Annotated in this window: 41 protein-coding genes and 1 riboswitch (2 of these 42 cut by a window edge); of the genes, 22 read left to right on the plus strand and 19 right to left on the minus strand. The window is 72.4% G+C overall.

Features of this window, described 5'->3' with window-relative positions:
* A protein-coding gene (drmA, locus tag H505_RS39560) for a DISARM system helicase DrmA (RefSeq protein WP_034516469.1) crosses the window boundary here: on the minus strand, positions 1-1,186 show its 5' portion. It extends 2,618 nt beyond the left edge of the window; only the first 1,186 of its 3,804 coding nucleotides appear in the window; the start codon lies at positions 1,184-1,186; its stop codon lies beyond the left edge, outside the window.
* Positions 1,187-1,314: 128 nt separating this feature from the next.
* Positions 1,315-2,409, minus strand: a complete 1,095-nt coding sequence (locus H505_RS0102985; protein WP_026400774.1) for an endonuclease NucS domain-containing protein — start codon at positions 2,407-2,409, stop codon at positions 1,315-1,317.
* A 94-nt stretch (positions 2,410-2,503) separates the two neighbouring features.
* Here H505_RS0102985 and H505_RS49660 point away from each other — a divergent pair, with 94 nt between their 5' ends.
* Positions 2,504-2,668 carry a hypothetical protein gene (locus H505_RS49660; protein ID WP_157432880.1) on the plus strand — a complete coding sequence of 55 codons (165 nt, stop codon included), beginning with the start codon at positions 2,504-2,506 and terminating at the stop codon, positions 2,666-2,668.
* 117 nt (positions 2,669-2,785) lie between these two features.
* Here the strand turns inward: H505_RS49660 and H505_RS52265 are convergent, their stop codons facing one another.
* Entirely contained in the window at positions 2,786-2,920 is a 135-nt protein-coding gene (locus tag H505_RS52265; RefSeq protein WP_267898544.1) for a hypothetical protein, read from the minus strand.
* Here H505_RS52265 and H505_RS0103000 point away from each other — a divergent pair.
* From H505_RS0103000 to H505_RS0103015, 4 genes are all read left to right on the plus strand, one after another.
* Positions 2,913-3,671, plus strand: coding sequence for a hypothetical protein (locus H505_RS0103000; protein WP_157432881.1), 759 nt, complete (start codon positions 2,913-2,915; stop codon positions 3,669-3,671). The two genes, H505_RS52265 and H505_RS0103000, sit on opposite strands and share 8 nt — an antisense overlap.
* Positions 3,672-3,804: 133 nt before the next feature.
* Positions 3,805-4,596, plus strand: a complete 792-nt coding sequence (locus H505_RS0103005) for an HNH endonuclease (protein ID WP_051300119.1) — start codon at positions 3,805-3,807, stop codon at positions 4,594-4,596.
* Positions 4,597-5,195: 599 nt separating this feature from the next.
* Positions 5,196-7,850 carry an ATP/GTP-binding protein gene (locus H505_RS0103010; RefSeq protein ID WP_157432882.1) on the plus strand — a complete coding sequence of 885 codons (2,655 nt, stop codon included), beginning with the start codon at positions 5,196-5,198 and terminating at the stop codon, positions 7,848-7,850.
* Between the two features lie 4 nt (positions 7,851-7,854).
* Positions 7,855-8,784, plus strand: a complete 930-nt coding sequence (locus H505_RS0103015) for a phosphotransferase (RefSeq protein WP_157432883.1) — start codon at positions 7,855-7,857, stop codon at positions 8,782-8,784.
* A gap of 481 nt (positions 8,785-9,265) precedes the next feature.
* Here H505_RS0103015 and H505_RS48685 read toward each other — a convergent pair whose 3' ends face one another.
* The 3 genes from H505_RS48685 to H505_RS0103025 are packed head-to-tail and all read right to left on the minus strand — an operon-like array spanning position 9,266 to position 10,463.
* On the minus strand, positions 9,266-9,460 hold the full coding sequence (locus tag H505_RS48685; RefSeq protein ID WP_084549790.1) for a DUF397 domain-containing protein: 195 nt from the start codon (positions 9,458-9,460) through the stop codon (positions 9,266-9,268).
* Positions 9,461-9,462: 2 nt separating this feature from the next.
* Positions 9,463-9,651 (minus strand): DUF397 domain-containing protein, encoded by a 189-nt coding sequence (locus H505_RS48470; protein WP_026400779.1) that lies wholly within the window; start codon positions 9,649-9,651, stop codon positions 9,463-9,465.
* A complete protein-coding gene (locus H505_RS0103025; RefSeq protein ID WP_026400780.1) occupies positions 9,648-10,463 on the minus strand; it encodes a helix-turn-helix domain-containing protein in 816 nt (271 codons plus the stop codon). The genes H505_RS48470 and H505_RS0103025 overlap by 4 nt, the downstream gene beginning before the upstream one ends.
* A gap of 101 nt (positions 10,464-10,564) precedes the next feature.
* Here H505_RS0103025 and H505_RS0103030 point away from each other — a divergent pair, with 101 nt between their 5' ends.
* Positions 10,565-10,993, plus strand: coding sequence for an ATP-binding protein (locus H505_RS0103030; RefSeq protein WP_026400781.1), 429 nt, complete (start codon positions 10,565-10,567; stop codon positions 10,991-10,993).
* Positions 10,994-11,051: 58 nt separating this feature from the next.
* Here H505_RS0103030 and H505_RS0103035 read toward each other — a convergent pair whose 3' ends face one another.
* On the minus strand, positions 11,052-15,098 hold the full coding sequence (locus H505_RS0103035; protein WP_026400782.1) for an Eco57I restriction-modification methylase domain-containing protein: 4,047 nt from the start codon (positions 15,096-15,098) through the stop codon (positions 11,052-11,054).
* A gap of 1 nt (position 15,099) precedes the next feature.
* Positions 15,100-18,192 (minus strand): DISARM system SNF2-like helicase DrmD, encoded by a 3,093-nt coding sequence (gene drmD, locus H505_RS0103040; RefSeq protein WP_026400783.1) that lies wholly within the window; start codon positions 18,190-18,192, stop codon positions 15,100-15,102.
* 335 nt (positions 18,193-18,527) lie between these two features.
* Between drmD and H505_RS47250 the strand changes: the two genes are divergently transcribed.
* Positions 18,528-18,983, plus strand: a complete 456-nt coding sequence (locus tag H505_RS47250; protein WP_169528789.1) for an SUKH-3 domain-containing protein — start codon at positions 18,528-18,530, stop codon at positions 18,981-18,983.
* A 348-nt stretch (positions 18,984-19,331) separates the two neighbouring features.
* Positions 19,332-19,916, plus strand: coding sequence for a hypothetical protein (locus tag H505_RS0103050; RefSeq protein WP_026400784.1), 585 nt, complete (start codon positions 19,332-19,334; stop codon positions 19,914-19,916).
* 51 nt (positions 19,917-19,967) lie between these two features.
* Here H505_RS0103050 and metH read toward each other — a convergent pair whose 3' ends face one another.
* Positions 19,968-23,591, minus strand: coding sequence for a methionine synthase (gene metH, locus H505_RS0103055; protein ID WP_233617576.1), 3,624 nt, complete (start codon positions 23,589-23,591; stop codon positions 19,968-19,970).
* 11 nt (positions 23,592-23,602) lie between these two features.
* A riboswitch (S-adenosyl-L-homocysteine riboswitch) is annotated at positions 23,603-23,686 on the minus strand.
* Positions 23,687-23,792: 106 nt separating this feature from the next.
* On the opposite strand from metH, the gene lipB reads away from it, so the two are divergent.
* Positions 23,793-24,482 (plus strand): lipoyl(octanoyl) transferase LipB, encoded by a 690-nt coding sequence (gene lipB / locus H505_RS0103060; protein ID WP_245592423.1) that lies wholly within the window; start codon positions 23,793-23,795, stop codon positions 24,480-24,482.
* A 39-nt stretch (positions 24,483-24,521) separates the two neighbouring features.
* Here the strand turns inward: lipB and H505_RS0103065 are convergent, their stop codons facing one another.
* The 4 genes from H505_RS0103065 to H505_RS39575 all read right to left on the minus strand — a co-directional run bounded on the left by H505_RS0103065 (position 24,522) and on the right by H505_RS39575 (position 28,952).
* Complete coding sequence (locus tag H505_RS0103065) at positions 24,522-25,775, minus strand: lipase family protein (protein ID WP_125614364.1); 1,254 nt, start codon at positions 25,773-25,775, stop codon at positions 24,522-24,524.
* Positions 25,776-25,954: 179 nt separating this feature from the next.
* A complete protein-coding gene (locus H505_RS39570) occupies positions 25,955-26,593 on the minus strand; it encodes a TetR/AcrR family transcriptional regulator (protein WP_051300123.1) in 639 nt (212 codons plus the stop codon).
* A 62-nt stretch (positions 26,594-26,655) separates the two neighbouring features.
* A complete protein-coding gene (locus H505_RS0103075; protein ID WP_034516476.1) occupies positions 26,656-27,291 on the minus strand; it encodes a DUF5701 family protein in 636 nt (211 codons plus the stop codon).
* Positions 27,292-27,500: 209 nt separating this feature from the next.
* Positions 27,501-28,952, minus strand: a complete 1,452-nt coding sequence (locus H505_RS39575) for a serine/threonine-protein kinase (RefSeq protein WP_169528790.1) — start codon at positions 28,950-28,952, stop codon at positions 27,501-27,503.
* A gap of 165 nt (positions 28,953-29,117) precedes the next feature.
* Between H505_RS39575 and H505_RS0103085 the strand changes: the two genes are divergently transcribed.
* The 12 genes from H505_RS0103085 (at position 29,118) to H505_RS39585 (ending at position 45,935) form a co-directional block, all read left to right on the plus strand.
* Positions 29,118-29,486 (plus strand): DUF1257 domain-containing protein, encoded by a 369-nt coding sequence (locus H505_RS0103085; RefSeq protein WP_051300127.1) that lies wholly within the window; start codon positions 29,118-29,120, stop codon positions 29,484-29,486.
* A complete protein-coding gene (locus tag H505_RS0103090) occupies positions 29,486-29,683 on the plus strand; it encodes a DUF2997 domain-containing protein (RefSeq protein ID WP_034516479.1) in 198 nt (65 codons plus the stop codon). The genes H505_RS0103085 and H505_RS0103090 overlap by 1 nt, the downstream gene beginning before the upstream one ends.
* Positions 29,674-30,249, plus strand: a complete 576-nt coding sequence (locus H505_RS39580) for a 4Fe-4S single cluster domain-containing protein (RefSeq protein WP_051300129.1) — start codon at positions 29,674-29,676, stop codon at positions 30,247-30,249. The genes H505_RS0103090 and H505_RS39580 overlap by 10 nt, the downstream gene beginning before the upstream one ends.
* Positions 30,246-31,790 carry an AAA family ATPase gene (locus H505_RS0103100; protein WP_026400791.1) on the plus strand — a complete coding sequence of 515 codons (1,545 nt, stop codon included), beginning with the start codon at positions 30,246-30,248 and terminating at the stop codon, positions 31,788-31,790. Before H505_RS39580 ends, H505_RS0103100 begins: the two co-directional genes overlap by 4 nt.
* The gene (locus H505_RS0103105) at positions 31,787-34,168 is read left to right on the plus strand and encodes a WD40 repeat domain-containing protein (RefSeq protein WP_026400792.1); all 2,382 of its coding nucleotides are present in this window, start codon (positions 31,787-31,789) and stop codon (positions 34,166-34,168) included. Before H505_RS0103100 ends, H505_RS0103105 begins: the two co-directional genes overlap by 4 nt.
* A 9-nt stretch (positions 34,169-34,177) precedes the next feature.
* A complete protein-coding gene (locus tag H505_RS0103110; protein ID WP_026400793.1) occupies positions 34,178-36,637 on the plus strand; it encodes a hypothetical protein in 2,460 nt (819 codons plus the stop codon).
* A 10-nt stretch (positions 36,638-36,647) separates the two neighbouring features.
* On the plus strand, positions 36,648-39,005 hold the full coding sequence (locus H505_RS0103115; RefSeq protein WP_026400794.1) for a hypothetical protein: 2,358 nt from the start codon (positions 36,648-36,650) through the stop codon (positions 39,003-39,005).
* Positions 39,006-39,013: 8 nt separating this feature from the next.
* Positions 39,014-41,392 carry a WD40 repeat domain-containing protein gene (locus H505_RS0103120; RefSeq protein ID WP_157432884.1) on the plus strand — a complete coding sequence of 793 codons (2,379 nt, stop codon included), beginning with the start codon at positions 39,014-39,016 and terminating at the stop codon, positions 41,390-41,392.
* Positions 41,393-41,466: 74 nt separating this feature from the next.
* Positions 41,467-43,065, plus strand: coding sequence for an Hsp70 family protein (locus H505_RS0103125; RefSeq protein WP_026400796.1), 1,599 nt, complete (start codon positions 41,467-41,469; stop codon positions 43,063-43,065).
* A gap of 21 nt (positions 43,066-43,086) precedes the next feature.
* Positions 43,087-43,500 (plus strand): DUF1257 domain-containing protein, encoded by a 414-nt coding sequence (locus H505_RS0103130; RefSeq protein ID WP_026400797.1) that lies wholly within the window; start codon positions 43,087-43,089, stop codon positions 43,498-43,500.
* 21 nt (positions 43,501-43,521) lie between these two features.
* Positions 43,522-44,880, plus strand: coding sequence for an N-6 DNA methylase (locus H505_RS0103135; RefSeq protein WP_281173406.1), 1,359 nt, complete (start codon positions 43,522-43,524; stop codon positions 44,878-44,880).
* A complete protein-coding gene (locus H505_RS39585) occupies positions 44,877-45,935 on the plus strand; it encodes a restriction endonuclease subunit S (protein ID WP_051300133.1) in 1,059 nt (352 codons plus the stop codon). Before H505_RS0103135 ends, H505_RS39585 begins: the two co-directional genes overlap by 4 nt.
* Before the next feature lie 17 nt (positions 45,936-45,952).
* Here H505_RS39585 and H505_RS0103145 read toward each other — a convergent pair whose 3' ends face one another.
* From H505_RS0103145 to H505_RS0103155, 3 genes are all read right to left on the minus strand, one after another.
* Positions 45,953-46,567: a TetR/AcrR family transcriptional regulator gene (locus H505_RS0103145; protein ID WP_026400799.1), complete on the minus strand. Its 615-nt coding sequence runs from the start codon at positions 46,565-46,567 to the stop codon at positions 45,953-45,955.
* Complete coding sequence (locus H505_RS0103150) at positions 46,564-48,309, minus strand: N-acyl-D-amino-acid deacylase family protein (protein WP_026400800.1); 1,746 nt, start codon at positions 48,307-48,309, stop codon at positions 46,564-46,566. Before H505_RS0103150 ends, H505_RS0103145 begins: the two co-directional genes overlap by 4 nt.
* A gap of 120 nt (positions 48,310-48,429) precedes the next feature.
* The gene (locus tag H505_RS0103155) at positions 48,430-53,880 is read right to left on the minus strand and encodes an ATP-binding protein (protein WP_026400801.1); all 5,451 of its coding nucleotides are present in this window, start codon (positions 53,878-53,880) and stop codon (positions 48,430-48,432) included.
* Between the two features lie 246 nt (positions 53,881-54,126).
* Between H505_RS0103155 and H505_RS47255 the strand changes: the two genes are divergently transcribed.
* Positions 54,127-56,184 (plus strand): serine/threonine-protein kinase, encoded by a 2,058-nt coding sequence (locus tag H505_RS47255; protein WP_211238389.1) that lies wholly within the window; start codon positions 54,127-54,129, stop codon positions 56,182-56,184.
* 21 nt (positions 56,185-56,205) lie between these two features.
* Here the strand turns inward: H505_RS47255 and H505_RS0103165 are convergent, their stop codons facing one another.
* The 3 genes in view from H505_RS0103165 to H505_RS0103175 are tightly spaced (at most 30 nt apart) and all read right to left on the minus strand, a layout consistent with a single transcriptional unit that may run on beyond the window.
* On the minus strand, positions 56,206-56,754 hold the full coding sequence (locus H505_RS0103165; protein WP_026400802.1) for a YciI family protein: 549 nt from the start codon (positions 56,752-56,754) through the stop codon (positions 56,206-56,208).
* Positions 56,755-56,784: 30 nt separating this feature from the next.
* On the minus strand, positions 56,785-56,973 hold the full coding sequence (locus tag H505_RS0103170) for a DUF397 domain-containing protein (protein WP_034516489.1): 189 nt from the start codon (positions 56,971-56,973) through the stop codon (positions 56,785-56,787).
* A protein-coding gene (locus H505_RS0103175; RefSeq protein WP_084549797.1) for a helix-turn-helix domain-containing protein crosses the window boundary here: on the minus strand, positions 56,970-57,671 show its 3' portion. It continues 114 nt past the right edge of the window; the window shows 702 of its 816 coding nt (coding positions 115-816); the start codon falls outside the window, past its right edge; the stop codon is at positions 56,970-56,972. Before H505_RS0103175 ends, H505_RS0103170 begins: the two co-directional genes overlap by 4 nt.

Below are 57,671 nucleotides of genomic sequence, written 5' to 3' on the forward strand. Positions count from 1 at the left end.
CGATGCGCTGCGCGGCCCGGCGCGCGTCGTGGACGGCCCGCTGCGCCGTGGGCCGCAGGGGCTCGGGCAGCCCCGGGATCTCGGCGTCCCGCTCGTCGAGCCACGCACGGTAGCCGTCGACGAGGGGCCGCAGCCCCGCCCCGAGCTGCTCCGCGGTGGCCTCGGCGAGGGCGTCCATCCGCAGCTCGACGTCCTCGAGCCCGGCCTTCGGCGCCGTCGTCATCGGCACGTCGTACACCGGCAGCCAGGTGGTCGTGAGCCGGTGCGCGACCCGCTCTCCCGGCGCGACGTCGGCGTGCACGGCCACGTTCCGTCCGCTGGCGTACCGGCGTTCGTGCCGGTAGAGGAGCCGCAGGTGCATCTCCTCGGGGTCGTCGGCGACGGCGGCGAGGCCGTCGGCCGGGTCGTCCACGGGGAGGAACACGGCTTTCGCGCCGTCCAGCGCGGTCACCGTCAGCTCCGGCTGGAACAGCCACGCGGTGTCCTTGCCGCTCGCCGGCTCCGACTGCTGGTTCACGAGCGCGATCTCCGCGACGCGCCGCCCGTCGCGCGCCCGCACCGTGACCGCCAGCAGGACGCCGGGGTCGCTGTCCCGTTCCGCCGTGAGCGGGATCCGGTAGGCGCCATCGGCGTCCAGCCGCACCTCCTTCTCCCGCTCCACCGGCTCGCGGACCCAGACGCGCGGCTTCTTGCCGTCCTCGTCCTCCCGCTCCTGCCGGTCGTACCGCCCCCATTTGGCAGTGACGACGACCGCGTCGACGTCCTCGGGGACGCAGAACGACAGGCCCATGGACGACGCCCAGATGCGCCCGAGTGCCTGCGGGGTGACAACGTCGGGCAGCTCCCCCTCCCGCGCGTCGCCCTGGACCCCGGCCTCGGTGTCGGGCACCTCGTCGGCGTTCTCCAGCACCGACAGGGGCTCGTTCTTCGGGCCGAGCATCCCGACCAGGTACCGCTCCCGCGGCCCCATCGCTTTCGGCGCGAACTCCTCCCTCGGCCCGTCCCACGGCCCCAGCAGGTCTCGGCGGACCAGCTCCTCCAGCTCGTCGCGCACCTCGAACGACGAGCCGTCGGCGAATGACTGCGGGACGTCCAGCGGCGGCACCGGCGGGCCGTCGTCGCCCTTCACCAGCGTGAGCTGCTCGTCGGCGGGGTTGGGGAACAACCCCTCGCTGCTCTCGTTCACGGTGCGCCTCCACCTACGGGGGTCGATGTCGTGTACACGATACACAAGCACATACCTATGACATCGCGTGTTCACACCCGGCTGCCACTGCTGCCCGGCCAGCGGTTCAACGCCAACAAGGTCCCATATCAGTCAAGGCCGAAGTACCGAGTGGCCACGTCGATGGTGAACCGCGCACGGAGCTTGCACGCGGAGTTCTGGTTGGCGAACATGCCCGCCGTCCACAGCGCATCCTCGTGCGGGACGGTCTTGAGCCAGTCCACGGCGACGACCCACTCCCGGCGATCCTGCCCGTCCTGGGGCTGGTGGTCGTGCCGGTAGGCGGCGGCGAGCTCCAGATCCGTCATCTTCCGCACCGAGCCGTCGACGACCAGCTCCGCCTCGTCGAACGGCCGCGCCTCCCGCGTCACCGTGCCGACCCCGACATACCCGACCTTGGGGATGTGCACGAAGACCCGGTCCCCGACCGGGAGGGCCCGGAGCGTCCGCGAGAACCAGTCGCCACCCCCGGCCGACACGAACCCGTACCGCCGCGCGTCCAGCCAACTGCGGACGCCGCCCTCCTCGCCGAACGAGACGTACCAGTCCTGCCCGTTCCACGGCTCCTTCTTGCCCTGGCCCTTGGACTCCGCCGCCGACGCGGTGACGACGGCCTCGTCCATCAACCACGTCCGCGCCAGGTACTTGCGCCCCTGGTCCTCGAAGTAGCGGAAGAACATCACGTTGATCGGCACGTTCCGCCGCGCCAGGTAGGTCACGATCCGCTCCGTGGACGCGTCCACCTCACCGGCGACCACGGTCAGCGTGTGCGCGGTGTTCAGGGCTTCGGGAGGGCTCGCACCGAACCGCTCCGCGAACGCCTGATCCAGGTCCCTGCCGGCACCGCTCGCCCTGATGTACTCGGCAAAGATCTCGCGAATGTCCTCGTTGGAGAGGTCCTGCACCCACGAGCCGTAATCCAGGAGCTGCGCCACGACCTCGCGCGGCGTTCGATCCCGTTTGAGTTCGAGTATGTGGAGCGTCCCCTCGGCGTCCAGTCCGAGCAGGTCGATGAACTTGCCGTACTCGGTCCGCACCTGGCGACCGATGAGCAGCAGCGGCGTCCCCAGGATCCCCGGATCGGCCTCGATGAGCTCCTCGAGCCGCGCCTCCAGCGGCATGGACGACAAAGCGACCCGTTCCGGCGCACCATCGACACGCCACAGCCCGATCTCCAGCGACACCGCGTTTCCTTTCACCCCACCGACCTGAGACAGCAAAGCTACCCCCTGAGGAATCGCCCTCACGATTCCACTCAGCCGGTGCCATACTTCGGCCATGCCCGAGAAGCGAACGGCCAGGCTGCCCCACCCGGCAATTCGGATCGGCTTTTATTTGGCTTTCGGACTGCTGTGGGACGCCCTGGTGAAGATCGGCGACCCGGAAGAGTCCTGGACCACGATCGCGGTGTTCAGCCCGCTCATGGCACTGGGATTCGATTGATCTTCGACTAGTGGCTCCGCCGCCGCGCCGGCAAAGCGGAGATGGACGACCTGTTCCGTTGACCGCCCCGTCCCGAGCCCGCCGCCGCCGCCGCGGCCCGGGACGGGCCGACCGTCGTCAGAAGAGTTCGAGCACGATCTGCACCGTGGCGAGGAGCAGGGCGGCCAGCTCCACGTAAGGCCCCCACGTCGAGACGTCCCGCCGAATCGCGTCCCAAAGCCGACGCGCATTGTCCCGGCACTTGATGAGCATGATGATGAAGTCCTCCCGTCGCCCGACCTCCTCCGGGCCGGTGAACCTGATCCGAATGGTTCAGCCGATTTCCGGCGATCAGCACGGCGAGATGCGGCAGGCTTGTACACGGCGTCGCCTGGCGCGACGGGGGATGAACGGGTTTTCCGGTGGACGTTCAGTCCGGATCCGGAGTCCGAAGGTGAGGGGACGCGGGATGGGCAGTCCGGAACCGGGGGCCGCCGAGCGCTTCGCCGCCGCACTGCGCGACCTGTACGACGCGGCGGGCCGTCCGATCTACGCCGAACTCATCCGGCAGGGACAGGCACAGAAGCCGCCGATCCGGCTCCGCGACGCCTCACTGAGCGACTGGCTCTCCGGCAAGAGCACCCCGTCCAACCCGGCGGCGGTCCACTTCCTCGTCACCTACCTCCAAGGACGAGCCGACGGCCACCCCCTCCGCACCCGCACGGAGTGGAAAGGCCTCTTGGACGAGGCGCAACGGGAACGATGCAGGAAAAGGGGCGGCCGCCCCGCAGCCCGGCCACGCCCCACTCTCGAAGCCGATCCGTTGCCCGAAGCGCTCCTGAGCCTCCTCCGTATGCTGCGCCAGGCCACCGAGGATCTCCCCTACCGGCAGCGCCGAAGCGTCCGGTTGCCGCTGTCGGGCGTATACGTCCTACAGACCGTGACCACGACTCCCGCGATGCCCGACGACCTTCGATATCAGTGCCGAAAAGGTTCACTGTTGGATGGTCGGGCGCGTGCATAGGAAATGGTGACCGTGGTCACGTTGGTCACTGACAGGTAAGTATCCTCCCCACTAGGGTACTGAACAGCGTGAGTCACGGCTACCGCTGCCGCAGTCGCGTCGTCCGCCTAGCTTGTGCGCGAGGAGGGTTTCTGTGTCTGTTAACCAGTACGAGCGTGCGTTTCGCGCATGGCCGCTCTTAACTAAGAAGGCGTCGCAACGGTCGAAGGTCACCTACACCGAGCTGGCGGAGCATCTGGGTATTCATCCGCGGCCGCTTCGCTATGTGCTGGCCGTGATCCAGGACTGGTGCTTGCACGAGCATAAGCCGCCACTAACCATCCTCGTTGTCAACCAGAGCCGTGGACAGCCCGGACAGGGGTTCATTGCGTGGGATGCCACCCGCCTCGATGAAGGCTACGAAGAGGTCTTCGCATATCCGTGGCTCACTCTCCCCAATCCGTTCCAGTTCGCGGCGCAAGACTCCACCCCTGCGGAGCTAGCTCGCACCGTCATCAATAACCCCCACGATGCGGGAGAGGTGTACCGGAAGGTCAGAGATCGAGGCATCGCCCAGGTCATCTTCCGCCTCGCGCTCCTGGATGCCTACCGCCAGCAGTGTGCCTTTTGCGGGCTTTCACTAAAAGCCGCGCTTCAAGCAGCCCACATCATCCCGTGGAACGACGCAAACGCCGAGCAACGCGTATCGCCTGTCAACGGCTTGCTGCTGTGCTCCACTCATCACGCGCTATTCGACAACGGGATCCTCGGCATCTCAATTGACCGGCGAATCGTGTGTCACCACGCTAAGGCGCCTAGCCAAAGATGGACTGACGCAGATAAGCGCATCGCCGCGGATCTTCATGGGCAGGACGTGAGGCTTCCGGTCGATGTGCGCCTGTGGCCGTCTGATGATGTCCTCGCGTACCAAGGGAAGTCACACTAGTGGCGTGCGCCCCGTGGATCTGTGGCGATCGGCTCGTGATTGCAAGCCGCATCAATTGTCAGTTGACAGACATCTTCCCCGAAGCCGAACGAGCGCATGCCCGCACGACGACCGCGTCCAGCGGACACGCCAACGGACGGACAGCCCGCGCACGAACCGGCAGACGGGCGTGGGGTTGGGGCAGACCAGACGCGAACTACCAGACGGGACTCGCCTTGAACCCAGGGAACTCCGCTGGCGTCAGCCGAATGAACCCGCCTTACGGCACCGTCGAGGCCCGACCCGGACCCCAGCAACCCCGGCGCTTCTCTCGAGTCGCCCCGGCTCAACGCGGCGCTCCTCGTCCACGGCCCCACTGTGGGAACTCTCACGCCCATGGGACGGCCGTGCCCGCCCCTCCGAGCACTGCTTGATCTCGTCTACCGGCCCCGCGAACTACGGCCGCGCGTTACGAATAGCGCGATTCTCGCACATCGGACAATCAATGTAACGGCCACAATCGCCAGCGACATTCATATAACACGCGGCCGCACTACTCTCACAATCACTGCCGAGGCTGCACACAAACGGGCGGTACCATGCATCTGGGGGGATGAGCTATGGAGGAGGCTGCTCTGTCCCGCCCGGATTTGCGCGCATTGTTCCGAACCAACACCCGCGCCCTCGTCGCGACGGACGTGTTCGCCAACCGTGCCGACGAATGGGCCGCGCTGCAGCGCAGCCTCGTGCGCGTGGTCGAGACGCGACGCGATCGGGCGTTCGATGTCGAGGACGTGCAGCGTCCCCGACGCAACGTCCTCGTGTTCTATGGCGTCGGCGGCGTTGGCAAGTCCACTCTTTCCCGGCAAATCGGTGAAGTGCTCGCGGACTCGGGCGCCGGTCCCGAGCATTGGCCGCCCGTGGACGGACGGCTCGGCCGGCTGGTCCCGGTGCGGATCGACCTGGCCCGGCAGAACGGCGTGAGCTTCGAATCCGTGGTCTTGGCTGTTCGCGTCGCGCTCACCGAGCTCGGCAGGCCGCTGACCGCGTTCGATCTCGCCTTCCTGCGGTACTGGGAACATCACCATCCCGGCGATCCGCTGGACGAGTTCCTGCGTCGGCACACGATGCTCAACCGCTTCGGCGGGGCGGGCCGGCTCCGTTCGCAGATGGACGCCGCAATGGGTGACGTCGCCTCGGCGGCGGGTCTGCCCGGGACGGCGGGCATGCTCGTCGGGCAGGGGCTCGCGTCCACCGTGCGGGCACTGCGGGAGCGGCGGCGGGCGGCGCGCGCGGTGTCGGGCTGCCGACGGTTGCCGGACCTGCTGGAAGCCGAACCCGACCAGGACGCACTGTCCTTCTACCCGCATCTCCTGGCCTGGGACCTGGCGCAGCTTCCCGAAGAGAAGACCGCCACCCCCGTCCTCCTGCTCGACACGTTCGAGGACGTCGGCGACCGCGTGCACCGTGACGTCGAGCGACTGATCCAGCGCATGGTCTGGCTGATGCCCAACGCGTTGTTCGTCGTCACCGGACGGAACCGGCTGCAGTGGGACGACGCCCGGTTGGAGGGCCAGCTCGACTGGGCGGGGCCGACGGCATGGCCCCAACTGGTGCCGGGCGCGGGCGACGACCCGCGCCAGCATCGGGTCGGCTACCTTTCCCAGACCGACTGCGAGGACTATCTGCGGCGGCGCCTGCTGATCGAGGAACAGCCGCTCATGGACGCACCGACCCGGCGCGTGCTGATCAGCCACTCCAAAGGTCTGCCGCTCTACCTCGACATGGCCGTGATGAGGTTCCTGGACCTTTACGAGCGGGCCGGGCAGGCTCCCGATATGAGCGAGTTCGATCTCGAGTTCCCAGCACTGGTCGCCCGGACCTTCCGCGACCTGTCGGCGGAGGAGCGCACCGTGCTCCGAGCCGTCAGCCTGCTGGACTCGTTCTCCGTGGAACTGGCCACGGCGGCGGCAGGGCTGGATTACGACGCCGCCGCGCTGCGGCTCGCCGACCGCCCCTTCGTGGACGTCACCCCGGGCGCGCAATGGCCGTACCGGCTGCATGACCTCGTTCGCACGGCGATCCGGGACGCCGACACCACCGGTGACGACCGCTGGACACCGCAGGACCGGCGGCGCGCCGCCGAGCGCGCGTTCGACGCAATCGGCAACGAATTCACCCGGCGCAGAGGCGACCGTCGGGTCCTACTCGGATGTCTCCGGCAAGGCCTGCGGCTCGCCAGGGAGCATGATCTCCCTCTCGGCTGGCTGGGGGACGCCGCACTCGACTATGTCCGCGACTTCGTCTGGGAGCCCGTCGAGGACGGTACCGGCGACATCGACAGTCCCGCCGCCGCGTTGGGCGAGACGCTCACGGCGGTGGCCCGACGGCAGCGTCAGCATCGCGGACGCACCGCCGATCGGCTCCGGGCCGTCCTGTCCGCCGGGCTGCTGCCCCCGGAGCTCGACGAACTCCCGCGCTACTTTCTCGCGGAATGCGAACGCGACCTGGGCAACCTCACCGCCTCGCTGGACGGCATGCGCCGCGTCTCCGCCGGAGGCGGTGCCCTCGCCCAGGACGCCGCCCGCGGCCTCCTGCATCTGGAACGCAGGCTCGGCCACTTCACCGGCGCGCTCGCCAGAGCCGAGGAACTGCCTCCGGGCGGCAAGAAGCACCGGACCATCGGCGAGATCCTCTGGACACAGGCGGACGTCACGTCGGCGTGCGCGGCCCTCACCCGAGCGCGTGAAGACGCCCTGGCCGCCGGACAGCACGGCGAAGCCGCCCTCTGTCAGGCATACCTGGCGTTCACTTCGGCCTTCCAGGACCGCGGCCGCTCGCTCGAGCAGATAGCCCGCGCGGAACGGATGCTCGATGGCGTGAACGTCGGCTTTGCTGACCTGCAGGTCAGCAACGCCCGCCTCCTCCTGGCCGCCGGGCGCGCTGACGACATGGCCGAACGCGTCGACGACGTCGCCGCGCTCGCGGAGGCGAACGGGGTCTCGTCCTGCGCCGCCTACGCCCGGCTCGCGCTCTGCTTCCACGCGGCGGCACGCGAGTCGCCCGAGCTGATGAGCTCGGCCCGCCGACGGCTCGACGAGAGCGTCCGCGGTGAAGAATTCGCCTACCTCATGGAGATCACGTACTTCTTGACCGGTGAGGACGTTCCCGACGGCTTGCCCCGCGCACACTGGATCGGCGGGGAAGCGCGTGTGCGGACACAGTGGAGCGGGCTCGTGGCGGAGCGGCGCCGGGATATAGGTGGGGAGGGTTGAGCGGATGGCCACGTACACGAAGGTTCACGACGTCGACACAGCGGCGGTCGCAGACATCTATGGCCTGGAGGGGCTGACGCTCCGGCCGCTGGAGGGCGGCGCGGCGAATTCGAGTTTCAAAGCGACCGCCGAACAGGGGTCGTTCGTCTTGACCATCCTGGACAATCACGATCAGGCGAGCGCTCATGCGCTCGCCGCCCATACCGAGGCGATGTTCCGCCTGGGTGTCCCCACGGCGGAGGTCGTCCGCAACGTGGAAGGCGCGGACGTCTCGACCATCACCGGCCGTCCCGTCCTGCTCAAGCGCTGGATCCCGGGCCAGGTCGTAGACCGACTTCCCGACGAGTTGCTGCCAGCGGCCGGCGAACTCCTCGCGCACCTGCATGGCGTGCCGCCCGCGCAGGTACCCGACCTGCCGACCGGCACCCGCCGTCTCTCACCCGCACATCGGGCCACCATCGAGAAATTCCCTGACAAGGCGTTCGCCGACTGGCTCACGCACGGTCTCGCGGGAGTAGAGGCCCGCGAGCGGCGGCTCCACGATGACCAGGTCGTCTGCCATGGTGACGTGTTCACCGACAACCTGATCGTGCGCCCCGACGACACGCTGGCCGTCATCGACTGGGAGACGGTGTCGCTGGACGGCGCGCTACTGGATCTCGGCATGACGATCCTGGGGCTCGCGAACGTGAACGGCGCCCTGGACCGCCACCGGGCGGACCTCATCGTCACCGGCTACAACAAGCACCGGCCTCTGTCCGCCGAGCAGCTTGTCGCGCTTCCCCAAGAGATCGAGCACGCCGCCCTGATCATCGCGTTCCACCGCTACTACCGGCACAACGTCCGTTTTCCCGACCCCGCCAAAGGCGACCTCCACACGGAGATGATCGACTTCGTCGAGTCGATGCGAGGGCTCACCTTGTCGGCACCTTGATCGGCGAGGATAAATAGTCCCCTGTATGCAGGGCGGGTGGGGCGGGGCGGACGTGTCCGTCCGGCGTGCGGGACGTGGCACGGCGGGCGCGTGATGTGCTCTGTTCGTCCGTCCCGCGTCCGAGGTATGGGGCGGACGCGGGACGGGCGGGCGCGGGCACACAATCCGCGCGGGCAAGCGCGGCGCCGGGGCCATGCGACCGGCCGGAGGCGAGCGCGGACCGGTGGCGGGCGCCGACCGGACCCGCGTGGCGCCCCGGAGATCAGCGGGACCCGGCGGGACGGTCGACGGCGGTGGGCGGACGGCGTGCCCAGCGCGGCGCGGACACCGGCGGCGGAGCGCGGCCGGCTGCGCGCCCAGCCCCGGGCGAACCGCCGCGCTCCCTGCCGTACGGAGCGTGGCGCCCACATCGGCTGCCTCACCGGCGTGCGGCATCCGGCGCGGACACGGGCGCCGGGCGAGGCGACGGGCCGGGCGCAAACTATCTGACGGGACGCGCCTTGAGTCCTGCCACCAGCACCCCAAACTCCGCCGGTGTCAGTCGGATGAACCCACCGGACGGCCGCTTCGAATCCCGAACCCCGACCCCGGCTCCGTTGTCGAGTCGTCCCAGCTCAACGCAGGCTTTGTCGTCCGCTCCCCCGCTGTGGGAGCTCTTGCGCCACTGGACGACCACGGCTACTCCGTCGGGAGTCGCTTGATCTCGTTCACGAGCCCCGCGAACTCGGACACGGTCAGGCTGAGGTGCCCGCCGGAGGGGTCCTTGGAGTCCCGTACTCCGATGCCCTGCACGAGTCGTCCCAGCTCAACGCAGTGTTCGTCGTCTGCTCCGCCGCTGTAAGAACTCTTACGCCACTGCGCAATCATGAATACCTCTCCATGTACTGCTTGATGATCTCGCGAGACTCCTCTAGCGAGGCGGCCTGCGCGCCGATGCGATCGAACTTAACCGACATTTCCCGAACCTCGCCAGGCGATTCGATCAAGCGCCCACCGTTCTGCGCACCGGAGAAGGCGATGTCACGCCCCTCTAGGCTGAGCACCTGAACCGAGCCATCGACGCCAAGGTGAGCGCCCGACACGAAGGGCACGACCCGCAGGCTCACTTGCGGGAGGGCCGCCATCGCGTACAGGTGCCGAAGTTGCTCCCGCATGACTTCGCGCCCACCAACGACCCGAGCCAGCACGCTCTCGTCGATCACCGCCCACATCTCGACCTCCGTCCCCCTGCCGAAGAAGGACTTCTTCCGAGCAACGCGTCTGGCCATCGATGCATCGAAGTCCTTCGGGGAGCCTGCTTGGACGTAGGACCAGGTGTAGTCGTCCGTCTGAAGCGGCAGCGGAATCACCTGACCGTGGTAGCTCTTGATCAGGTGCGCCTCCTCCTCGTACTTGACTAGTTGGCGCCCCCAGTCGGGATCGTGCGCCATTCGGGCAAACCAGAGCAATAGCTGAAAAAGCACTCCGGTGCCGTAGTGCTTATCGAGCAGGCGCATCTGGTCATCCTGTGGCCTCCGCCTGCCTGCCTCCAGATTGGAAACACTGGATCGAGCAGCGCCGATGACCTCCCCGCACTGGGCGAGAGACATGCCCGCCTTCTCCCTCATGAAGCGCATGAAGAACGCCAGGAAGTGCCACATCGAGATGCGCGGGTCGAGGGGCTCGCGGACGGCAGGCATGGCCTCTCCCAAGTTTTCAGCTCCGATGACTACACGTTGAGAGTAAGCCGACCGGGTGATCCTTGCCACAGGAAATCGGAAACCAAGGCGAGGACGGGACGATGTCGATCACCGCTACAGGGGACTTGATCATTCCCCTACTGGGGACGCCGGCCGCAGTAGGGCTTGCGCGCACACTCGCGGGCGCACGGCTGCGCAAATGGGACTGTTGCCGCATTCTGGACGATGCACTTCTTATCGTCTCGGAACTCGTCACCAACGCGGCCCGGCAGACGCCGCACGAGGAACTCCGGTTCCAGATCAGCCGGGACGCCGCCGGGGTCATCATCGCGGTCTGGGACTCCAGCCCCGAGATCCCGAAGCCGAAGCCCCTCTTCGAACTCACCCTCGAAGACCTCGACATGGACGAGGACGCGTTCGACAACAGCGGCGGCCGGGGCCTGCCCATCATTCAGACGCTCTCAACCACATGCGGCGTCACAAGGGACCCGCACGGGGGAAAATGGGTTTGGGCCAGGCTCAGTCCGTAGCCGAACCCGAGACGTTGGCTTGCGGCGTGCACGAGGGGGCCCGCCGCAAGCTTTCGTCTTAAAAGAGACCACCCTGTTCGCCGGCTGGCTTGGCGCGCCCCTTTTTGGCCTTTTTGTCGTGCAGGCCAGCAGCAACCTCGGCCGCATACCGCTCATGGTTGAGTTCAAGCAGCCGGTCCACCAACTCCCGCTGAATCTCCGGACCCACGGTGTACCGCATCTCACGTCCAGTGTTGTGGTGGCCATGGTTAAGCTGCGGAAGCAGGTCGTGCCAGCCGTACGAGCGACACACCGCTTCGTCGATAGCCTTGTGAATCTCTCGCAGTTCAACGATGTCCCCATCGTCGCAAGACGCATCATGCACGAGATTGTATGTCTTCGTAATTCCAGCCTGCCGCGCCAGCATAACGTCTCGCCGGAAGCTGTCCAGCCTCTGGCCCAACTCTCGCATCTCTTGCGTCAAATCCGGCAACGGCAATGTCTCGAACACGTCCGACGGCGCGTAACTAACGCGGGTCTCCAAAGTCGAGGTTCTACTAAGAGTCCACCAGTAATGCGGCGAGCTACTAAGCATAGCTAGCATCGCAGTGTCATCGGCTGCAAGCACAGCCAATCTATGCGAGAAAACCTGCCCTGTTGGCACCAAAACCGGCATTACAGCCTTACTCACAAGCGCGAGAACACAAACCCGCCGGAGGTCAGCGATTCCCGCTTCCATACCACGCCTGTAGTCAGCATAGCGCCACCAGTATTTACGATGCGACTCACGATTTCGCTTTTCCCGCTCCGGCTTAACAAGGGTTCGTACCCGTGCCATAGCGCCCGAGTACATAGATGCCTCAGCTTCACTCATGACATGGAACTGAACAATCTTTCGGGAAGCAGACACATCGGGACGCGAACTGACGTCTTGGCCGTTCAGGTAAGGATAGATAACTTTACCACTGTCGGGGTCTCGCTCAATCAGGGCTTCAGCTTCCTCTTCCTCCATGACGAAGCCCATACCATTCACATGGTGGCCAATAAAAATCCTTCCCGCGTTTGCAGCTAGACGCTTTGGAGGACCCGCCACCCGTGATGCAGCTTCAAGCGACGAACTAATCTTCGGCACGAGCACCCCGTCTGCAACAACCTCCGCCGAGTCACCAAGTGCCTTCTTGCTCGACCAGACCGCACAATATTCAAGTGCAGCACTTCTGGAAGGCCACGACTCACTCTTTATTGCTCGCCGAATCACTACACCATCATTAACTATCTGATCCAGCCCCACCTCGCGAGTGTCTCCTTGCGCCAAAGTATTAGTTGCAATCAACCCGCACTGGCCGCGCGCATGAACAAGGGCATGCGATCGCAGAGCAAAGTACGCAACCAGGTCAGCATTTGTTGCTCTTACATTATTTGCTACAGCAACACTAAGGAGCTCTCGATATGCATAACCAAGTGATGGACGCAGTTTGGGTCCCCCCAAGAAGGGGGGGTTGCCGATGACGGCATCGAAGCCGCCTCGCTCGAAGACTTCGGGGAAGGCGAGGGGAAAGTGGATAGGCCTACGCGAGAAGCCACCGTCAGGCAGGTCAATGCGGAGCCACTGAGCGAGCTGGCCGCGGGCCTCCAACTCGTCCGTCTCCTTGCCTGACATCACCTTCAGCCCGGCCTCCAACGCCAGGTTCGACGCCGCGTCCAAGCCAGCCGCTCCGCGCTTAGCGTTCGCCAGAGCCGTAGCCGTGGCCAAATTTGCCAACAGCCAGGCGCGGGATATCTCGGCCTCGACCTCGTCGAGCATCTCCCGCTTGGTGGTGAGTTTGTCCAGGTCGGTGCCCTCGATCGCGACCAGTTTCCGGCGCTTGTCGGCGACTCGTCCAACCAGCTCGCGAATTCCGGCCGTTAGGTCGAACAGCGCACCGTCGTCCTCATGGAGCTTCCGGCCACGCTTGGCGTCCATGTGCATGACTTCGAGCTGGTCGAGAGACGTAATCCCCAACAGCGAGTCGCCGACAATCAGCCGGTCGTCCAGGAAGGTGAACGGGCGGTGCGGGTCCATCGACACCAGCCACAGCGAGAGCTTGGCCATCTCGACGGCCATCTCGTTGATGTCCGCACCATAGAGGCAGTGCTCGATGATGTGGCGGCGGGCGTTGATAACCACCGGGTCCGCGTCAGCATCAATCGACTGGTCGGTGGACTGCTCCTCGTAGCCCGTGGCGCGTTCGTCACCTTCCCGGAGCCAGGCGGCAACCAGATGCTCCGCGAGGTAGCGGCAGGCGGCAACCAGGAACGCCGCCGAGCCCATGGCGATGTCGGCGACCTTCAGCGAGAGGATCTCGTCCGACGACTTCGGCTTCCACTCGTTCTTGTCCGCCGTCTGGAGTGGGCCGGGCTCGTAGACGAGCGGCTCCAGCGCGCCCTCGACGACCTGTTCCGCCAGGAACTTGGGCGTGTAGTGGGTGCCGGTGTTCTTTCGGAGGGACGACTCCGTGACGTACAAGCCGTCCTGCAGGATCACGACGGGGAGGTCGCGCAGGTCCGTCCGGATGACCCCATAGAACGGCAGCAGGCGTTCGGTGAGCTGGGCATTCCCATTGGTGACGGCGAGGAGCTTGCGGCGGGCCTCCTTCTCGTCTGCACCGGTCAACTTCGCGAGGCGCTTCTCCAGGGCCTTGGCGGAACCGATCCGGGAGTCCTTGTACTCGGTGGCGAGCTTGGACGCGAGGGCGGGCACGTCCGGGCAGGAGGCGGCGAAACCCTCAAGGACGCTGAGGGGCACCTCTTCCTCGATGCCGGCCTTTCCGATGAGGCCGACGACCGTGTCCTCCGCGTACAGGCCCTCGAAGGACAGCAGGCCCTCGTAGACGTAGCCGATCTGTTCGACGTCCAGCGCGCGGAAGGACAGCTTGCGGCGCTCGCGGCTCTTTCCCGTCCCGATTTCGACGTACTGGACGGTCTTCAACATGTGGAGAACGGTCCGGTCCTCGATGTTGAGGGGCAGCCACTCGAAGCGGGACGGGTCGAAGATGGAGCCGTCGTGGGCGTGCATCGGCATGTCCGGGTGGTCCACGCCGTAGTAGATCGCGTTGAACAGGGCGAGGAGCCGGTTCCAGCCGTGGTAGGTGTGCTCGAGGTCGTCCTCGCTGCCGTCGAGGGCGCGCTGTTCGAGTTCGGCGCAGAGGCGTCCGGCGGAGTAGGCCGTCCGGTAGAGCGGCTTGTCGGACGGGAGAAGTCCGCGCTCTTCGGCGAACAGCAGGAAGACGATCCGCATCATGACGGCGACCGACGCCCGGTACACCTCGGATGCCGGGACGTCGCCGATGCCGGGGCCGCCGCGGGCGACGTCCGCGGCGTGGGCGCGGCCGATGGCGGCGACCAGCAACTCAACGGCCTGGCGGACCTGGACGCCGAGGGCCTCGGTGATGTCCTCCTGGTTGTCCAGGCTGGCCTTCAGCAGCGCGACCGGGGTCTCGTCGTCGGGGACGGCGAAGAACCGGGACCGATGGAGAATCGACAGGAAGGCGCGGACGACGTCGCGTTCGGCGGCCTCGTGCCAGTTGACGGAGTCGAACGAGGCGGTCGTGGTGACGCCGCCGCGGGGTGCCCAGACGAGCGTGAACCAGCGGCCGTCGGTGGCGAGGCCGAGCTGCACGTCGTGGTGCCTGCAGAGCTGGGCGAGGCGGTCGGCGGGGGTGGCGGCCCAGCCAGAGCCGGGGACGCGCTGAGTGGGCCGGTCGTCGCAGATGAGGCCGAGGACGTGGACGGTCTTGGGGCCGTCGTCGGCGGGGGCGCCGGGCTCGCGGAGGACGAACGAGGGCGTGACCGTGGTGTCGTGCTCGGGGACGTCCATGGCGAGGGCGTCCAGGCCCTCGGTCTGCAGGAGGTCGCCCCAGCCGAGGAGTTCGCCGAGGATGTAGTCGATCCAGGGGCGTCCGGGCAGTGCGGCGTGCTCGCGGCGGAGGCGCTCGCGGGCGGGCTTATCGAGCGTGTCGAGGGTCGGCCAGATGTGGCGGAGGACGGGCACGCTGAGGAACGGCCCGGACACGTCGATGAGGTCGAGCCAGTCGGCGTGGTCGGTGCCGTCCTTGTGCTTGGGGAAACGCTTGTTCACGGGGGCCATGTCAGATCGCCTCTCGCTTCGGCACGACGAAGATCACCGCGACGGGGAAGGAGTGCGGCCGGGGGTCCGCGTAACGGGCCTCGATCTGGCGCAGCTCCAGGTCCCGCTCGTCCGACAGGCGGGCGAGGCGTTCCTCCCAGGATTTGCGGTCGTTCTGGTACTGGCGGCGTTCCTCCGCGGACGCCACGGCGGCCTGGGAGAACAGCGCGCCCTCCTCGTCACCGCGGGCGAGCTGGCGGCGGAGGGTTTCGGCGAACTGCTCCAGGTTGGCGGTGATGCGGCGGGTCTCGGCGTCCTTGCGCTGGACGAGCTGCTTGCGCAGGGACTCGTGGCGGGTGTCGGTCCGCCACTTGATGGCGCCCTCCAGACCGAGGCGCAGCTCGTCGAAGCGGCCGGCGAGCCGGGCCTGGATGCGGGGCGGGGCGGGCGTCCCGGAGGTGAGGGCGCGGTCGAGGAGGTCGCCGAGGCGTCCGACGCTCTCCCAGCGGCGGAACCGTCCCGTGTCGGGCGCCCAGCCGCCCGCGTGCAGGACCTCCTCGTGCAGGCGGACGCCGTCCGCGCCGACGAGGACGAAGCGGGAGAACGCGGCGACGAGCGTCGTCTCCAGTTCGGGGTCGTCGGAGACGACGGCGGCGACGCGGTGCAGGTCGATGCCCTCGTTGGAGACGGCGGCGCGCAGCAGGCGGGTCGACATGGCGACGAGGGGGTGCCCGAGGTGGGCGAGGACCACGTCGTCGCGTCCCCGCGCGACCTCCCGGTCGAAGGTGACGGGGAGCTGCCGGGGCGGGCCGCCGTCCTTGGGCAGCTTCTCCAGCAGCCCGGCGGACGCGCGCTCCCAGGAGCCGGTGAGGACGGGCACGTCGTGCACGCCCGGGTCGGCGGTGGGCTGCAACGGCTGCTGGCGGGCCAGTTCGAGAGCGGTGTCGACGACGCGCTTCACGTTGCCGGGGGTGATGTGCAGGTTCTTGACGGTCGTGTCGACGCGTTCGCGGAGCTTGCGGACCTGGTCGCCGACGTCGGACTCGGACGGGACGCGCTCGCGGCCGGCGGCCTTCGCGGTCTCGGCGTCCACGTCGATGTGCTCGCCGAGGAGGCGGCGCTGGACGGCGTCGGCGAGGACCGCGTTGACGGAGCCGAGGTCGGCCTCCATCTGCGACACCTTGTGCGCGACGCGGGACAGGAACTCCAGGTCGGCCTCGTAGGAGTCGACGGTCTTGTCCCAGCCGGTGCCGACGAAGTGCCGGATCTGCGGGGTGTGCTTCTGCCCGTAGCGGTCGATGCGGCCGATGCGCTGCTCGAGCTTGTTCGGGTTGAACGGGATGTCGTAGTTGACGAGCCGGTGGCAGTGGTTCTGCAGGTCGATGCCCTCGCTGGCGGCGTCGGTGGCGAGCAGGATCCGCACCGGGTGCTCGCCGGGCGCCTTCTGGAACGCGAGACGGAGCTTTTCCCGGTCGTCGGTGCTCATCGTGCCGTCCAGCTCGGCGACGCGGTCGCCGCCCATGCCCTGGTCGCGCAGGAGGCCGAGGAGCCAGTCCTTGGTGTCGCGGTACTCGGTGAAGACGATGACGCGGTCGTCCGTCCACGTTGTGCCGTCGGGGCGGCAGACGGACGTCAGGTACTCGATGAGCTTCGCGGCCTTGGCGTCCGGCTGGGCCTCGTGCGCCGCCGCCCAGTCGTGCATGCGGCGCAGCAGGTCCAGCTCCTCCTCCTGGCTCTGGACGAGCGGCTCGGTGCGGGCGAGGGCGTCGGTCTCTGCCTCGTCCAGGGCTTCGTCGTCGAGGGTGGCGGTGTCGTCGAAGAAGTCCTCCATCCAGGCGTCCTCGGGCGGGAGGGCGCCCCTGCCCCGCGACTTCAGGGTGTCGGTGTAGACGGCGACGGTGTGCGCGAACGCGGCGGGGCTGGAGAACAGGCGCTTTTTCAGCAGCAGCGTCACCAGGTCGGCGGCGCGGCGCCCGCGGGTCTTGTTGAGGCGGGCGCGGCGGACGTCGGCGAACCGGCGCAGCAGGGCGTGGATCTCGCGCTCGTCCTCGGGGTAGGCGACGGGGATCGCGGACGCGTCGCGGGCCGCGAACCGGGCGTTGCCGTCGGCGTCGACGATCTGGCGCTTGAGGCGGCGGACGACCGTGTCGCGGACCGCGGAGTCGTCCGGCGGGACACCGCGGGCGAAGCGCTGGTCGTCCAGGATCTCCAGGAGGGCGGTGAAGCTCGCCTGGTAGCCGTTGTGCGGGGTCGCCGACAGGAACAGCCGGTGCGTGAAGTGCGGGGCGAGGCGGCGGATCAGCTTCGTCTGCTGCGAGTCGATCGCGTACACCTGCTTGGGCGCGGCCGGGGCGACGTGGTGCGCCTCGTCCAGGATCAGCAGGTCGAACGTGCGCGGGTAGGCGGGGCCGTCGGCGGGCAGCACCTCGTCCAGCAGCCGCTGCGCCTTCGCGCCGCGCAGCCACGGCAGCGACACGATCGCGAGGGGGAACACCTCGAACGGGTTGGCGGCGCTGCCGTGCGTGCGGCGGACCTCCGCGCAGCGCTCGGAGTCGATGACGGTGAAGTCCAGGCCGAACTTCTCGGCCATCTCGTCGCGCCACTTCACGGTGAGGCCCGCCGGGCAGACGATCATCATGCGGCGGCCCCGCTGGCGGAGCAGCAGTTCCTGCGCGACCAGGCCCGCCTCGATGGTCTTGCCGAGGCCGACGTCGTCGGCGAGCAGCAGGTTGACGCGCGGGGCGTCCAGGGCGCGGGCGACGGGTTCGAGCTGGTAGTCCTCGGTGGCGACACCGGAGCGGAACGGCGCCTGGAGGGTGCGGACGTCGGCGGACGCGACGGCGCCCCAGCGGACGGCGTCCAGGAACGCGGCGAGCCGGCCCGGGGGGTCGAAGCGGTCCTTGGCGACCTCGGGGAGGGACCCGGACGGGAGGGTGCGGCCGCCGGGCTCGATCTCCCAGATGACCGAGAGGGTGTCGCCGTACCGGCCCTCCTCGACACTTTGCAGCGTGACGAGGGTGTTGCCGGCACGCTCGTCCACGGTGCCCACCACCCAGCGCTGGCCGCGGACCTGCACGAGGGCGCCGGGGGTGGGTCGCTCAACGGTCGCAGTCAACGGGAGGGCACTCCTTATTGCAGTGATGAGCTGGCGATACTTGTTAGCACACCGGAACGGTGCCGGGGACTCGCCGATGGGGACGGGTCGGGACCGGAGAACACTTTACGACGCCTAAATACACGACGCCTATACATGTTGCTTCGGTTTACATACCGGGGGAAGTTCGTCGCCCTGGATGGCCGGGTTCGGCTGGATAATGGCGAGAACCGCTTCCCGCTCGGCTGTTACGATCGCTTCGGCGAGGCCATGAGGAGGCTTCCTTCTCACCCTTCTTACACTCCAGCTTCCTCGCTTTCCTCGCCACCCAAGCAGCAGAAGGATCCCGGACCTCCGTGAGCAGTCCGGTGTCACCGTCGTCCGCCCAGGACCTTGACCGGGCGCTCCGCCGCGCCGGATGGCGTCCCGGCCGCAAGGTCGACATCTCCGCGTACCGCGCCTGGTACGCGGCCGAAGGGTACGGGCCGCACGCCGCGGGCGAGGCTTTCCTCGAGGAGTTCGGCGGGCTGCGCTTCGACTGGTCGGGCCCCGGCGTCTCCGTGGCGCGGCAGCCGTTCTTCGTCGACCCGGCCCGGACGGGCGGCGAGGACGAGCTCATCGAGGCGTGGGCCGAGGACCTCGGGAAGAACATCGTCCCGCTGGGCGGCCTCGAACGAGAGATGAGCACGTTCGGCATGGACGAGGACGGGCTGATCTATCTCTTCGCCGGCTTCACCAAGGTCAAGGGCGCGAACCGGGACGGGCTCGAGGCGCTCGTCCTCGGTATCGACGGCGAGACCCTCGAGGATTGACCCGCTGGTCGGTGCGTGAGGCCGCTCTGACCTCCTGATATCCAGGACGGGGCGGTCCGGGGGCGGCCGCCCGGAGGGGGCCGTGCGCGCGATGACCGACCGGGACGACGGCACGCGGGGCCGGGAACCGGGGGCGCGGCCGGCGGAGCCGCCCGCGATCCGGGCGCCGGGGATGCGGGCCGCGTTCACCGTCCGGCGCGGCGGCGTGCCCGCCGGGTCGGCGGCCGCGGTCGGGCTCGCGATGGGGCTGCCGGCACGGAGCTGCGGGTCCTCGCCCGCCTCCTGCGGGAGCCGAACGCGGTGCGCGTCCGGCGCCGGCGTGTCCGACGCGGAGCCTAGGGTGCGGGCATGGAGACGTTGCGGGCCAAACTGGACCTGATCCGCCGGGTCGAGGACGAGCACCGCTTCGGAGTCGACATCCGCGAGCCGAACGCGCTGGAGCCTGTCCCCGGCCTACCGGACGGGGTCACCGAGGTGTTCGGTCTCTTCTCCAAGCTCGCGGGGAACTACTTCAGCTTCGTGCAGCCCGCCGAGATCGCCGGCCCGGACGCCTGGGAGAAGCGCAGCGCCGACCCGGACTGCCCGCTCGGCGCGCCGCTGGAGATCGGCTACGAGCGGTACGGCATGCCCCCGGAAGTGCTGGAGGACCTTGAGGGCGGCGCACCCATCTGCCTGGACCTGCTGACGGGGGAGGTCTACTACCGCGACCCCGACGAGTACATCTTCTTCTACAAGCACGTCGAGGTCGAAGAGATCGACACGGTCGACTTCGCCCCGAACGCCGTCGAGTTCTTCGACTCGTTCGTGCTCGGCCCCCGCTACCCGGAGCTGGTGGAGGGCGTCCTCGGCCCCCGCGCCGTCACCGAGCGGGACCGGAAGGGCCGCCCCCGCGACTCCTGGACGCGGCTCCTGGACGCCGCCGGGCTCCTCTGATGCCGCACGGCCGGGCGCCCGTCCCGCACGGGGACGGGCGCCGGCCGCCGGTCAGGACGGGTCGTAGGCGAGGTTCGGGGCGAGCCAGCGCTCGACCTCGGCGAGGGGCAGGCCGCGGCGGGCGGCGTAGTCCTCGACCTGGTCGCGGCCGATCCGGCCCACGGTGAAGTACCGCGAGTCGGGGTGCGCGAAGATCAGCCCGCTGACGCTGGCGGCGGGCGTCATCGCGTACGACTCGGTGAGGCCGATGCCGATGCGCTCGGCATTCAGCAGCCCGAACAGGTCGCGCTTCTCGCTGTGGTCGGGGCTCGCCGGGTAGCCGAGGGCGGGGCGGATGCCGCGGAACCGCTCGGCGTGCAGGTCCTCCAGGGCGGGGTCGGCGTCGGGCTCGAACCAGTCGCGGCGGGCCTGCAGGTGGATGTACTCGGCGAACGCCTCGGCGAGCCGGTCCGCCAGCGCCTTCACCATGATCGACTTGTAGTCGTCGTGGTCGGCCTCGTACTGGGCGGCGAGCTCCTCCGCGCCGAGGATCGTCACCGCGAACCCGCCGATGTGGTCGCCGGACGGGGCGACGTAGTCGGCGAGGCAGCGGTTCGGGCGCCCGGTGGGCTTCTGCGTCTGCTGCCGCAGCATCGGGAACCGGGGGCCGGCGGTCACGACGATGTCGTCGCCGCTGGAGTGCGCCGGCCAGAACCCGTAGAGGCCGCGCGGCTTCAGCAAGTCGTTCTTGACGATGTCGTCGAGCAGTTCGTTGCCCTCGTCGAACAGTTCGCGGGCGACGGGCTGGTCGAGGATCGCCGGGTACTTGCCCTTCAGCTCCCACGCGAGGAAGAAGAACTGCCAGTCGATCATCTCGCGGAGCGTCGCCAGATCGGGCGCGACGACCCGGACGCCCGTGAACTCGGGGGTCGGCAGGTCGTCGAAGGACACCCGCTCCGGGTTCGCGCGGGCCTGCTCGATGGTCAGCATCGGCCGCCGCTGCTTCGTCTCGTGCTCGGCGCGCAGCCGGTCCTGCTCGGTGCGGTTGGACTCGGCGAGCGCCGCGGCCCGCTCCGGGTCGAGCAGGTCGGAGACGACGCCGACGACGCGGGACGCGTCCAGCACGTGCACGGTCGTCGCGCCGTAGGCCGGTGCGATCTTCACGGCGGTGTGCTGCCGGGACGTGGTCGCGCCGCCGATCAGCAGCGGCAGGTCCATCCCGCGGCGCTGCATCTCGGCCGCGACCGACACCATCTCGTCGAGCGACGGGGTGATCAGCCCGGACAGCCCGACGGCGTCGGCGTTCTCCTCGACGGCCGTGTCGAGGATCTTCGCGGCGGGCACCATGACGCCGAGGTCGACCACGTCGTAGTTGTTGCAGCCGAGCACGACGCCGACGATGTTCTTGCCGATGTCGTGGACGTCGCCCTTGACGGTCGCCATGACGACCTTGCCGTTGCCGCGGGAGGTGTCGAGCAGGCCCGCCTTGCGCGCCTCCTCCTTCTCCTGCTCCATGAACGGCTCGAGGTACGCGACGGACCGCTTCATCACGCGGGCGCTCTTGACGACCTGCGGCAGGAACATCTTCCCGGCGCCGAACAGGTCGCCGACGACCTTCATGCCGTCCATCAGCGGGCCCTCGATGACGTCGAGGGGGCGGGCGGCCTTCTGCCGGGCCTCCTCGGTGTCCTCCTCGACGAAGTCGACGATGCCGTGGACGAGCGAGTGCGCGAGCCGCTTCTCGACCGGGCCCTCGCGCCACGACAGGTCGACGGTGCGCTTCGTCCCGCTGCCCTTGACGGTCTCGGCGAACGACACGAGCCGGTCGGTGGCGTCGGGGCGCCGGTCGAACAGCACGTCCTCGACATGTTCGAGCAGGTCGGCGGGGATGTCCTCGTAGACGGCGAGCTGGCCGGCGTTGACGATGCCCATGTCGAGCCCGGCGCGGATCGCGTGGAGCAGGAACGCCGAGTGCATCGCCTCGCGGACGATCTCGTTGCCGCGGAAGGAGAACGACAGGTTGGAGATGCCGCCGCTGGTGCGGGCGCCGGGGCAGCGCTCCTTGATCCGCGGGAGCGCCTCGATGAACGCCTTCGCGTACCCGTTGTGCTCCTCGATGCCGGTGGCGACGGCGAGGACGTTCGGGTCGAAGATGATGTCCTCGGCGGGGAACCCCGCCCGCTGCGTCAGCAGGTCGTAGGCGCGGCCGCAGATCTCGACCTTGCGGTCGGCGGTGTCGGCCTGCCCGACCTCGTCGAACGCCATGACGACGACGCCGGCGCCGAAGTCGCGGATCCGGCGGGCCTGCTCCAGGAAAGCCTCCTCGCCCTCCTTGAGGCTGATCGAGTTGACGACGCCCTTGCCCTGGATGGTCTTCAGCCCGGCCTCGATGACGCTCCACCGCGAGCTGTCCACCATGATCGGGATGCGGGCCGCCTCCGGCTCGGTCGCGATCAGGTTGAGGAACGTCGTCATCTCCCGCTCGCTGTCGAGCAGGTCGGCGTCCATGTTGACGTCGAGGAGGTTCGCGCCGCCGCGCACCTGGTCGAGCGCGACGTCCACGGCGGCCTGGTGGTCGCCCGCCTCGATCAGCTTGCGGAAGCGGGCCGAGCCGGTCACGTTCGTCCGCTCGCCGATCATGACGAAGCCGGTGTCCGCGCCGATCTGGAACGGTTCGAGGCCGCTGAACCGGGGCGCGGACGGGACGTCCGGGACGGCGCGGGGCGCGGTGCCGCGGACGGCCTCGGCGATCCGGGCGATGTGGTCGGGGCCCGTCCCGCAGCAGCCGCCGACCGCGTTGACCAGGCTCTCCCCGGCGAACCCGCCGAGCAGCCCGCCCATCTCCTCGGGCGTCTGGTCGTAGCCGCCGAACGCGTTCGGCAGGCCCGCGTTCGGATACGACGCGGTGTAGGTGGGGGCGATCCGGGCGAGTTCCTCGACGTGGGGGCGCATCTCCTCGGCGCCCAGCGAGCAGTTCAGCCCGACGACGAGCGGGTCGGCGTGCTCGACCGACCGCCAGAACGCCTCGACGGTCTGCCCGGACAGCGTCCGCCCGGACAGGTCGACGATCGTCACCGAGATCCACAGCGGCAGCTCGGGGGCGACCTCGCGGGCCGCGGCGATCGCGGCCTTCGCGTTCAGCGTGTCGAAGATCGTCTCGATCAGCAGCAGGTCGACGCCGCCCTCGGCGAGGCCCGCGATCTGCTCGGCGTAGGACTCGCGGACCTGGTCGAACGTGACGGCCCGGTAGGACGGGTCCTCGACGCGGGGCGACAGCGACAGCGTCACGTTCAGCGGGCCGACCGAGCCGGCGACGAACCGCCCGCCCGCCTCGTCGGCGGCCTGCCGGGCGAGCCGGGCGCCCTGCACGTTCATCTCGCGGACGTGCGACTCGAGACCGTAGTCGGCCTGGCCGATGCTCGTCGCGGTGAAGGTGTTGGTGGTGGTGATGTCGGCGCCCGCCGCGAGGTACTGCCGGTGGACGTCCAGGATGACGTCCGGGCGGGTCAGGTTCAGCAGGTCGGGGTCGCCGGTGACGTCGCGCGGGTGCCCGCCGAAGCGGTCGCCGCGGTAGTCCTCGGGGGTGAGGCCGGCCCCCTGCAGCATCGTGCCCCAGGCTCCGTCGAGAACGGCGATGCGTTCGTCGAGCAGCTTCCGCAGGGCTTCGCTCGTCGTCGGGACCGTCTTCACTGCCACCTCCCGGTCGTTCGTGGGAGGCGCCCTTGTTTCAACCGGAATCCGGTGGGGCCGAGCGTGGCGGGCGTCCACCCGTTGCAGCGCCTCTCGGCCTGACATCGACAGTACCGCGCGACACGCCGGTCTGTCAGTCCGGCCCCGGCTTTCCCGGCGGTCCCAGGGGGCATTCCATCGCCCGTTCCCGCGGATAGGCTTCCCGGCGTGCACGGACAACTGGCAAGCGGGCTCGCGGCGCGGCGGCGGGACGACCACCCGCTGCGCGTGATCGAGAGCGAAACCGTCGAGTACACCGAGGCCATCGCCACGATGGATCAGATGGTGCGCGACCGGCAGGAGGACCGGATCGACGACACCCTCTGGCTCCTGTCGCCCCCCCGCGTCTACACGGTGGGCCGGCGGACGCCGCCGCACGAGCGCCCCGATCCGGCGCACGGTATCCCGGTCGTGGAGACGCGGCGCGGCGGGAAGCTCACGTACCACTCGCCGGAGCAGGTCGTCGGGTATCCGGTGCTGAAGCTGGCGGAGCCGGCCGACGTGGTCGGGCTGATCCGCGACATCGAGCACATCCTGGTGGCGGTGCTGGGCGAGCTGGGGATCCCCGCGGAGCGGCGCGACACCCCGAAGGGCAGCCCGCTGCTGACCGGCGTCTGGACGGCCGAGGGCCGCAAGATCGTCTCGCTGGGGATGTACATCTCGCGGGGCGTCAGCGCGCACGGTTTCGCGATGGACGTCGACGCCGACCCGGAGCCGTGGACGTGGGCGGTCCCGTGCGGCATGCCGGACGTGGAGATGACGTCGGTGTGCCGGGAGCGGGAGCGGCGCGGCCTCTCCCCCGTCACGCAGCCGGAGGTCCGGCGGCTGATCACCGAGGCGTGGCGGCGCGAGACCTGAGCCCCCGGCGGGGGCCCAGGTCCCGGCGCGTCCGGCGGGTCAGGCCGCGCAGTTGCCCTGCGCGGGCTTCCCGGCGAACCGGTCGGTCAGGAAGGCCACCGCGTCGGGCCACGACCACAGCATGCCGGTGGCGTGCTCGGCGATCGTGTAGGTCTTCCAGGTGACGTTGGCGCCCTTCGCGCACCACGCCTTGTGCAGCGTGTCCGCCTGCTCGAACGGGATGATCTGGTCGTAGACGGCCTGCGTCTGGAGCACGGGGACGCCCGGCGCGGTCGAGCCGAGCCTGTTGCCGTCCAGGCGCGCCTGCCACTGCGGCGTGGCCAGCGGGTCGCTGGTGGTGAAGTCGCCGACGTTCTTGAACGCCGTCTCGCCGAAGGTGGCGATGCCGTCGACGCTGGCGATGCAGGTGTCGGACGCCGTCTCCATCAGGGTCCGGCCCGCGTCGTTGAGGAACGACGCGAGGTCGAGCTCGGGATAGGCGGCGTCGTAGCCGGCGGCGGACATGAACATGAACGCGGCGAACAGGTTGCCGTCGAGGTTCGCGGCGACCGCCCGCAGGTCGGCGGGGACGCCGCCCGCGACGACGCCCTTCAGGTCGAGCTCGGGCGCGTAGGTCGCGGCCAGTTCGGCGGCCCAGCCCGCGGTCGTGCCGCCCTGCGAGTAGCCCATCGCGGCGACGGGGCTCCCGGCGAGGCCCGTCCCGGGGAGGCGCTGCGCGGCCCGCGCCATGTCGAGGGCCGCCGCGCCCTGGGCCCGGCCGACCTCGTAGGTGTGCAGGCCGGGCGTGCCGAGGCCCTGCATGTCGGTGACCGCGACGGCCCAGCCCTTGTTGAGCGCGTCCGAGATGAAGAACATCTCGTAGTCGAGGCCCTGCGTGAGGGTGTACGACGGCGCGCACGCGTCGCCGAGCCCGCGGGTCCCGACGCCGTAGGTGACGAGCGGGCGCTCGCCCGGCCCGCCCCACTCCTTCTCGGGGACGAGCACGGTGCCGGACACGGCGATCGGGTCGCCCTGCGCGTCCTGCGTCCGGTAGAGGACCTGCGTGGAGGTGACGCCGTCGACGGGCGCGCGGCCGAACGGGTCGAGGGTGAACAGCGATGGGCGGGAGCGGATGACGTCGCCGGGCCGCCCGTCGGGGAGCGGCCGCGGCGGCGTGTAGAACGGGTCCTCGGCGGGAGGCGCGAACGCCGGCGGAGCGGCCGCGGCGGGCGCTTGGAGGGCGGTCGCGGTCAGCGCGATCCCCATCCCGCAGGCGACCGCCGTGCGCAGGAGCCGGCGGACTGTGGTGGACATGGAGCTACCCTTCGTCGTGCTCCGGCCCCTCTGGATCGCCCCCAGAGCCCCCGACGGGCCTGGCCGTCCGGGTGACGGCCTCCCGACCTTAAAGCAAGTAGACTCTTACTCCAATAGGCGGGACGGCGGATCCGGCGGCCCCGCTTTGTGACCCGGGTAACAAACGGACGCCGAGCGCTTCACTCCCGCGGGCCGGTGCCCGCGCCGAACGCGCCGGCGTTCCACAGGCGCCGGATGTGCGCGGTCATCGCGGGCCCGACCGCGTCCAGGGCGTCCAGGTCCTTGCGGGCCACCGGCGGGGCGACCATGGCGCAGACCGCCGACACCACCGTCCGGCAGGTGAACCGGCCGGCGTCGTCCGCGACGCCCAGCAGCCCGGCCAGCGCGGCGGCCATGGCGGCCTCCCGCTCGGCCCGCCGCCGGATGGCCTCCGCCCCCGCCGCGAACGCCTCGACCAGGAACAGCCGCGCGAAGGGCAGTTCCGCGGCGACCGTCCGCAGGTAGTGGTCGAGGGCGCGCTCGCACCGCTCCAGGGGGTTCTCGCCGTCCGCCGGGACCGGCTTCCGGGTCAGCGACGCCCAGGCCGTGTCGAACGACGCCAGGAAGCAGTCCTGCTTCGAGGAGAAGAGCCGGTAGAAGGTCTGCCGCGACACCCCCGCGTGCTTCAGCACGTCCTCGACGGCGGTCGCGGCGTAGCCTTTCTCGGACATGACCTCCGCCATCGCGCGGCACAGCCGCTCCCGCTGGATCCGGGCCACTTCCTCCGGGGCGAGCGCGTGGCGCCCCCGCGGCAGCCGACGCGACGATGTGCTGGCCATCACACCACCTTAGAACAGGGATCGGACCCGGCCCACCCCGTCCACCTGCGCGGGAGCGCCCGTCACGCGCGGCGCGCGCCCCCGGAGGCCATGCCGAGCCACGTGTGCGGGTTCCCGGCCCAGCACCAGCCGAGCTTCGGCGCGTTCTGGCTGATCCAGATCGCGGGGACCCGGCGGTCGCCGCACCGGGAGCCGCCCAGCGAGAAGCACTTGTTCTTCACGAGCACCTCCGGGAAGTGCGTGACCAGCGCGATGCCCTCCTCGATCGTCAGCAGGGTCCGCTCGCGCTTCGCGATGACGTCCATGGCGTCGTTCGGCACCTCGCCGCAGAACTCCTCGCCCCGCTCGACGTCCAGCAGCAGGTAGGCGTCCGGGTCCGGGAGCTCCTCGACGGCGGTGAACCGCTCGAGGGAGCCCGGCTCGAAGGAGCGGTCCACGAACCCGGGCTTCTTCTTCCCGTGCAGGGTCGTGCGCGGCATCGACTCCTCGATCGGGACGACGTTCCGCGTCACGACGAGGACGAACGGGATCCGTCCGGCCGCCGCGTCCACCTCGACGGCGCCGAGCCCCGCGGCGACGTCCCGCAGCGGGGCGACGAGCGCGCCGAGCCGTCCGGCGTCCGGTACCGCGGGCTCCAGGTTCGCGACCTGCCGGTCGAACTCGGCCGTCGCGTCGATGGTCTTCGGATCGGTCGTCAAGCAGGGGCTCCTTCACGGTCGGCACGCCGCACCGGCGCTGACGGGGGCGAAAGTTATGTCAGGCACATCAATATGTCAACGCCAACTTTAGGTCAATTCTGACGAGCGCGGCGGAGCAGCCCGCGCCCCGCCGAGGCGAAGGCGGCACCCGTACGCGGCCGCGTACGTCGAGCCGACAGACCGGGGGTCCAGGTGCCCCTTGGTCTTGTTCAGCCGATGGGCGGCGACCTGTGCCCGGGGGGATCGGCGGGCGGGGACGAGGGGTGGGACGGCGTGGCCGTTCCGGACTCGTGCGCGGGTGCCGGTGTCGTGTGGGTCGGGGACGGTGTCGTGTGGGTCGGGGTCGGTGTCGTGTGGGTCGGTGTGTGCGTGGGCGTTGGTGTCGGGGCCGGGCGCGTCGGGGTGGTGGACGGGGGCGACGGTGTCGGGGTCGGGGGCGCGGTCGTTGCCGCCGTCGCCGTCGCCGTTGGCGTCGGGGTGTCGGCCACGCGGCGGGCGGGGTCGTCCCCGTCGGGCGTCCCGAAGACGATCGCGGCGACCACGGCGGCCGTCACGATCGCCGCCGTCGCGAGGGCCGCTTTCGCGGGCGCCGGTAGGCCGCCGCCCGGTGCCGCGCCCGGTTCCGGCGGCACGTCCGGCGATGCGTCGAGGTGCGCGCCCGGTTCGGCGAGCGTTCCCGCCGGGTCGGCGCCCGGGACGTCCGGTGCCCCGTCCGGGCCCGTGAGCGTTCCCGCCGGGTCGACGTCCGCGGCATCCGGGGCCTCGGGAGCGGCCGGGCCGGGCGGGGCGGCCGGGGAGGCGGCGGCGGCCAGGGGGAAGGCGGGGGCGAAGGCCGCGGCGGCGACGGCGAGGGTGCGGGCGGCCCGGTCCTGCCAGCCGGGGCCGTAGGCGCGGGCGGCGGCGTCCTCGAGTTCGGCGGCGAAGGCGGCGGCGCCCGCCGGGCGGGCGGCGGGCGACTTCGCGAGGCCCCGGGCGACGAGGGTGCGCAGCGGCGCGGGGACGTCGTCCGCGGGGACCGGCGCGTGGACGTGCGCCGCCATGAGGTCGGGGCCGGTGCGGGACGCGTAGGGGCGGTGGCCGGTGACGCACTCGTAGAAGACGCAGGCGGCGGCGTAGACGTCGGCGGCGGGGGTGACGGGTTCGCCGCGCCACTGCTCGGGCGCCATGTAGGCGGGGGTGCCGACGCGGCCGCCGCCGCCGGTGCGGGCGGCGACGCCGAAGTCGATGAGCTTGCTGAGCCCGTCGGCGCGGACGACGACGTTGGCGGGCTTGTAGTCGCGGTGGACGACGCCCGCGGCGTGGGCGGCGGCGAGGCCGAGCAGCGACCCCTTCAGCAGCAGCAGGGACGCCTCGGGGGTGAGGGCGCCGCGGTCGGCGAGGATGCGCTTGAGCGAGACGCCGTCCACGACCTCCATCACGATCGCGGCTCCGGTCGCGTCCTCGAACAGGCGGTACAGGCGCGCGACGTTGGGGTGGCGGACGCGGGCGAGCATGCGGGCCTCGTGCCGGAACACCTCCCGCGCGATCGGGTCGGAGCCCGCCGGCAGGTACTTGATCGCGACCGGCGGGCCGCCGGTGACGTGCCGGGCCAGGACGACCCGGCCCTGCGTCCCCCGCCCCAGTTCGCGCACCTCGCGAAAGCCCGAGATCCCCCAGCTCATCGCGGTCGCCCCCTTTGTCGGCTGCTTTGTGGGACGCCGGAACCGCGGCCCCGGTTCGGCCGCCGCGACCGCTGTGCGGAGATATGCCTGTTCAGTGTCATTGCGTCGCCATATGCTGGGCGGGCTCGCGGATTCGGGAGGTCGGGGTTGTCGCATTTCACGAGAGTGCGCACACGGTTCGCCGACGGGGCGGTGCTGCGGCGCGCGCTGGAGGAGATGGGCCACGAGGTCCGGTCGGCCGGGCAAGGCGTGCGCGGGTGGATGGGGCAGCGCACGGAGGCGGAATTCAAGATTCGGCCCGGCCGGGGAAAGCACGAGATCGGGTTCGTGAAGGCGGAGAACGGCTACGAGGTCGTCGCCGACTGGTACGGCGTCCGCGGGACGACCGAGCAGCGCTTCGTCCGGGAGCTGAAGCAGAAGTACGCGCTGGTGAGCACCATTTCGACGTTGCGTGAGCGCGGGTTCGACATCGATTCCAGCAGGACCGAGGAGTCCGGGGACATCAGGGTCGTCCTCCGGCGGGCGGGGGTGTGATGGACGAGACCGTCGAGGTGACGATCAAGCCGGACGGCAAGGTCGAGATCCATGTGACCGGGGTCGACGGCATGGCGTGCCTGGCGACGACCGAGGAGCTCGTGCGGATGCTCGGCGGCGAGGTCGAGGCGCAGGAGCTGACGGCGGAGGCGTACAACGAGACCGGGGAAGAGCAGCAGGACCGGTTGTGGCACTGACGTGGCGGGTCCACGCCACGCTGGCGCGGAGCGCCGCGAACGGGCCGGGGATGCGGTTCGTGGTCTGGGCGCAGGGCTGCACGCTGGGCTGCCCCGGGTGCTTCAACCCCGAGACGCACGGTCCGGGCGGGGACGTCCCGACGGTCGGGGACGTCGCGGCGGAGGCGCTCGGGACGCCCGGGATCGACGGGGTCACGGTGAGCGGCGGGGAGCCGCTGGAGCAGCCGGAGGCGCTGCGGGAGTTCTGCGGGCTGGTGCGGCCGTCGGGTCTCGGGATCGTGGTGCTGACGGGGTTCGCGCGGCGTGAGATCGAGGCGGACCCGGGGCTGTCGGCGGCCGTAGAACGGGCCGACATGGTGATCGCGGGGCGGTACAACGCGCGGCTGAGGATCGGCGCCGGGCTCCGCGGGTCGTCCAACAAGGAGTACTGGGCGGTCACGGGCCGGTACGGGCCGGAGGATTTCGCGGACGTGCCGGAGAGCGAGATCGTCATAGCCGCGGACGGGACCGTCTCGGTCACGGGCATGCACGCGTGGGAGAACGAGGGGCGCCGAGGAGACCGATGAGCGTTCACGATGATCTGAACCTGTACCTGCGGGCGCGGGTCCCGATGATCGTCCTGGTGACGGTGGAGGAGCAGCGCGCGCTGGAGATCCTCAACGAGGTGCGGGTCGGGCGGGACGCGTCCGCGAAGTCCGACCTCGTGATGTGGGACGTCGCGCGGGGGCTGGTGTCGCGGGACGGGCGGTCGATGCCGACGGCGCCGACGCCGGACGCGGCCCTCGACAAGATCGCGGAGATGGCCCGCGACAACCCGAACCGCAAGGACCTCTACGTCCTGAAGGACTTCCACGAGTTCTGGCACAAGAGCCCGGCGGTGAAGCGGAAGCTGCGCAACCTCGCGCACGGCCTGGTGTCGACGTACGCGTCGCTGGTGGTGACGACGCATTCGGCGGACGTCCCGGCCGAGCTGGGCGACGACGTGGTCGTTCTCGACATGCCGCTGCCGGGCCTGCGGGAGCTGCGCCACGACCTGGACGAGCTGATCCGGCAGACGCGGGTGGAGTGCGACCTGACGCACCACGGCCGGTGGCGGCTGGCGCAGGCGGCGCTGGGGCTGACGGCGACGCAGGCGCGGCGGGCGTTCTCGAAGGCGATCGTCCGGGACAAGGTGCTGGACGAGCTGGACATTCCGGCGGTGCTGGAGGAGAAGAAGGCGGTCATCCGGGCGTCGCAGGCCCTGGAGTACTACAGCGCGGAGGAGACGCTCGAGGACGTCGGCGGGCTGGAGCTGCTCAAGGAGTGGCTGACGCTGCGGGAGAGCGCGTTCGGGGAGGACGCCGCGAAGTTCGGGCTCCCGGCGCCGAAGGGGATGGCGCTGATCGGCATCCCGGGGACCGGCAAGAGCCTCACCGCGAAGATGATCAGCGGGTTGTGGCGGCTGCCGCTGCTGCGGCTGGACGTCGGCGCGCTGTTCGGCTCGCTGGTGGGCGAGTCGGAGGAGCGGCTGCGGCGCGCCCTGAAGATCACCGAGACGGTGTCGCCGTGCGTCCTGTGGATCGACGAGCTGGAGAAGTCGATGGCGTCCGGCGGGCTCGACGGCGGCACGTCGCAGCGGGTGTTCGGCACGATCCTGACCTGGATGCAGGAGAAGACGGCGCCGGTGTTCGTGGTGGCGACCGCGAACGACGTGGGGGCGCTGCCGCCGGAGACGCTGCGGCGCGGCCGGTTCGACGAGGTGTTCTTCCTCGACCTGCCGACCGACAGCGAGCGCCGCGAGATCCTGAACGTCCATCTGCGCAAGCGGCTGCGGGACCCGGCGGCGTTCGACGTGATGCGGCTGGCGCGGCTGTCGGACGGGTACGTCGGCGCGGAGATCGAGCAGGCGATCGTCGACGCGCTGTACCGGGCGTTCGCGGACGGCCCGCGCGACATCACGACGGACGACGTCGCGGCGGCGATCGACCGGCTCGTCCCGCTGAGCCGGTCGCAGCGGGAGCGCATCGAGGACCTGCGGTCGTGGCTGCGGGACGGGCGGGCGCAGTCGGCGTCGTTCGCGGAGGCGTCCCAGGCCGCCGAGCACCAGGTGCGGCTGGAACTGGCATGAGGCCGCGGGCCGACCGGTGGGCCGGCGCGTCCGCCGGGCGGTCGCCGCGGGGCCGGTGGGCGGAGCGGCGGCTGTTCGCGGCGGCGCGGCGCCGCGACCCGGAGGTGCGGGAGGCGGTCGCGCGGGTCGCCGGGACGCCGGGCCACCGGCTGCGCGAGCGGGCGCTGGAGACGGTCGCGGCGTGGTGGGCGGAAACCCGCGACCCGCTGCTGCGGGAGGGCGCGGTGCGGCTGGGCGCGGTCGCGGCGGAGCCGCCCGCGCGGGCGGTGACGCTCGCGCTGGCGGGGCGCCTGGCCGCGGACCTGGCGGCGGGCGAGGCGAGCGCGGTGCCGGGGCTGCTCGCCGACCCCGACCCGGACGTGCGGGCGCGCGCGGAGGCGTTCTGCGCGGAGGCGTCCGGGGCGATGCTGCGCGCGCTGTGGGCGCTCGGCCCGGACCCGGATTCGCCGCTGGAGGCGGTGCTGCTGGCGAACGGCGAGCCGCCGACGTCCGGTCCGCTGGACCGGCTGTGGGAGCGGTGGCTGGACCGCCCGGACGCGCGGGTCTGGGCGGCGCTGTCGCGGTGGGGGCGCCCGGCGGTCGGCGGGCCGCGCGCGCGGCTCACCGCCGTCGCGGTCGCCGCGGAGCCGGACGTCCTGCGGGAGCCGCGGAACCGGGCGGCACTGATCGACGCGCTGGCGCTGGGCGACCATCCGCTGTGCGCGATCGCCGAGGAGAAGGTCGCCGCCCTGCGCGACCAGACCCTCGTGGACGAGCTGTGCGACCGGGCGCTCGACGACGGCGGCCTCCGGACGATCTGCGCGAAGCACGGGTTCGCCCCGAAGGACCCGATGCGGCGGGTGGTGTTCTTCCTGCTGACGGGCCGTCCCGAGCAGCATCGCGCGATGGACCCGGACGGGAGCCTGCTGTCGCTCGCGTACGCGTCCGCGACGGATTCCGTGCGGGAGCGGATGCGGACGGCGATGCTCGCGGCGGGCGACCTCGACCTGGTCCGGGTCATCGTCGGCGACGACCGGCGGGCGCGGGTCGAGTCGATGTCGCCCGGCGAGGTCGCGTACCTCGCCGAGCAGCTCGCGGGGCGCGGCGCGTGGGACGACCTGTGGTCGATCGTCCAGGACCTCCCGATCGCGACGGGCGTCTCCCTCGTCCGCCTGTTCGGGGAGTGGGCGCCGCGCGGCGACGACGACCGCCGCGTCTTCGAGCTGTACCGGGCGACGGACCCGGACGCGCTGGCCCGGGCCGTCGAGCATCTGGAGGGGCTGCGGGACCGGGTGACCCGGCAGGCCCGGTACCTGTTCCGCGGCCGGGTCAACGACGTGTCGTTCGCGCCGGACGGGCCGTTCCTCGCCGCCGCGGGCACGAACCGGGTCGCGGGCGTGTTCGACCTGCGCACGGCCTCGCTCGCCGAGCGCTACGACGGGTTCGGGGCGTCGGTCGGGCGGGTCCTGCACGTGGGCGGCGGCGCGCTCGTCGCCGCCGAGCGCACCAACCGGGTCGACCGCCCGTGCCGGCTGCTGCGGTGCGCGGGCGGCGAGGCGCGGGCGCTGCACGCGGCGCCCGGGTCGGTGACGTGCCTCGCCCGCGCGGGCGACGGCGGGTTCGTCGCCGGGACCCGCGCCGGGTCGCTGCTGGTGGGCGCGCCGGGCGGGTCGGTGGAGTCGCGGCCCGTGGCGGCGCTGGGGCTGGGCGGGGGCGCCTGGGCGAGGTCCGTGGCGGTGCATCCGGGGTCGGGGCGGATCGCGGTGGCGGCCCGGCGGTTGGCCGTGACCGCGCCGGGCGGCGGCGCGGCGGCCGCCGTCACGCCGCCCGGCCCGGCGGTCGCGTGGGCGTCGTTCGCGGACGCGGACGCGCTCGTCTGCGCGGGCCGCGGCGGGGCCGTGCGGCGGCTGCGGCTGTGCGGCGACGCGTTCGAGGAGACCGCGCAGGTCGGGCTCGACGTGCACGGGCTGGTCGGCATGGTCGGGCTGCCCCGGACCGGCGAGGTCGTCGTCGCGGACGACGGCGGCGGCCTGCACGTCCTCGACGCGGGCACCCTCGAGCGGACGGCCGTGCACCGCGCGGCGGACGTCCAGAACCGCACCGGCATGACGGTGTCGCCGGGCGGCGACTTCCTCGCGGTCGGCAACGCCGACGGCAGCACCGACCTGTTCGACCTGCGCGTCCACGAGGTGCCGCGGATCGTCGGGCGTCCGGTGGCGAGCCTGGTCCCGGGGCATCTGGCCGCCGTCGGTTCGGCCCTGGCGGACGGGCCGGTGCGGCGCGGCGGGGGCGTGGCGCTGCGGCTGCTGGAGGCGTGCCTGGAGCACCGGTTCCGCTTCGACGTCGAGCTCGGGGACGCCGTCCGGCTGTCCGCGGGCGAGTTCGACATCAGTCTCTGAGGAGCGGTCGTGAAGCCGACGGCGCGGGAGCGGGCGGAGCGGGCGGCGGCCCGCAGCGCGGGGCGCGGCCTCCGCGGGCGGTGGGCGGGCCTGCGGCTGTTCGCCACCGCGCGGCGGACCAGCGACCGGTCGCGCGCCGCGATCGTCCGGATCGCGCGGACTCCGGACCATCGGCTGCGCGAACGGGCGAGACTGCTGATCGCGGACTGGTGGGGCGCGGAGCACGACTCCCGCGTCCGGCAGGCGGTGGTGGAGACCGGCGCCGTCGCCGGGGAGGGGTTCGCCCGCCTGCGGACGCTCGCCCTGCTGGGCCGCCTCGGCGAGAGCTGGGGCGAGCCGGACGTCGGGCAGGTGCGGCGGCTCCTCGCCGACCACGACCCGGACGTGCGGCGGAACGCGGCGGCCGCGTGCCGCGAGGCCGCCGGCCCCGTGTTCGAGGCGCTGTGGGACGAGGCGCTGTGGAACGAGGCGCTGTGGAACGGGTCCGCCGGCGCGCACGACGCGCTGGCGGAGCTGCTGCTGCGCCGCGACGCGCCGCCGCCGGTCCCGCACCGGGACCGCCTGTGGCGCCGGTGGCTCGCGGACCCCGCCGGACCGCTGGGGGACGCGCTGTTCCGGTGGGCGCTCCCCCTGAGCGACGTCCGGCCCGTCGCGGCGGCCCTCGACGGGGTGCGGCCGGGCGCGCCCTGCGAACCGCCGCAGCGTGCGGCGCTGCTGTACGCGCTGCTCCTCGGCGACGCCCCGCTGCGCGACGCGGCCGCGTCGCGACTCACCGCGCCGCTCGGCGAGGAGTTCGACGGGAAGTTCGACGAGGAGTTCGTCGAGGAGCTGTGCGAGCGGGTGCTCCTGCGGCCGGACGCCGCCGGTTTCTGCGTCGAGCGGGGCCTCGCCCCCCGGGACCCGGTGCGGCGGGCCCTGTTCTACGTGGTGACCCGGCAGCCCGGGCAGCACCGCGCGCTCGACCCGGACGGCGGGCTGCTCTCCCTCGCGTACGCCTCGGCCCCGCCGGCCGTGCGGAGCCGGGTCCGGGACGCCATGGTCGCGAACGGGGAGCTCGACCTGGTCCGCGTCATCGTCGGCGACGGCCCGCGCGCCCGCGCGTCGCGCCTGCCCGACGAGGACGCCCGCTACCTCGCCGAACGGCTCGCGGAACGCCGCGAATGGGACGAGTTCTGGGCGTTCGTCCGGGACCTGCCGGTCGCGGCCGCCGCCGGACTGGTCCGCCTGGCCGGTGGGTGGGCCCCGCGCGGGGAGGACGAGCGCCGGTACTTCCGCGCGCTGCGCGACGCCGATCCGGCGACCGTCGAGGAGGGCGTCGCGCGGCTCGTCGAGCGGCCGCCGCTGGAGCCGTACGCGGTCCTGCGGTTTCCCCGCCACTGGATCCTCGACCTGTCGTTCTCCCCCGGCCGCCCGGCGCCCGGCGGGACCGGCGGCGGGCCCCGCCTCGCCGTCGCGAGCATCCGGCACGGGGTGAGCGTGCTCGACCTCGGGACGGCGCGGGTCGTCGAGAGCTACGAGGAGCACGGCCCGCGCCTGGACCGCGTCCTGCACGTCGGCGACGGCGTCGTCGCGCAGGTGCGGTCGTTCGACGGGTCGGAGCACCGGCTGATCCGCTGCGCGGACGGTGCCGCGCGGACGCTGCGCACCACCGCGAGCCCCGTCACGTCCCTCGTCCTGACCGGCGACGACGGCGGCTTCGCGGCGTGCACGGCGGAGGGGGAGCTGCTGCTGGGCGGCCCCGGCGGCGACGTCCGGGCGCTGGCCCCCGCGGCGTTCGGGATCGGCGGCGACCCGCCGCCCGACCGGATCGGGGCGCACCGCGGGACGGGGCGGATCGTCGCGCTCGGCGACCGGGCGGACCTGCACCTGATCGAGCCGGGGTCCCGGTCCGCCACCGCCCTGCGCACCGCGGAACCGGTCGTCGGCGCCGCCTTCCTCGACGCCGACACGCTCGTCTGCAAGCTGAAGAGCGGGACGGTGGCGCGGATGTCGCTGCCGGACGGGCGGACGGGCCCGCCGGCGCGGACGAAGCAGTTCGGCCCCGGGAGCCCGCACGCGCTCCCCCGCACCGGCGAGGCGGTCTTCATGTGCGTGTACGGCGACCTGCACGTGTACGGCGGCGACCCGCCGGAGCGCGTCCAGGTCCGCTCCTCGCCGGACGACGAGAGCGGCCGCCTCGCGGTGTCGCCCGACGGGTCCCTGCTCGCCGCGGGCTACCGCGACGGCCGCATCGACCTGTTCGACCTGCGCCCCCGGGAACTGGCCGCCGTCGTCCGCGGCCCCGTCGCGGGCCTGGCGCCCCGCCACCTGCGGCTCGTCACCGAATGCCTCGGCGGGACCGCGTTCCCGGCCGCGACGCGGGCGGCGCTCGACCTCCTCCGGACGGCCCTGGAGCACCGGTTCCGGTTCGACGTCGAGGTGGGCGGCGCCGTCCGGCTCGCCGCCGGCGAGCACGACATCGGGCTGTGAGGGGCGGAGCGTGGCACGGACGAGGACCGAGCGGCGGATCGCCGCGAGCGCGCGGCACGGGCGGTGGGGCGCGCGGGCGTGGCGGCGGCTCGTCGCGGACGCCGAGCGCGGCGGCGGGGAGGCGCGGGACGGCGTGGTCCGGATCGCGCGGGCGCCGGGGCATCCGCGCGGTGCCCACGCCCGCTCGCACGTCGCGCGGTGGTGGGTCGACACGCGCGACCCGGAGCTGCGCCGGGCGGTGCTCGACACCGGGGCGACCGCCCCGGTGCCGCCCGCGCGGCTCGTCACCCAGGCGCTCCTGGGGCGGACGGACGGCTGGGACGCGCACCACGCGACGTGGCTGCCCGGGCTGCTCGGCGACGAGGACCCCGGCGTGCGGGAGAGCGCGGCCGCGTTCTGCGGCGAGGCCCGGGGCGCCGTCCTGGACGCGCTGTGGGATGTCGACACCGGGCCGGGGACGCCGCTGCGGGACGCGCTGCTGGCCAACCCGGCGCCCGCGCCCTACCCGGAGGTGGACGCCCTGTGGGAGGAGTGCGGCCGGGACGGGCCGGGCCCGCTGCGGGACGCGCTGCTGCGCTGGGGCCGCTCGGCGGCCGGGGAGCCGCTCGCGGCGGTGACCGCGCTGGTGCTGGGCCGCCGCGGCTCCCACGCCGCGTCCGTGCTGGCCGCGGCGCTGCTCGCCGACCACCCCCTCGCCGGCCTCGCCGCGGAGCGGACGGCCGCGCGCGGCGACCAGGCGGTCGTGGACGCGGCGTGCGAGCTGGCGATCCGGGACGCGGAGCTCGCGGAGCGGTGCCGCGCGCGGGGGCTCGTCCCCCGGGACCCGGTCCGGCGCGCGTGGCTGTTCGCCCTGACCGGGCAGGACCGGCAGCGGCGGGCGCTCGATCCGGACGGGTCGCTGTTCGCGCTCGCGTACGCGGCGGCGCCGCCGGACGAGCGCGCCCGCGCCCGCGGGGCGCTGCTGGCCGCCGGGGACCTGGACGCCGTCCGGCGCGTCGTGTCCGGGGAGCGCCGCGCCCACGTCGCGGACATGGCGGGCGAGGAGCTCGCGTACTTCGGCGAGCGGCTCGCCGAACGCTGCGAATGGGACGCCCTGTGGTCGCTCGTCCGGGACGTCCCTCTCGAGTCGGGTGCGGCGCTGGTGCCCCTGTTCGGCGGGTGGCGGCCGCGCGACGAGGACGGCCGGCGCCTGTTCGGGCTCTACCGCGGCGTCACGCCCGAGTCCGTCCGGGCCGCGCTGGAGCGGTTCCGCGGCGGGCTCGCGGCGCGGCCCGCGAAGACGGAGTTCCGGATGCCCGCCGGGATCCACCACCTGTCGTTCTCCCCGGAGCGCTCCGACGGGCGCTCCGGGGGGCCGCTCCTCGCCGTCTCGTGCCTCGACCGGATCGTCCGCGTCCTGGATCCGCGCACCGGCGAGACCGTCCGGCGGCACGGCGGCTTCCGCAGCGCGGGCCGGGTGCTGCTCCTCCCCGACGGGGCCGTGCTGGCGGGCGCGGGCGAGCACGCGGGCCCGCACCGGCTGTTCCGCTGCGCCCCCGACGGCGGGTGGACGGTGCACGGGGTCGGCGGCCCCGTCACCTCGCTCACCCGCACCGGCGACGGCGCGGGGTTCGCCGCCGTGACCACCGCCGGGGAGCTGGTGCTGGGCGGGCCGGACGGGCGGGACGTCACGGTGCGGAGCCTCGCGGCGTTCGGCCTCGACCCGCGCCTGCGGCCGCGCGCGGTGGTCGCGCACCCGGGCACGCCGCGGCTCGCGGTCGTCGACCGGGCGGTCCACCTGCTCGACCCGGCGGGCGGCCCCGCGGAGATCCTGCACCCCGCCGAGCGGCCCGTCCGCGCCGCCTACGCCGACGCGGACACCGTCGCGGTGGCCGAGCGGAACGGGGCGGTGACGTTCCTGCCCGCCGGGGGCGGGGCGGAGCGCGCGGTGCTCCGGTGCGAGGGCGGCTGCGCGGGCCTGGCGACGATCCACCGCGGCGTCGCCGCCGCCGACATCCACGGCGGGCTGCACCTCGTCGACGCCGACCGGCCGGGCGCCGCGGCGCCGCACGTCGCGTCCCTCCCCGGGGTCACCTGCGTCGTGGCGTCGCCGTCGGGGGCGCTGGTCGCGGTCGGGCACGTGTACGGCGAGCTCACCGTGTACGACATGCGGCTCCGGGAGCTGGGCGGCGCCCTCGGGCGGCCGCTCGCGGAACTCCTGCCGCGCCACGCCGACCTCGCCGCGGCGGCGCCGGAGCGGCCCGCCGACCCGGACGTGCGGGCGCTGCTGGACCTCTTCCGCGCCGCCCTGCACCACCGCTTCCGGTTCGACGTCGAAGTGGGCGGAGACGTCCGGCCGGCGGGAGGCGAGCACGACATCGGCCTGTGAGAGGGAGCATGGTGGGACATCGGACGGACGCGGACCGGCGGGTGGTCGCGAGCGGGCGGCGCGGCCCGTGGGGCGTCCGCGCGGCGAAGCGGCTGCTCGCGGACGCGGCGGGCGGCGCGCCGGTCGCGCGGGAGGCGGCCGCCCGGATCGCGCGGACGCCCGGCCACCGGCTGCACGAGCGGGCGCGGGAGCGGGTCGCGGCGTGGTGGGTGCGGACGCGCGACCCGGGGCTGCGGGCGGTCGTCCTGGAGACCGGGGCCGTCGCCGGGCCGATGCCCGCCCGCCTCGTGACGCTGGCGCTCCACGACCGGCTGGACGAGTGGCGGGCCGTGGACGCATGCCTGGCACCCGACCTGCTCGCCGATCCCGACCCGGACGTGCGGGCGCACGCGGCCGCGCACTGCCGGGCCGCGGCGGGGCCGCTGCTGGACGCGCTGTGGGAGGCGGGCGCCGATCCGGGCACGCCGCTGCGGAGCGTCCTGCTGGCCGCCGGGACGCCGCCGTCCGGCCCGATGCTGGACGCCCTGTGGCGGGCGTGGCTGGGCGAGCCGGACGCGGAGACGGGCGCCGCGCTGCTGCGATGGCGGCGCCCCGCCGAGGACGCGGGCCTCGGCCCGCTGAGCGCCGTCGCGTTGGAGACGGACGCCGTAATCCTGCGGCGGACGCCCTACCGGGAGGCGCTCCTGGACGCGCTCGCCATGCGGGACCACCCGCTGCGCGAGATCGCCGCCGGAACGTTCCGCGCGGTGCACGACCGTCCGCTCGTCGAGGACCTGTGCGCGCGGGCGACGGCGGACGCCGGGCTGGCGGCGTTCTGCGCCGAGCACGCGTTCGCGCCCGCCGACCCGGTGGCGCGCGCCGCGTTCTTCCTGCTCACCGGGCAGCCGCGGCAGTACCGGGCGCTCGACCCGGACGGCGGCCTGCTGTCGCTCGCGTACCTGTCGCGGGCGGACGACGAGCGGGCGCGGCTGCGGACGGCGATGCTCGCGGCGGGCGAACTCGACCTCGTCCGCGTCATCGTCGGCGACGACCGGCGCGCCCGCGTCCGGGACATGTCCGCCGACGAGACCCGCTACCTCGCCGAGCAGCTCGCGCACCGCCGCGAATGGGACGACCTGTGGTCGCTGGTGAAGGACGTGCCGATCGCGACGGGCGCCGGGCTGTTCCGGCTGTTCGAGGGCTGGGCGCCGGGCGGCGACGACGAGCGGCGGCTGTTCGCGCTGTTCCGCGCGGCGGACCTGCGGGCCGTCGCGTCCGGGCTGCGGGAGGGCGGCGACACGCCGTGGACGGCGGCGCCGCGGGCCCGGCTGCGGTTCCGGCACGGCGTCGGCGGCGTCTCGTTCGCGCCGGACGGCCCGTTCCTCGCGGTCGCGGGACGGGCGGGCGTCGTGGGCGTGTTCGACCTGCGCACCGCACGGCTCGCCGAACGCTACGACTGGTTCGACTCCCCCGTCGGGTGCGTGCTGCACGCCGGGGACGGCGTCGTCCTCGCCGGTGAGCGGGGACGGCAGGGGGCCCGGCCGTGCCGGCTCGTGCGGTGCGCGGACGGGACCGACCGCACCCTGCACTCCGGTCCCGGTTCCGTCACCTCGCTGGCGCTGACCGGGGACGGGACGTTCGCGGCCGGCACCCGCGACGGGGACCTCCTGCTCGGCCGTGCGGACGGCCCGGTGGCGGTCCGGTCGATCACCGAGTTCGGGCTCGGGCGGCGGCAGTGGCCGCGGCGGATCGTCGCGCACCGCGGGTCGGGGCGGCTCGCGCTGCTCGGCCGCTCGGTGCACCTGGTCGATCCGGCCACCGGGCACGCCGTCGGCGCCCACCCCGGCCGGACGGTCACCGAGGTCGGGTTCGCCGACGCCGACACGGTCGCGTGCGCGGACCCGCAGGGCTGGACGGTCCTGCTGCGGGTCGCGGACGGGCGGCGCGTCTCCGCCCGCAACGCGCAGATCCAGGGGTGCGCGGGCCTCGGGGTGCTGCCCGGCACGGGGCAGATCGTCATCGCCGACCGGACCGGCGACCTGCACTTCCTGACCGGCGCGACGCTCGACGCCGTCGCCGTCCACCGGACGCCGTCCGGCGACCGGCCGACCGGGCTGACCCTGTCGCCCGGCGGCGAGTTCCTCGCGGCCGGGCACGGCGACGGCCGCGTCGACCTGTTCGACCTGCGGCTGCGGGAGGTGCCCGCGCTGGTCCGGCGCCCCGTCGCCGACCTCGTCCCGCGCGACCTCGGGGCGGTGGGCGCGGCGCTCGCGCACTCCGCGGTCGCCGGCCGGGACCGGGCCGTCCTGGAACTGCTCGACGCGACCCTGGTCCACCGGTTCCGGTTCGACGTCGAACTGGGCGAGGCCGTCGAGCTGACCGCCGGGGAGCACGACATCAGCCTGTGATCCGGACGCCGCGAAGGGCGGCGCGGAAGCGGAGATCGCGGAAGAATGCGGAGGAGACCTGTGGAAGGGGGACGATGACGACCCGTATCGGCATCGACTTCGGCACCGCCAACACCGTCGTCGCGGGCTGGGACCACGACCTGGACCGCGGGGAGCCGGTCCCGCTGCCCGGCCTCGACCTGCAACGGGAGGGGACGCGGGGCGTCGACCAGCGGGTCGTGCCGTCCCGCGTCGCGTTCTCCGGCGGCGGCGACCGCCGGTGGATCGGCGCGCAGGTGACGTCCGAGGTCGCGGACGACCCGGAGAACACCGCGTTCCAGTCGATGAAGAGCGCGGTGACCGGGCGGGCCGTGGACATTCCGCGGCGGCTCGGCGGCGACCGGACGGTCACCGCGCGGCAGGCCGCGACCCGCTTCCTGTCGGACGTGATGGCCGCCGCGACCCTCGCGGTCGACTCCGGCGACCTGGAGATCGTCGCGACCGCGCCCGTCGAGTCGTTCGACACCTACCGGGACTGGCTCGTCCGGGAGGTCGGCGAGGAGGCGGGCGGCGCGGCGCGGCTGCGCGTGGTGGACGAGGCGACGGCCGCGGCCGTCGGGTACAGCGCGCGGCTGAACCCCGGGGACGTGTTCCTGGTGTTCGACTTCGGCGCCGGGACCCTCGACACGTCCGTGGTGAAGGTGCTCGACCCGTCGAACGCGACCGCGGGCGCGTCCGTCCGGACGATCTCCAAGGCGGGCCTCGACCTCGGCGGCGACCACATCGACGCGCTGCTCGCCGAGCACGTCGCCGAGCTGACCGGCGTCCCGTTCGGCGACACCGAGGAGTACAACCGGGTCTTCCGGGAGCTGCTGCGCTCGGCGGAGCGCGCGAAGGTCGCGCTGACCACGCAGGACGCGGCGAAGATCGAGTCCGGGCGGTTCGGCATGGAGGTCACCCGCGCCGAGTTCGACGGGCTGCTGAAGCGCAAGGACGTCCTCGGGCGGGTGAACCGGGCGCTGCGCAAGACGCTCGACGGCGCCGCCGCGAAGGGGTTCCCGGCCGACGAGATCTCCAAGGTGTTCCTGGTGGGCGGGACGAGCCTGGTCCCGGCCGTGCAGGACGTCCTGTCCCTGCAGTTCCCGCCGGACGCGCTGCACCTCGACCGTCCGCTGGAGGCCGTCGCGGCGGGCGCGGCCGGCATCGCGGGCGGCTACGAGCTGAGCGACCACATCCAGCACGACTACGCGATCCGGCACGTCAACCGGGACACCGGCGCCTACGAGTTCGAGACGCTGGTGGAGGCCGGCACCGAGTACCCGACGCCCGAGCCGGTGAAGATGCTGACGATCAAGGCGATCCGGAACGGGCAGAAGCACCTCGGCATCGCGGTGTACGAGCTGGCGCACGCGAGCTACCGGGAGGCCAGCTCCGACCTGGAGATCATGTTCGACGCGAACGGCGGCGCCCGCACGGTCGCCGTCACCGCGCAGCGGCTGCAGGAGCGGTCCCGGCTGTGGCTGAACGAGGACAGCCCGACGTTCCTGGAGGCCGACCCGCCCGCCGAGGCGGGCGTCGACCGGTTCCGGCTCGACTTCCGCGTGGACGCGCAGAAGCGCCTGACCGTCTCGGCCTACGACCTCCAGCGCAACACCCTCGTACTCGACCGGCAACCGGTCGTCCGGCTGTCCTGAGCCGTCCCCAGGGAGGACGCCATGTCGCACTACACCAAGGTCCGCACCACGATCACCGACCAGGAGCGCCTCGTCGGCGTCCTCAACGACCTGGGGTTCGACCAGGTCGAGTCGCACGCGTCGCCCACGCACCTCTACGGCTACCAGGGCGACCGCCGCCCGGAGAAGGCGGAGGTGGTGGTGCGGCGGCGGTTCGTCGGCGCGGCCAGCAACGACCTCGGCTTCCACCGGACGCCCGACGGGACGTTCGAGGCGATCATCAGCGGCTACGACCGGCACAAGTACGATTCCCGGTGGCTCGACACGGTGGCGCAGCGGTACGGGCGGCTCACCGCCCTGGCGTTCGCCGAGAGCCACGGCTTCGACGTCGCGACCGAGGAGACCGACCGCGCGACCGGCGAGGTCAGGCTGACGCTGCGGCGCACGACGTTCTGACGGGGGGCGGATCTGAAGGACATCCTGTGGAGGTCCGCGGACACGCTCCGCGGCTCCATGGACGCCGGCCAGTACAAGGACTTCGTGCTGGGCCTGGTGTTCCTCAAATGGGCCTCGGGCTCCGGCGCGTTCGACGTCCCGGAGCCCGCCCGCTGGGACGCGCTCGCCGCCTCCGGGGACGGCCGGGCGCTGGACGCCGCGATGGACGCGCTCATGGCGGCGAACCCCGCGCTGGCCGGGGCCCTCCCGAAGATCTTCACCACCGTGGACGGGCGCCGCCTCACCGAACTCGTCCGCCTCATCGACGGCGCGAGCATCGGCACCGGCGCGCCCGGCGGGCCCGGCGACGTCCTCGGCGAGGTCTACGAGTACTTCCTCGAGCGGTTCGCCCGCGCGGAGGGCAAGCGCGGCGGCGAGTTCTACACGCCCGCCGCCGTGGTGCGGCTGCTCGTGGAGATCCTGGAGCCGTACCGGGGACGCGTGTACGACCCGTGCTGCGGCTCCGGCGGCATGTTCGTCCAGGCGGAGAAGTTCGTGCTGAGCCACCGGGGCCGCCGGGACGACATCGCGGTGTTCGGGCAGGAGGCCAACGAGCGGACGTGGCGGCTGGCGCGGATGAACCTCGCCGTCCACGGCATCGCCGGCGACCTGCGCCGCGCCGACACCTTCTGCACCGACGCCCACCCCGGCCTCTGCGCGGACTTCGTGCTCGCGAACCCGCCGTTCAACATGTCCGACTGGTACCGGCGGGCGGACGACCCCCGCTGGCGGTTCGGCGTCCCGCCCGCCGGGAACGCGAACTTCGCGTGGATCCAGCACATCCTCGCCAAGCTCGCGCCCACCGGGTCCGCGGGCGTCGTGATGGCGAACGGCTCGATGTCGTCCACGCAGAAGGGCGAGGGCGGGATCCGGGCGGCGCTCGTGGAGGCCGACCTCGTGTCCTGCATGGTGGCGCTGCCGCCCCAGCTGTTCCGCACCACGCAGATCCCCGCGTGCCTGTGGTTCCTGACGCGCGACAAGGGCGCCCGCGCGGGCCACGTCCTGTTCGTCGACGCGCGCGGCATGGGCACCCTCGTGGACCGCACCGAGCGCGTCCTGACGCCCGCCGACATCGACCGGATCGCGACCGCGCACCGCGCGTGGCGCGCGGGCCGTCCCGTGGACGAGCCGGGCTTCGCGCGCTCGGTGTCCCTGCGGGAGATCCGCGACCACGGGCACGTCCTCGCGCCGGGCCGCTACGTCGGCGCGCCCGCCGCCGAGGCCGCCGAACCCGCCGCCGACCGCATCGAGCGCCTCACCAAGGAGCTGCTCGCCTGCCTGGACGAGTCGGCCCGCCTCGACGCGGTCGTCCGGGCCCGGCTGGACGGGCTGGACGGGTGACGGTCCGGCTCGGCGACCTCGTCGACCTGGCGAACGGGAAGGCGCGGCCCGCCCCCGGCGCCGCGTACCGCACGTACGGGGCGAACGGCGTGATCGGCACGTCCGACCGGTTCAACGCGGAGGCCGGCACGGTCGTCGTCGGCCGCGTCGGCACCTACTGCGGCGCCGTCCACTACAGCCCGGACCGCTGCTGGGTCACCGACAACGCGATCATCGTCACGCCCCGGGACGGCGTGAACCCCCGCTACGTCCACTACCTGCTGAAGGCCCTCGACCTGAACCGGTACCGGCTCGGCTCCGGCCAGCCGCTCCTCACCCAGGGCGTCCTGAAGGACCTGCCGGTGCCGCGCGCCTCCCGCGCCCGCCAGGACCGCGCCGCGGGCGTCCTCGGCGCCCTCGACGACAAGATCGCCGTGAACGGGCGGCTCGCCGCGCTCGCCGACGCGCTGGTCCGCGCCCGGTACGACGAGGCGGCGGCCGCGGCCCGGGCGTCCGTCCGCCTCGACGCCCTCGGCACGCTCGTCCGCGACCTCGTCCCGGCGTCCCGCATCCCGGACGGGGAGCCGTACATCGCGCTGGAGCACGTCCCCCGCCGCAGCATGTGGCTCACCACGTGGACGGCCGCCGCGGACGTGCGCAGCGGCAAGACGCGTTTCGCCGCGGGCGACGTCCTGTTCGGCAGGCTCCGCCCCTCCTTCCACAAGGTGGGCCTCGCGTTCGTGGACGGCGTCGCGTCCACCGACATCCTGGTCGTCCGCCCGGGCGAGGCGGCGCACCGCGCGTGGCTGCTGGCGGCGCTCGCCAGCGACGCCGTCGTCGCGCACGCGTCGGCCGTCGGCGACGGCACCCGGATGCCCCGCGCCGCCTGGTCCGACCTGGCCCGCTACGAGGTCCCGTGGCCGGGCGACGGCGCCGCCCGCCGCTTCGGCGCGACCGTCGCGCCGCTGGCCCGCCGCGTCGCGGCCGCCGCCGCCGAGTCGGCGTCCCTCACCGCCCTCCGCGACGCGCTCCTGCCCGTCCTGGTCCCCGCCGCGGACGTCCCGTCACCCGCGTGATCCGGGGCGGCGGGCCGTCACGGCCGCGGGGCGCGGCGCCGCAGGACGGTCTCGGCGAGTTCGGCCAGCAGCTCCAGGCGACGCCGCTCGGCGTCGGGTTCCGGGACGACCGTCCGGTGGATGGTCTCGCCGTCGAACAGGTGGCGGGCCGCCGACACCAGGACGTGCCGGTCCTCGTCCGGCAGGTCCCGCAGGCCGGGGGCGGCGCGGGCCAGCTCGGTGATCGCGTCGCGGTAGCGCTCCGCCGCGGGCGCGAGGCGCGCGCGCAGCTCGGCGTCGGTGCGGGCCGCCACGAGCAGCTCGAACCAGACCACGTTGTCGACGGCGCGGTGGCGGCCGCGCATCAGCTCCAGGGCGTCCCGCAGGCCGGCGTCGGGGTGCGCCGCGAGCTGCTCGCCGACCAGGGCGAGCTGGCGGCGGCCCACCTCCTCCGCCGCGGCGACCAGCAGGTCGAGGCGCGTGTCGAAGTGGCGGAACAGGCCGCCGCGCGAGACGCCCGCGCGGGTGCAGATCTCCCCGACGGACGCGCGGGCGTAGCCGACCTCCGAGATCGCGGCGATGGTCGCGTCGAGCAGCCTGCCGATGGTCCCTTCCCTGCGCTCCCGCTGGGTGCGCCGCCGCTCCGTCGTCACGCCATGGAGGGTATCCGGGGCCGGCCCGCGCGCAGGAACCCGCCGGTCCGCCGGGTGCCGTGGGCCTCGGTGAACCGGCCGTCCAGGAACAGCGGGACGCCCGCGACGAGGGTCGCGGTGACGGTGGCGTCGTTGCGGTTCACCATCCGCACCAGTCCGCCGAACTCCTCGAACGGCGCCTCGCGGGCCTCGTCCAGGGACCCGTCGAGACGGTCGGGGTCGACGACGACGAGGTCGGCCCGGTCGCCTTCGCGGAGCGTGCCGGCGTCGATGCCGTACCAGTGCGCGAGCTCCCCCGTCAGCCGGTGCACGGCCCGCTCGACGCTCATGAAGCCGCCGTGGTGGGCGCGGCTCAGCAGCCGCAGCGGGAAGTTGTAGAACGCCATGTTGCGCAGGTGCGCGCCCGCGTCGGAGAAGCCCATCTGCACCTCGGGCAGGGCGCTGAGCTTGTCCAGGGCCGCGGGCCGGTGGTTGGAGATGACGGTGTACCAGCGCAGCGCGCGCCCGTGCTCGACGACGAGGTCGAGGAACGCGTCGACGGGGTGGACGCCGCGCTCGTCCGCCACCTGCCCGAACGAGCGGCCGACGACCGCCGGGTCGGGGCAGGCGACGATGTGGGCGTCGTACAGGTCGCGGTGCCAGATGCGCGGCGACCAGCGGTTCTCGTAGTCGCGGCGGAAGCGGCGGCGGTAGTCCTCGTCGCGCAGCAGCGCGTTCCGCTCGACCTCCTCCTTCAGGTGCAGGGCGGCCGCCCCGGCGCCGAACTCCTCGAAGACGACCAGGTCGATGCCGTCCGCGTGGACCCGGAACGGGACCGGCAGGTGCTGCCACCGGAAGTCGCCGCCGAGCCGGTTGGACGCGCGCGCCAGCGGCCCCATGATGTGCATGAGCAGCGGGTTGGCCTTGACGTCCGCCGCGGCGAGCATGCTGGTCTTGAGGGGGCGGCGGCCGCCGCGCCCGACGGACGCGGCGAGCGCCGGGACCAGGCTGTAGGGCGTGTTCAGGTTGGGGATCGTCTGGAGCACCCGGCCCGCGCTCCGCACGATCCGGTACAGGCGGCGGCGCTCCTCGCGGGTCGCGAAGGTGGACGGCAGGGTGCGCGACCGGTAGCGGTCGCCGTCCATCTTGTCCCACGGGTTGCGCATCTCCGACAGGCCGAGCATCCCGGCCTTGAGGGCGTCGACGAGCCGCAGCTCCATCTCCCGCAGTTCGGCGGCGCTCGGCTTGACCCGGCGGTCGGTGGACCGTCCGAGGCCCATCACGGACGCCCGCAGGTCGGAGTGCCCGAGGAACGCGGCGACGTTCGGGCCGAGCGGGAGCCGTTCGAGCGCCGCGGCGTACTCCTCGGCGGTGTCCCAGGTCCGATGCTGTTCGAGCGTGCGGATGACGTGCTCGCGCGGCACCGCCTCGACCCGGCTGAACAGGTCGGCGGCGTCCAGCGGGCCGACGTGCACGGTGCTCAGCGAGCACGAGCCGAACACGACGGTCGTGACCCCGTGCCGCACCGACTCGCCGAGTCCGGGCGCGGCGAGCACTTCGGCGTCGTAGTGGGTGTGGACGTCGACGAAGCCCGGCATCACCCAGCGGCCCGCGGCCTCGACGACCCGAGCCCCGTCCGCGTCCAGCTCCGCGGCGGTGACGGCGGCGACCCGGCCGTCCCGGATCCCGATGTTGCGGACGGCCGACGGCGCGCCCGTCCCGTCGAACCAGCGCCCGCCCCGGACGATCACGTCGTATCCCATGCCGAACATAGAAACCAATCGGTCGCTATGTGTCAAGGGTCCGTGGAACGCCACCGGCCCGGGCCCGCGCGCCTCCGCGCGGACCCGGGCCGGTCGACGGCCGGACGCCCCAGGGGGCGGCTACCGCGCCAGGCGGGCCTCCAGGGCCTCGATGATCCGCGGGCGCATCTCCGCGGCGCCGATGACCGCGTCGACCGAGCCGACCTCCACCGCGCGCCGGATGTCGTGCACCCGGTCGAACTCCGCGGCCACCTCGGCCTGCTTCTCCGTCCGCACCGACGCGCGCAGCTCGACCAGCTCGGCGAGCAGCGCGGCGCGCTCCGGACCGGCGGCGGCCGCCGCGCGGCCCTCCAGGTCGCGCACCCGCGGGTCGGCCGCGGTGCGGGCGTCCACGTCGTGGGTGAACACCACCGCGGCGGCGGGCGCGCCGCCCAGCACCGACGCGAACGAGCCCTCCAGCGCGAACACCGTCATGTCCGGGTTCAGCGCCTTCGAGAACACCACGAACGCGCCGCCGTGGTACCGCGAGATCACGCAGAACACGATGGGGCCCCGGAAGTTCACGATCGCGCGCCCGATCTCCGCCCCGTACTCCAGCTGCAGCTTCCGCAGCGACTCCGGGGACCCGTCGAAGCCCGACAGGTTCGCCAGCACCACCAGCGGCCGGTTGCCGCTCGCCGCGTTGATCGCCCGCGCCGCCTTCTTCGACGACAGGGGGAACAGCGTGCCCGCCGTGTAGGCGTCCGGCCCGTCGGTGGGCGGGAACCCGCGCCGCGGCACCGGCCGCGACTCGATGCCGAGCAGGCACACCGGGATGCCGCCGAGGTGCACGTCCTGCACCGCCGCGGTCTCCGCGTCGGCCATCCCCGCCCAGCGCTCCAGCACCGGGTGGTCCTGGTCGGACAGGGCGCGCATCACGGTCCGGATGTCGAACGGCTTCTTGCGGTCCGGGTTCGCGGCCGCCGAGAAGATCTCCCCGACGGTCGTGAAGTCGCTGCCCTCGACGGCGTGCGGGAAGTCGGAGACGTCGCGGTCGGCGGGGTCGGCCGTCTCCGCCCGCCGCGGCCCGTCCTCGCCCGGCGCGACGTACGTGTGCTCGTAGTGCGCCATCAGCACGTCCCGCGCGGACACCAGGTCGGGCGCCCAGTACTGCGCCTGCCCGTTCGGGCCCATCACCCGGTCGTGGCCGCCGATCCCGAAGTTGTCCTCGGCCGACACGCCGCCGGAGAAGTCCAGCGCCTGCTTGCCGGTGAGCACCATCGCCGAGTCGGGCGTCATCACGAGGACGCCCTTGGTGTGCATCAGCATCGTCGCCTCGGCGTTCCAGTACGGCTGCGCGCCGACGTTGACGCCCGCGACCACGATGTTGATCTCGCCGCCGTCCTGGGTGAACTCGACGATCCGCTTGAGCGCCGCCGCCACCCAGTCCATGTTCTCCGTGCCCGAGTCCATGGAGATCCGGGCGCCGGACGACAGCGCGTACCACTCCAGCGGCACCCGCATCCGCTCCGCCAGGTCCAGCGCGGCGATCACGCGGCGGCACTCCGGTTCCGACAGCGCGCCGAGCGACTTCGTCGGGTCGCCGAGCAGCACGACCCGCGTGACGCCCTCCGGGTGCAGCCGGGTCGGCGTGCGGACGACGCCCGCGACCATCGCCGCCGTGTTGCGCCCGGCGGGCCGGTCGACGGGCACCAGCGCGTGGGCGCCGTCGAGGTCGTGCTCGACGAAGTCGCCGAGCATCCGCGTCAGCTCGTACGGGTACACGGTGTTGCGGGCGCTCGCGCGCAGCACCTTCTGCCGGTAGCCGCCGACCGGCTCGACCGGCTCGTCGGACGGCTCCCCGACCGTCACCCGGACGCCCCCGGCCGCGCCGAACGCGACGCGCGCGGCCATCTTGCTCAGCTCGCCGGTCTCCCGGTCGCGCCGCCGCCCGATGATCAGGATCTCCTCGAGCCCGGCGCCCGCGGCCGTCGGCAGCACCCGCCCGACGATCATCTCCAGTTCCGCCCGGGTGAGGCTGATCGGCGGCCACACGTACACGACGATGCGGTTGGTGCCGACCCGCTTCTTCGACGGGCGCAGCTCCCGCGCGCGGCGGATCGAGTCGAGGCAGCTCGCGATCGTGTACTCGGCCATCGGCAGGGTGACCAGCCGGCCGTCCTGGTCGCGCAGCTCCGTCATGTCCCGCACCTGCGCGAACGCGACGAGGCGGTCGTCCGCCGGGTTCTCCTTCGCGACCGCCTGGAAGAGGTAGACCTCCTCGTCCGACGACGGCAGCCGGGTCAGGTCGAACTCGCTCAGCCGCTCCAGCTGCATCCGCTGCGCGATGTACGGGTGCAGGCCGCGGATCAGCCGCTCCTCCGCCATGCCGTCCCCGGACGGGCGGAACGTGAAGTGGTGGTGCATCACCGCGCCGCGGCTGCCCGCGACCGTCGCGGTGATGCGGCGGACCCGGTCCGGCAGCGGGTGCGCGGCGACGACCTCGTGCAGCGCGGCCGCCATCGCGTCGAAGTCGTCCGGCTGCCCCTCCCACGCGAGGTAGATGTCGGCGTCGACGTCCTCGTCGCCCGCCAGCTCCGCGAGGCCGCGCAGCGCGCCGCCCAGCGCCTCGAAGCGGACCGCCGCCGACACCAGGCACGAGCCCGCCCGCTCGGCGACCACGAACGTGCAGCCCGCCGCCTCCCGGGTGCCGACGCCGATGAGGCCCTTGTTGCCGTAGTACCGGCGGGTCAGCACCTCCAGCATGACCGTGTTGTCGGCGTCGCCGCGGTCGAGCCGCCGCCCGAGCAGCCGCACCAGCGGCTCGGTGCTGCGCACCATCTCCGCGATCCGCTCCGCGCGGTCCGGCGCGTCCGGCGTCGCGTCCAGGTACCGCAGGTGCTTGCGGACGTCGGCGTACACGCGGGCGCGGTTGCGGCGCAGCAGCGGCTGCGCGAACCACGCGAACACCACGCCGCACGCCAGGTCGTACACCACCGGGAACCGGACCTGCGCCGCCGCCACCAGCCGCTCCAGCGCGAGCCCGACGGTCTCGCGCATCCGCTCGTCCGGCGGCGGCTCCAGCAGCCACGCCCGCAGCAGCGCCGCGACGACCGCCGCGTCGGCGGACGCCCGCTGCCGCGCGAGGAAGGCGCGGAACACCGCGGACTCCAGTTCCGGCGAGCGCTCCAGGTCGGTGACGCCGTAGTGCGCGAGCGCCTTGCCGAGCCGCTCCCGGAACGCGTCCGGCAGCCCGGCCCGCTCCACGTCGAGGCTCTGCAGGTAGGTGTGGAAGTGCTCGCGGGCGCTGTGCACGTGGCCCTCGTCGCCGCCCGCCGGACGGTCGCGGCCCAGCTCGGCGAGGTCGGCGAACACGTCGACGAGCGCGAGTTCCGCCGCCAGCGGCCGGTGCCCGTCCGCGGCGGCCGCGGCGCGCGCGGCGAGGTAGTCCTGGAGCACGCGCCCCTCGTCGTGCGGGTCGACGTCGAAGCCCAGCAGCAGGCTGCGCAGGTCCTCCAGGCCGCGCGCCGCGCGCTCCCGCGCCGGGACCGCCGCGGGCGCGGCGGGCAGCTCCAGCTCGACGGCCCCGCCGACCGCGGTCTCCGCGGCCTCCACGTCGTCCGCGAGCTGCTCCAGCCTCAGCAGCGGCGCACCGGCCTCCACCTGGCTGCCCGCCGACACGACGCATTCCTTCAGCCGCGCCTTGAACGGCGCCCGCAGCACCGTCTCCATCTTCATGCTCTCCAGCACGAGGATCGGCGCGCCCGCCTCGACCTCGGCGCCGGCCTCCAGCGGCGTGGCGACGACCAGCGCGGGCGCGGGCGCGCGGACGACGCCGCCCTCGTCCCGGCTGACCCGGTGCGGGACGCCGTCCACCTCGACCAGGTGGACGGGCCCGTGCGTCCCGGTGACCAGCCGGTACCGGGCGCCGTTGACCGTGATGCGGCCCGCGTGCCGGTCGAAGCGCTCCAGCTCCACATCGGCGGCGCGGACGTCGCCGCCCGCCTCGACGCCCACCCGGAACCGGTGCGCGCCGACCCGCGCCACCCGCACCCGGTACCCGGCGCCGCGCAGCTTCAGGTCCAGCGGCCGGCCGCTCTCGTGCCGCACCTGCGGGCGTCCGCCCGACGCCGTCGCCAGCAGCCGCGCCCGCTCCGCGCGCTCCTCCTCCTCGTACACCTCGATGGCCGCCGCCACCAGCGCGACCCCCGAGTGCCGGTGCGAGACGAGCCCGCCCGCCTCCCGCACCCGGTCGATCCAGCCGGTGTCCGCGCTGCCGTCGATCACCTCGGGCCGGTTCAGCAGATCGAGGACGAAGCCCTTGTTCGTCGCGCCCCCCTCGATGATCACGGTGGTGCGCGCCATCGCCCGCCGCAGCCGGGCCAGCGCCTCGTCCCGGTCCCGGCCGTAGGCGATGATCTTCGCGATCATCGAGTCGAAGTCGGCGGGGATCGTGTCGCCCTCGGCGACGCCGGTGTCCACCCGCACGCCCGGCCCCGCGGGCAGTTCCAGCCGCGCGATGCGCCCGGGGGACGGCGCGAAGTCGCGGTCCGGGTCCTCGGCGTTCAGCCGCGCCTCGACCGCGTGCCCGCGCTCCACGGGCCGCTCCCCCTCCAGCCGTCCGCCCGACGCCACGTGCAGCTGCGCCTTCACCAGGTCGTACCCGGTGGTCGCCTCGGTGATCGGGTGCTCCACCTGGAGGCGCGTGTTGACCTCCAGGAACGCGAACATCTCGTCGCCCGGGTGGTACAGGAACTCGACGGTCGCCGCCCCCCGGTACCCGACGGCGACCGCGAGCCGCTCGGCGGACGCCTTCAGCTCGGCCGCCTGCTCGGGCCGCAGCACCGGCGACGCCGACTCCTCGATGACCTTCTGGTTGCGCCGCTGCACCGAGCAGTCCCGCACGCCGAGCGCCCACGCCGTCTCGCCGTCCGCGATGACCTGCACCTCGACGTGCCGCGCCCCGGTGACCAGCCGCTCCAGGAACACGACGCCGCTGCCGAACGCCCGCGCGGCCTCCTGGCCGGTGCGCTCGTAGGCGTCCACCAGCTCCGCCTCGTTCGCGACCATGCGGATGCCGCGGCCCCCGCCGCCCGCCGTCGCCTTCAGCATCAGCGGGTACCCGATCTCCGCGGCCGCCGCCACCGCCGCGTCCAGGCTCTCGACCGCGCCCCGGCTCCAGGGCGCCACCGGCACCCCGACCTCCTCGGCGATCAGCTTCGCGCCGATCTTGTCGCCGAGCCGCCGCATCGCCTCCGCGCTCGGCCCGACGAACGCCACCCCGATCCGCTCGCACAGCTCCGCGAACGCCGGGTCCTCCGCGACGAACCCCCAGCCGACCCACGCCGCGTCGGCGCCGGACTCCACCAGCGCGCGCTCCAGCACGTCCAGATCGAGGTACGGCCGCGCCGACGCGGGCCCGAGGTCGTACGCGCGGTCCGCTTCGCGGACGAACGCGGCGGCACGATCGACGTCCGTGTACAGGGCGACGGTCTCGATCCGTGTCCCGGTCTCCGCGGCGATGTCCCGCACGGCGTGGATGAGCCGCATCGCGGCCTCACCACGGTTGACGATGGCGACACGACTGAACACTGACCGAACCCCCTGTAGACGCGTGACAGACCGGCGGCGTCAGCCTCTCGTCATTCGGCCGGTAGTTCCATGCCGCCGACAACGCATGCTGCCCTGCGAGGTTTGTGGGATTCCTCCAAACACCCCGGAAGCACCTGCGAAGCCGCGACGCCGCAAGAGCTCCCCGATGCCTACCCGCCCCGCCCCGTCCGGACACCTTGCGGTGACGGCCCCCAGCGGTGTCCGCATACGGTCCGTTACCGGGTCTTGCCGGGCGGATCCGACCGCGTGTTCCCTGGAAGAACGGCGCGATCTTCGGCGTCCGCACCGCCCCGCCTCCCCGGCGCTTTCCCCTTAGGCAGGTCCATGGGCCCTTTGCATCCCGACGACCCCGTGATGATCGGCGGCCACCGAATCTTGGGACGCATCGGCGCCGGGGGCATGGGCGCCGTCTATCTGGCGGAGGACGGCGAGGGCGGCCGTGTCGCCGTCAAGACGATCCGCGCCGAACTGGTGCGCGACGAGGACGGCACCGTCCCCGCGCGCTTCCGGCGCGAGATCGCCATGCTGCGACGCCTCGGGCGCCGCTGCACGGCCGCTCTGCTGGACGCCGACCCGGACGCCGACCCGCCGTACCTCGTCATCGAGTACATCCCCGGCCCGTCCCTGGCCGAGCAGGTGAAGAGGCACGGCCCCCTGCGCACCGACGCCTTGCAGGAGGCGGCCGTCGGCATCGCCGCCGCGCTCGAGCACGTCCACGCCGAGGGGATCGTCCACCGCGACCTCAAGCCCGCGAACGTGCTGCTCGGCCCGCACGGCCCCCGCGTCATCGACTTCGGCTTGGCGCTCCTCGCCGAGCGCGGCACACGGATCACCGCCACCGGTCTGCAAGTGGGCACCCCGCCGTTCATGGCGCCGGAGCAGCTCCTCGGCCACCGGGTGACCCCCTCCACCGACCTGTTCGCCTGGGCCGGGACCATGGTGCACGCCGCGTCGGGCGCTCCCCCGTTCGGCGAGGACCACCGGACCCTGCACGCACGCATCCTGGAAGCCGAGCCCGTCGTCCGCGGGATCGACGGCCCGCTGCTCCCACTGGTGATGCGCGCCCTCTCGAAGGATCCGGCCGCCCGCCCCACCGCCGCCGAGATCGTGGCGGAGCTGCGCTCGCTCGCCCCTTCACGGACCGTCCTCGGCAACGCCGCGGCGGGCACCGTCCGGCTTCCGGCGCCCGCCCCGGAGCACACCGTCACCGCCGACGACCCCGACGGCTGGGCCGAACTCGCCGGCCGAAGCGTCGCCGCGGGCAAGACACGGCTCGCCGCGCACCAGGCGGAACGCGGGCTCGCACTGGATCCCCTGCACGCCCGCTGCCTCCTGCAACGCGCCCGGGCGTCCATCGCCGAAGGCCGCAACGGGCTCCCGGACCTCCGGCTCGCCCACGAGGTCGCCCCGGACGACACCGAGGTCACCAGCGCATACATCCGAGCGCTTCTCACCGACGGGACCGTCGAATCGGCCAGAAAGGCACACGAACTGGCCCCCGGCGACGCTCCGATCCGCACCGAGTACGCATGGCGGCTGTCCGCGTCCGGCAGGAGGGCAGACGTCATCAAAGCGTTCAAGCTCGCCCCCGGCGACGCGGAAATCGCAGCCCGGTACCGTCGCCTCGCCAAGGCCGAGGCGTCGGCGACCGACATCTCGCCCGCCGCCCTCCGCGCCGTCCTACGCGTGAAGGCGGCCCTCCCCGAGGGGCATTGGCTCGCCACCGGCCCGGTCCTGCTGGTCAATATGAACGCGCACGACACCGAGAAGACCATCCCCGAAGTCGTAACGCCGCAGTTGGACCTCGACCGCCTCACCCAGGCAGTGGAGCGGTTGGCACAGCATTCCGAAGCGCTTCCCCAGAACACCCAGATCCACCTGGGTTCCCTCCTGGCCTGGTCGCTACAGCAAGAGATCTACAGGAACTCGCTCGACTACTCCGCCGAGCGAGGACGACGGATCGCGGACCTGCTGATGTACTCGGCAGGACACCTTCCCCTCGCGACGGGCCTGCCCTACCTCGCGTCCCACATGGCCGCCGACGCCCTCGACCACACTGCGGGGTTCAAAGGTTCGTACTTGAGCATCTTCGTCTTCATCGTCGTCGCCGAGGTTTTCATCTGCGGTATTCATGTGCGGAACAGCGAGAATCCTTCGGAGGCATTGGCGATCGCTCTCATCGGCGGCGTCATCGCCTTCGCCGTTTGGGCGGGCTACGCAAGACTCGCACACGTGAACAAGCTCGCCCGGCGCCGACGTCGCCGCGCTGCGGACATGCTCTGAACGGAAGGTTCCGCCCCTCGTTCAGCGGCGGCCGCCGGGTTCCCAGGCGTGCACCTCGACGGCGGCGTAGCGGTCCTCCGTCAGGACGGCGCGCGCCGCGTCCGGCCCCGCCGCGCGGACCAGTGCCGCCGTCCCCAGCCAGGCGGTCCCGTCGTCCGACAGCAGCGGCCCGTACGCGATCAGGTCGTCCTTCCACCCGTCCGGCACGTCGAGGTCGGCGCCCTCACCGGAGCCGAGGCCGAGCACCAGGTACCGGTCGTCCGCGGCCCGGCCGCCGGGGAAGTCCCACATCGTGCGCCCCAGCGCGTTGCGCCACCGCCGCACCAGCACGTCCCGATACGCCCCGGCCTGGTAGCAGGGCTCGTCGAACGCGAACGCCCGGACGGCGGCCGCATCCGGCAGGTCGACGATGTGCACGCTCCCGGAGAGTTCGCCGTCCTCCCGGAACGTCGGCCCGCGCGCGATCAGTCGCCGGTCGAACCGGTCCATGTACGACCAGTGCTCCTCGACCAGCGCATGGCGAAGCTCCAGGGATCCCGGCCGGTCTCGGTGGTAGCAGAAGAATTCCACCCGCCGAGTCTCCCAGCCGCGAACCGCCCGTCAGCGCACGGACCGCCGCTTCAACTCGTCCACCAGCCCGGCGAACGCGTCCACGCTGAGCACCAGATGCCCGCCCCCAGGGTCCTTGGAGTCCCGCACCCCGACGCCGTCCGCAAAACGACCCAACTCGACACAAGCCTTGTCGCTCACGCCACCACTGTAGGAACTCTTACGCCACCGGATGATCATGTATATCTCTCCAAGTACCGTTTGATCATCTTCCGGGAGTCACTCTCCGGCAGGGCATTTGCGCCGATTTGGTCGAATATATCCGCTACCTCCCTCACTTCGCCAGGTGATTCGATCAGACGTCCGCCACACTGAGCGCCCACATACGCGACGTCACGGACGTCTAGCCGGATTATCTGGAGCGAGCCATCCACCCCACGCGTCCCACCCGCCGAGAAGGGCACGATCCGGATACTTGCGCGACGCTCATCCGCCAACGTCAGCAGGTAGCGAAGTTGCGCCGCCATCACGTCGGCGCCACCGACCACTTGCGTCAACGCGCCTTCGCCCAGCAGGACCCACAAGTCGGGCGGCTCCTCGCGCCCAAGGATGGCGGCCTTCCGCTCGGCTCGTTCCCGCAACTCGCCTTCGAGCCCCTTCAGGGAACCAGCCGATACCAGCGAGCACGTGTATTCCTCGGTTTGCACGGGGTGCGGAACAGCCAGCCCATGGTAGATCTTGATCGACTTGGCTTCCTGCTCATAAGCAGAGAACTGCCCAAACCAGTCCGGATCGTGAGCCATCCGGGCATACCACAGCATTACCCGCAACAACTCACCAGTGCCATATTTCTCGTCCAGCTTCACAAGATGACCTTCATGCGGGCGAAGCCGTCCCGCCTCCATGTTAGAAACAGTCGACCTGGCGACATTGAGAAT

The organism is Actinomadura rifamycini DSM 43936 (assembly GCF_000425065.1).
GTDB classification, from domain to species: Bacteria; Actinomycetota; Actinomycetes; order Streptosporangiales; family Streptosporangiaceae; genus Spirillospora; species Spirillospora rifamycini.

Excerpts from the sequence above, each read along its gene's own strand:
- H505_RS48470 (WP_026400779.1), bottom strand. The coding sequence starts at position 9,651 with ATGATTGCGCAGTGGCGTAAGAGTTCTTACAGCGGCGGAGCAGACGAC.
- H505_RS0103025 (WP_026400780.1), bottom strand. The coding sequence starts at position 10,463 with ATGCCTGCCGTCCGCGAGCCCCTCGACCCGCGCATCTCGATGTGGCAC.
- H505_RS0103065 (WP_125614364.1), bottom strand. The coding sequence starts at position 25,775 with ATGTCCACCACAGTCCGCCGGCTCCTGCGCACGGCGGTCGCCTGCGGG.
- H505_RS39575 (WP_169528790.1), bottom strand. The coding sequence starts at position 28,952 with ATGAGCTGGGGGATCTCGGGCTTTCGCGAGGTGCGCGAACTGGGGCGG.
- H505_RS0103010 (WP_157432882.1), top strand. The coding sequence starts at position 5,196 with ATGGAGGAGGCTGCTCTGTCCCGCCCGGATTTGCGCGCATTGTTCCGA.
- H505_RS0103130 (WP_026400797.1), top strand. The coding sequence starts at position 43,087 with ATGTCGCACTACACCAAGGTCCGCACCACGATCACCGACCAGGAGCGC.
- H505_RS0103125 (WP_026400796.1), top strand. The coding sequence starts at position 41,467 with ATGACGACCCGTATCGGCATCGACTTCGGCACCGCCAACACCGTCGTC.
- H505_RS0103000 (WP_157432881.1), top strand. The coding sequence starts at position 2,913 with ATGAGCATGATGATGAAGTCCTCCCGTCGCCCGACCTCCTCCGGGCCG.
- H505_RS0103170 (WP_034516489.1), bottom strand. The coding sequence starts at position 56,973 with ATGATCATCCGGTGGCGTAAGAGTTCCTACAGTGGTGGCGTGAGCGAC.
- H505_RS49660 (WP_157432880.1), top strand. The coding sequence starts at position 2,504 with ATGCCCGAGAAGCGAACGGCCAGGCTGCCCCACCCGGCAATTCGGATC.
- H505_RS0103150 (WP_026400800.1), bottom strand. The coding sequence starts at position 48,309 with ATGGGATACGACGTGATCGTCCGGGGCGGGCGCTGGTTCGACGGGACG.
- H505_RS52265 (WP_267898544.1), bottom strand. The coding sequence starts at position 2,920 with ATGCTCATCAAGTGCCGGGACAATGCGCGTCGGCTTTGGGACGCGATT.
- H505_RS0103105 (WP_026400792.1), top strand. The coding sequence starts at position 31,787 with ATGAGGCCGCGGGCCGACCGGTGGGCCGGCGCGTCCGCCGGGCGGTCG.
- H505_RS0103035 (WP_026400782.1), bottom strand. The coding sequence starts at position 15,098 with ATGGCCCCCGTGAACAAGCGTTTCCCCAAGCACAAGGACGGCACCGAC.
- H505_RS0103100 (WP_026400791.1), top strand. The coding sequence starts at position 30,246 with ATGAGCGTTCACGATGATCTGAACCTGTACCTGCGGGCGCGGGTCCCG.
- H505_RS0103050 (WP_026400784.1), top strand. The coding sequence starts at position 19,332 with ATGGAGACGTTGCGGGCCAAACTGGACCTGATCCGCCGGGTCGAGGAC.
- H505_RS0103015 (WP_157432883.1), top strand. The coding sequence starts at position 7,855 with ATGGCCACGTACACGAAGGTTCACGACGTCGACACAGCGGCGGTCGCA.
- H505_RS0103030 (WP_026400781.1), top strand. The coding sequence starts at position 10,565 with ATGTCGATCACCGCTACAGGGGACTTGATCATTCCCCTACTGGGGACG.
- H505_RS39570 (WP_051300123.1), bottom strand. The coding sequence starts at position 26,593 with ATGGCCAGCACATCGTCGCGTCGGCTGCCGCGGGGGCGCCACGCGCTC.
- H505_RS0103090 (WP_034516479.1), top strand. The coding sequence starts at position 29,486 with ATGGACGAGACCGTCGAGGTGACGATCAAGCCGGACGGCAAGGTCGAG.
- H505_RS0103120 (WP_157432884.1), top strand. The coding sequence starts at position 39,014 with ATGGTGGGACATCGGACGGACGCGGACCGGCGGGTGGTCGCGAGCGGG.